50 protein-coding genes and 2 pseudogenes (1 of these 52 running past the window's edge) are annotated in these 57,671 nt (G+C 49.4%); 22 read left to right on the forward strand and 30 right to left on the reverse strand.

The features are described from left to right. Window positions 1–458 (reverse strand): helix-turn-helix domain-containing protein (locus AC2A06_RS05610; protein ID WP_484379633.1); only part of this gene is annotated, 458 nt, incomplete at its 3' end. Between the two features lie 537 nt (window positions 459–995). Here AC2A06_RS05610 and AC2A06_RS05615 point away from each other — a divergent pair. The 3 genes from AC2A06_RS05615 to umuC all read left to right on the forward strand — a co-directional run bounded on the left by AC2A06_RS05615 (window position 996) and on the right by umuC (window position 3,254). Next, the gene (locus tag AC2A06_RS05615) at window positions 996–1,319 is read left to right on the forward strand and encodes a DUF1275 family protein (RefSeq protein ID WP_484379634.1); all 324 of its coding nucleotides are present in this window, start codon (window positions 996–998) and stop codon (window positions 1,317–1,319) included. 252 nt (window positions 1,320–1,571) lie between these two features. Continuing rightward, window positions 1,572–1,991 (forward strand): translesion error-prone DNA polymerase V autoproteolytic subunit, encoded by a 420-nt coding sequence (umuD, locus tag AC2A06_RS05620; RefSeq protein WP_484379635.1) that lies wholly within the window; start codon window positions 1,572–1,574, stop codon window positions 1,989–1,991. Between the two features lie 6 nt (window positions 1,992–1,997). Beyond that, window positions 1,998–3,254, forward strand: a complete 1,257-nt coding sequence (gene umuC, locus AC2A06_RS05625) for a translesion error-prone DNA polymerase V subunit UmuC (protein ID WP_484379636.1) — start codon at window positions 1,998–2,000, stop codon at window positions 3,252–3,254. A 97-nt stretch (window positions 3,255–3,351) separates the two neighbouring features. Here umuC and ltrA read toward each other — a convergent pair. Together ltrA and AC2A06_RS05635 are read right to left on the reverse strand one after the other, a co-directional pair. Beyond that, a pseudogene (ltrA, locus tag AC2A06_RS05630) lies at window positions 3,352–4,782 on the reverse strand (group II intron reverse transcriptase/maturase). 144 nt (window positions 4,783–4,926) lie between these two features. Then, window positions 4,927–6,547 (reverse strand): annotated as a pseudogene (locus AC2A06_RS05635) (ISL3 family transposase). A gap of 871 nt (window positions 6,548–7,418) precedes the next feature. Here AC2A06_RS05635 and AC2A06_RS05640 point away from each other — a divergent pair. The 5 genes from AC2A06_RS05640 (at window position 7,419) to AC2A06_RS05660 (ending at window position 12,775) form a co-directional block, all read left to right on the forward strand. Continuing rightward, a complete protein-coding gene (locus AC2A06_RS05640) occupies window positions 7,419–8,120 on the forward strand; it encodes a hypothetical protein (RefSeq protein ID WP_484379637.1) in 702 nt (233 codons plus the stop codon). A 40-nt stretch (window positions 8,121–8,160) separates the two neighbouring features. Beyond that, a complete protein-coding gene (locus AC2A06_RS05645; protein WP_484379638.1) occupies window positions 8,161–9,186 on the forward strand; it encodes a hypothetical protein in 1,026 nt (341 codons plus the stop codon). Between the two features lie 36 nt (window positions 9,187–9,222). After that, the gene (locus tag AC2A06_RS05650) at window positions 9,223–11,049 is read left to right on the forward strand and encodes an OmpA family protein (protein ID WP_484379639.1); all 1,827 of its coding nucleotides are present in this window, start codon (window positions 9,223–9,225) and stop codon (window positions 11,047–11,049) included. Between the two features lie 114 nt (window positions 11,050–11,163). Then, on the forward strand, window positions 11,164–11,934 hold the full coding sequence (locus AC2A06_RS05655; RefSeq protein ID WP_484379640.1) for an ABC transporter permease: 771 nt from the start codon (window positions 11,164–11,166) through the stop codon (window positions 11,932–11,934). A gap of 58 nt (window positions 11,935–11,992) precedes the next feature. Next, entirely contained in the window at window positions 11,993–12,775 is a 783-nt protein-coding gene (locus tag AC2A06_RS05660) for an ABC transporter ATP-binding protein (RefSeq protein ID WP_484379641.1), read from the forward strand. A 350-nt stretch (window positions 12,776–13,125) separates the two neighbouring features. On the opposite strand, the gene tnaB is transcribed toward AC2A06_RS05660, so the two are convergent. From tnaB to tnaC, 3 genes are all read right to left on the reverse strand, one after another. Further along, the gene (gene tnaB / locus AC2A06_RS05665) at window positions 13,126–14,379 is read right to left on the reverse strand and encodes a low affinity tryptophan permease TnaB (RefSeq protein ID WP_484379642.1); all 1,254 of its coding nucleotides are present in this window, start codon (window positions 14,377–14,379) and stop codon (window positions 13,126–13,128) included. A gap of 367 nt (window positions 14,380–14,746) precedes the next feature. After that, window positions 14,747–16,162, reverse strand: a complete 1,416-nt coding sequence (gene tnaA, locus AC2A06_RS05670; protein ID WP_484379643.1) for a tryptophanase — start codon at window positions 16,160–16,162, stop codon at window positions 14,747–14,749. Window positions 16,163–16,426: 264 nt separating this feature from the next. Then, a complete protein-coding gene (tnaC, locus tag AC2A06_RS05675) occupies window positions 16,427–16,504 on the reverse strand; it encodes a tryptophanase leader peptide (protein ID WP_484379782.1) in 78 nt (25 codons plus the stop codon). 398 nt (window positions 16,505–16,902) lie between these two features. Here tnaC and AC2A06_RS05680 point away from each other — a divergent pair, with 398 nt between their 5' ends. The 11 genes from AC2A06_RS05680 to AC2A06_RS05730 all read left to right on the forward strand — a co-directional run bounded on the left by AC2A06_RS05680 (window position 16,903) and on the right by AC2A06_RS05730 (window position 31,283). Further along, a complete protein-coding gene (locus tag AC2A06_RS05680; RefSeq protein WP_484379644.1) occupies window positions 16,903–17,244 on the forward strand; it encodes a metalloregulator ArsR/SmtB family transcription factor in 342 nt (113 codons plus the stop codon). Between the two features lie 89 nt (window positions 17,245–17,333). Next, complete coding sequence (gene arsD / locus AC2A06_RS05685; RefSeq protein WP_484379645.1) at window positions 17,334–17,696, forward strand: arsenite efflux transporter metallochaperone ArsD; 363 nt, start codon at window positions 17,334–17,336, stop codon at window positions 17,694–17,696. A 39-nt stretch (window positions 17,697–17,735) separates the two neighbouring features. After that, window positions 17,736–19,496, forward strand: a complete 1,761-nt coding sequence (gene arsA, locus AC2A06_RS05690) for an arsenical pump-driving ATPase (protein ID WP_484379646.1) — start codon at window positions 17,736–17,738, stop codon at window positions 19,494–19,496. 53 nt (window positions 19,497–19,549) lie between these two features. Next, on the forward strand, window positions 19,550–20,839 hold the full coding sequence (locus AC2A06_RS05695) for an arsenic transporter (RefSeq protein WP_484379647.1): 1,290 nt from the start codon (window positions 19,550–19,552) through the stop codon (window positions 20,837–20,839). A gap of 62 nt (window positions 20,840–20,901) precedes the next feature. Then, window positions 20,902–21,330 (forward strand): glutaredoxin-dependent arsenate reductase, encoded by a 429-nt coding sequence (gene arsC / locus AC2A06_RS05700; RefSeq protein ID WP_484379648.1) that lies wholly within the window; start codon window positions 20,902–20,904, stop codon window positions 21,328–21,330. A 140-nt stretch (window positions 21,331–21,470) separates the two neighbouring features. Further along, window positions 21,471–23,435, forward strand: coding sequence for a peptidase U32 family protein (locus AC2A06_RS05705; RefSeq protein WP_484379649.1), 1,965 nt, complete (start codon window positions 21,471–21,473; stop codon window positions 23,433–23,435). A 679-nt stretch (window positions 23,436–24,114) separates the two neighbouring features. Further along, window positions 24,115–24,930 carry a hypothetical protein gene (locus AC2A06_RS05710; RefSeq protein WP_484379650.1) on the forward strand — a complete coding sequence of 272 codons (816 nt, stop codon included), beginning with the start codon at window positions 24,115–24,117 and terminating at the stop codon, window positions 24,928–24,930. Between the two features lie 65 nt (window positions 24,931–24,995). After that, complete coding sequence (locus AC2A06_RS05715) at window positions 24,996–27,128, forward strand: alkyl/aryl-sulfatase (RefSeq protein WP_484379651.1); 2,133 nt, start codon at window positions 24,996–24,998, stop codon at window positions 27,126–27,128. 381 nt (window positions 27,129–27,509) lie between these two features. After that, window positions 27,510–28,526 (forward strand): iron ABC transporter substrate-binding protein, encoded by a 1,017-nt coding sequence (locus AC2A06_RS05720; protein ID WP_484379652.1) that lies wholly within the window; start codon window positions 27,510–27,512, stop codon window positions 28,524–28,526. Between the two features lie 172 nt (window positions 28,527–28,698). Beyond that, on the forward strand, window positions 28,699–30,249 hold the full coding sequence (locus tag AC2A06_RS05725; RefSeq protein ID WP_484379783.1) for an ABC transporter permease: 1,551 nt from the start codon (window positions 28,699–28,701) through the stop codon (window positions 30,247–30,249). Next, window positions 30,246–31,283, forward strand: coding sequence for an ABC transporter ATP-binding protein (locus AC2A06_RS05730; protein WP_484379653.1), 1,038 nt, complete (start codon window positions 30,246–30,248; stop codon window positions 31,281–31,283). The genes AC2A06_RS05725 and AC2A06_RS05730 overlap by 4 nt, the downstream gene beginning before the upstream one ends. 180 nt (window positions 31,284–31,463) lie before the next feature. Here AC2A06_RS05730 and AC2A06_RS05735 read toward each other — a convergent pair whose 3' ends face one another. The 22 genes from AC2A06_RS05735 to AC2A06_RS05840 form a co-directional block, all read right to left on the reverse strand. Then, on the reverse strand, window positions 31,464–31,964 hold the full coding sequence (locus AC2A06_RS05735) for an AmiS/UreI family transporter (protein ID WP_484379654.1): 501 nt from the start codon (window positions 31,962–31,964) through the stop codon (window positions 31,464–31,466). 195 nt (window positions 31,965–32,159) lie between these two features. Continuing rightward, window positions 32,160–32,849 carry a mechanosensitive ion channel family protein gene (locus tag AC2A06_RS05740; RefSeq protein ID WP_484379655.1) on the reverse strand — a complete coding sequence of 230 codons (690 nt, stop codon included), beginning with the start codon at window positions 32,847–32,849 and terminating at the stop codon, window positions 32,160–32,162. Between the two features lie 190 nt (window positions 32,850–33,039). Next, window positions 33,040–34,269, reverse strand: coding sequence for a beta-ketoacyl-ACP synthase (locus tag AC2A06_RS05745; RefSeq protein ID WP_484379656.1), 1,230 nt, complete (start codon window positions 34,267–34,269; stop codon window positions 33,040–33,042). Beyond that, window positions 34,266–34,997, reverse strand: a complete 732-nt coding sequence (locus AC2A06_RS05750) for a 3-ketoacyl-ACP reductase FabG2 (protein ID WP_023488914.1) — start codon at window positions 34,995–34,997, stop codon at window positions 34,266–34,268. The genes AC2A06_RS05745 and AC2A06_RS05750 overlap by 4 nt, the downstream gene beginning before the upstream one ends. Continuing rightward, window positions 34,994–35,470, reverse strand: coding sequence for a hotdog family protein (locus AC2A06_RS05755; RefSeq protein ID WP_473196875.1), 477 nt, complete (start codon window positions 35,468–35,470; stop codon window positions 34,994–34,996). Before AC2A06_RS05755 ends, AC2A06_RS05750 begins: the two co-directional genes overlap by 4 nt. Then, complete coding sequence (locus AC2A06_RS05760) at window positions 35,467–36,636, reverse strand: beta-ketoacyl-[acyl-carrier-protein] synthase family protein (RefSeq protein WP_484379657.1); 1,170 nt, start codon at window positions 36,634–36,636, stop codon at window positions 35,467–35,469. Before AC2A06_RS05760 ends, AC2A06_RS05755 begins: the two co-directional genes overlap by 4 nt. A gap of 1 nt (window position 36,637) precedes the next feature. Then, window positions 36,638–37,225: a DUF3261 domain-containing protein gene (locus AC2A06_RS05765; protein WP_484379658.1), complete on the reverse strand. Its 588-nt coding sequence runs from the start codon at window positions 37,223–37,225 to the stop codon at window positions 36,638–36,640. Then, window positions 37,222–39,540 (reverse strand): MMPL family transporter, encoded by a 2,319-nt coding sequence (locus tag AC2A06_RS05770; RefSeq protein WP_484379784.1) that lies wholly within the window; start codon window positions 39,538–39,540, stop codon window positions 37,222–37,224. The genes AC2A06_RS05765 and AC2A06_RS05770 overlap by 4 nt, the downstream gene beginning before the upstream one ends. After that, window positions 39,512–40,117: an outer membrane lipoprotein carrier protein LolA gene (locus tag AC2A06_RS05775; protein ID WP_023488909.1), complete on the reverse strand. Its 606-nt coding sequence runs from the start codon at window positions 40,115–40,117 to the stop codon at window positions 39,512–39,514. The genes AC2A06_RS05770 and AC2A06_RS05775 overlap by 29 nt, the downstream gene beginning before the upstream one ends. Next, the gene (locus tag AC2A06_RS05780) at window positions 40,114–40,536 is read right to left on the reverse strand and encodes an acyl-CoA thioesterase (RefSeq protein WP_023488908.1); all 423 of its coding nucleotides are present in this window, start codon (window positions 40,534–40,536) and stop codon (window positions 40,114–40,116) included. Before AC2A06_RS05780 ends, AC2A06_RS05775 begins: the two co-directional genes overlap by 4 nt. 3 nt (window positions 40,537–40,539) lie before the next feature. After that, window positions 40,540–42,243 carry a glycosyltransferase family 2 protein gene (locus AC2A06_RS05785; RefSeq protein WP_484379785.1) on the reverse strand — a complete coding sequence of 568 codons (1,704 nt, stop codon included), beginning with the start codon at window positions 42,241–42,243 and terminating at the stop codon, window positions 40,540–40,542. A gap of 20 nt (window positions 42,244–42,263) precedes the next feature. Beyond that, window positions 42,264–42,617, reverse strand: a complete 354-nt coding sequence (locus AC2A06_RS05790; protein ID WP_484379659.1) for an ApeI family dehydratase — start codon at window positions 42,615–42,617, stop codon at window positions 42,264–42,266. Then, window positions 42,604–43,965 (reverse strand): class I adenylate-forming enzyme family protein, encoded by a 1,362-nt coding sequence (locus AC2A06_RS05795; protein ID WP_484379660.1) that lies wholly within the window; start codon window positions 43,963–43,965, stop codon window positions 42,604–42,606. Before AC2A06_RS05795 ends, AC2A06_RS05790 begins: the two co-directional genes overlap by 14 nt. Next, entirely contained in the window at window positions 43,962–44,543 is a 582-nt protein-coding gene (locus AC2A06_RS05800) for a COG4648 family protein (protein ID WP_473196871.1), read from the reverse strand. The genes AC2A06_RS05795 and AC2A06_RS05800 overlap by 4 nt, the downstream gene beginning before the upstream one ends. An 8-nt stretch (window positions 44,544–44,551) precedes the next feature. Further along, window positions 44,552–44,800 (reverse strand): acyl carrier protein, encoded by a 249-nt coding sequence (locus tag AC2A06_RS05805; protein ID WP_116730199.1) that lies wholly within the window; start codon window positions 44,798–44,800, stop codon window positions 44,552–44,554. 13 nt (window positions 44,801–44,813) lie between these two features. Continuing rightward, the gene (locus AC2A06_RS05810) at window positions 44,814–45,071 is read right to left on the reverse strand and encodes a phosphopantetheine-binding protein (RefSeq protein WP_473196870.1); all 258 of its coding nucleotides are present in this window, start codon (window positions 45,069–45,071) and stop codon (window positions 44,814–44,816) included. Window positions 45,072–45,130: 59 nt separating this feature from the next. Next, entirely contained in the window at window positions 45,131–45,994 is an 864-nt protein-coding gene (locus AC2A06_RS05815) for a lysophospholipid acyltransferase family protein (RefSeq protein ID WP_484379661.1), read from the reverse strand. Continuing rightward, on the reverse strand, window positions 45,991–46,713 hold the full coding sequence (locus AC2A06_RS05820; RefSeq protein ID WP_023488900.1) for a beta-ketoacyl synthase chain length factor: 723 nt from the start codon (window positions 46,711–46,713) through the stop codon (window positions 45,991–45,993). Before AC2A06_RS05820 ends, AC2A06_RS05815 begins: the two co-directional genes overlap by 4 nt. A gap of 80 nt (window positions 46,714–46,793) precedes the next feature. Then, window positions 46,794–47,852, reverse strand: a complete 1,059-nt coding sequence (locus AC2A06_RS05825) for a methyltransferase (protein ID WP_484379662.1) — start codon at window positions 47,850–47,852, stop codon at window positions 46,794–46,796. Window positions 47,853–48,098: 246 nt separating this feature from the next. Continuing rightward, complete coding sequence (locus AC2A06_RS05830) at window positions 48,099–48,488, reverse strand: hypothetical protein (protein ID WP_473196867.1); 390 nt, start codon at window positions 48,486–48,488, stop codon at window positions 48,099–48,101. Window positions 48,489–48,975: 487 nt separating this feature from the next. Next, on the reverse strand, window positions 48,976–50,370 hold the full coding sequence (locus AC2A06_RS05835; protein ID WP_473196866.1) for a M24 family metallopeptidase: 1,395 nt from the start codon (window positions 50,368–50,370) through the stop codon (window positions 48,976–48,978). A gap of 228 nt (window positions 50,371–50,598) precedes the next feature. Continuing rightward, window positions 50,599–51,396: a helix-turn-helix transcriptional regulator gene (locus tag AC2A06_RS05840; RefSeq protein WP_484379663.1), complete on the reverse strand. Its 798-nt coding sequence runs from the start codon at window positions 51,394–51,396 to the stop codon at window positions 50,599–50,601. Between the two features lie 163 nt (window positions 51,397–51,559). On the opposite strand from AC2A06_RS05840, the gene AC2A06_RS05845 reads away from it, so the two are divergent. The 3 genes from AC2A06_RS05845 (at window position 51,560) to AC2A06_RS05855 (ending at window position 55,440) form a co-directional block, all read left to right on the forward strand. Then, window positions 51,560–52,333: a class I SAM-dependent methyltransferase gene (locus AC2A06_RS05845; protein WP_484379664.1), complete on the forward strand. Its 774-nt coding sequence runs from the start codon at window positions 51,560–51,562 to the stop codon at window positions 52,331–52,333. A gap of 283 nt (window positions 52,334–52,616) precedes the next feature. After that, window positions 52,617–54,284, forward strand: a complete 1,668-nt coding sequence (gene ettA / locus AC2A06_RS05850; protein WP_484379665.1) for an energy-dependent translational throttle protein EttA — start codon at window positions 52,617–52,619, stop codon at window positions 54,282–54,284. A 154-nt stretch (window positions 54,285–54,438) separates the two neighbouring features. Beyond that, on the forward strand, window positions 54,439–55,440 hold the full coding sequence (locus tag AC2A06_RS05855) for a zinc-binding alcohol dehydrogenase family protein (protein WP_484379666.1): 1,002 nt from the start codon (window positions 54,439–54,441) through the stop codon (window positions 55,438–55,440). 127 nt (window positions 55,441–55,567) lie between these two features. On the opposite strand, the gene nadR is transcribed toward AC2A06_RS05855, so the two are convergent. Further along, window positions 55,568–56,833: a multifunctional transcriptional regulator/nicotinamide-nucleotide adenylyltransferase/ribosylnicotinamide kinase NadR gene (gene nadR, locus AC2A06_RS05860; protein ID WP_037385807.1), complete on the reverse strand. Its 1,266-nt coding sequence runs from the start codon at window positions 56,831–56,833 to the stop codon at window positions 55,568–55,570. 106 nt (window positions 56,834–56,939) lie between these two features. Next, window positions 56,940–57,671, reverse strand: the 3' portion of a protein-coding gene (gene radA / locus AC2A06_RS05865) for a DNA repair protein RadA (RefSeq protein WP_023489427.1). It continues 654 nt past the right edge of the window; 732 of the gene's 1,386 nt are visible here — the last part of the coding sequence; its start codon lies beyond the right edge, outside the window — the gene reads right to left on this strand; the stop codon is at window positions 56,940–56,942.

A 57,671-nucleotide genomic window follows, 5' to 3' on the forward strand; every position in this document is an offset into this window, starting at 1 on the left:
CGAATACGCAGTGTTGGTGCAGCTCTTCGCCAGACCAACCCCGCGGAGGGAAGCCAGCGACGAACCGTCGAAGCGTGCAAATTGCAGCCTGTTATCTCATTGATTTTTATTGCTAACAACTCTGTGCTCCACCGAGAACGCTGATAACCAAAATCGTTTGGTGAATGCTTAATCAGTTGACGTAACAGCGAACAAATATGCTCAAACGGCCAGCGTCGTCCACGCCCTGGAGGTAATGCTTTCAATCCTTCCAGACCGTAAAGCGTAAACCAATTAACCCAGCGCCCCAACGATGAACGCGCGCAACAAAGCGACTTGGCAACATCGCTAACCGTGTCACCACGGTGAAGCATCAACATAGCGGTCAGTCTGCGAGCGTGGTTCTTGTCGTCTGTTCTATGGATGATTTTTCGCATCAGAGATCTTTCTGCATCGGATATTGGTGCTATGATCGGCATAACTCAGTCCGGTTGGTGGTTTGGGATATTCAGCGATTGATCAGATCGCTTAAATCGGACTGAGTTCCCTCCTGGTGATCTACTATTTAGAACAGCTATTTAGAGAAATGAGTATCGGCGAGAGCTGCATCCATCATTTTATAGTAAGCGAATTGTTAGGTTACGGTGGGGTAGCCATTATCCGCTACCCTAATCAATTTACGTTCCCCCAAAATGGTTAATTAACTGCAACTCAAACGGTTGTTTATATAACCAGTCTCGTGGTGATTGAGAATAGAAGAATCTGAGATTTAAAATTATAACCCTATTAATATAGAGCCCTTTAACAGGCTTTAAAAAATATAAAATATAAGGAATCATCTTAAAAATGGCATAAACGGTCGCTTTAATAAGTAAAGTAATTTTTTACTCCGCTTATCCTATTTCTTTCCATTTAAATGTCCGCTATACAATGATCCATATCAATATATATAGAGAGGACATCATGATCGAACATCGCCCTTTCAGTAGCCTAGGTTTACCAACAGTGATAGTCCGTTGGCATTACTGACCGGAATGACGGCAGTCTCTGCGATGGCAATCCAGAACGCAATATCGCGTACTCATTTGCCAGGAGCGCCCCCGACGACGCTGATGACAGGCAACATAACCCAGATTGCCATTGATCTGTTTGAACTTATTGTTCAGTCCGATGCAGAGAAAAGAACCGTGATTAAAAAAAGGATGCAACCAATAGGGTTAAATTTGAGTGGATTTGCACTGGGTTGCATCACTGCAGCATTACTCTACCTTGGTATCGGGCTGTGGAGTCTGGTTATCTCTGTGCTTGTTGCGATGTGGGTGACGGTAAAAATACGTTAACGGGGTTTAAAATGGGGAGACCCGTCAGTTACCCGCCCGGGGCCTTGTGTTACGTCTCAGACGCACATCGTAATTTTGTCCCACTTTGGCATCGTTACCTCGGCCCGCTGCAATTTGCCAATTTGTGCAAAACTATTTTCCCCAGTAAAACATCACCCTAGCAAAACGTTGCTGCTTGCTGCTTGCCAGTCAGTAAAATCGTCAGCCATAATACTGTTTATTTATACAGTTTTTTTACAGGCGTACATCGGCATGAAAGCAGCAACCACCTCCGTATTTACTGATACTCACCAGCAGATCCCGCTGTTTGGGGAGACCTGCCCGGCGGGTTTTCCATCCCCCGCGCAGGACTACATTGAGGCGCAGTTGGATCTCAACCACCATTTAATCCTGCATCCCTCTGCCACTTACTTTGTCCGCGCGGAAGGTGAATCAATGGTCGAGGCGGGTATTCTTTCCGGTGATCTGTTGATTGTTGATAAGGCGCTGATGCCAAAGCATGGTGATATTGTCATCGCCGCAGTGGCGGGGGAATTCACGGTGAAAAAACTGTGTATACAGCCTCGTCTTTGCCTTCAGCCGATGAATCCGGCCTACAGCCCGATTTATGTTGAACCTGATGACCTGGATATTTTTGGTGTAGTCACGCACGCCATCCACACCTTGTCGTAATCGACTATGTATCTGCTGTGCGATGTCAATTCAATGTATGCCAGTTGCGAGCAACTGTTTCGGCCGGACCTGAAAGGAAAACCGGTTATCGTGTTAAGCAACAATGATGGCTGTATTGTCGCTGCCAATCGACAAGCCAAAATGCTAGGCATCAAGGCCGGCACCCCCTATTTTCAAGCCCAAAGCCTGATCCAGCGCTACCAAATAGCCTGTTTTAGCTCCAACTATGCGCTCTATGGCGATATGAGCGCACGGGTCATGACCACATTAGAAGCCCTGGCCCCCAAACTTGAAATTTACTCGATTGATGAAGCATTCCTGAATATCACTGGCATTGATGCTTGCGAACCCTTTCTCGCGTTTGGCCAACGAGTCCGCGCCACAGTGGCACAACAAACCGGGCTGATATGTGGTATCGGGATCGCACAAACACGCACATTAGCCAAGCTGGCCAACCACGCAGCAAAAACCTGGCCAGCAACCGGTGGCGTTGTAGAACTGAGTAACCCGCAGCGTCAGCGGAAATTAATGGCGTTGCTCCCGGTCAAAGAGGTATGGGGAATTGGCTACCGGCTTTCAGCCAAGCTCAATGCAATGGGGATCACCACCGCGCTGAAGTTGGCCGATGCGAACATACAGTTAATTAAAAGAACATTTGGCGTGGTGGTTGAACGAACGGTACGTGAACTGAATGGCATACCCTCTATCACCATCGATTCTCTGCCTGCGAAACAGCAGATCATTTGCAGCCGTAGCTTTGGTGAACCGATCACACAGTTACAGGATATGCGCCAGGCAATCTGCCAATATGCAGAACGGGCGGCTGAAAGGCTGCGCCAACAACACCAGTATTGCCGCCATATCAGCGTATTTCTGCGCACCAGCCCCCATGCCAATCAGCCCTATTACGCTAACAACGCCAACCATGTACTAATGCTAGGAACGCAAGATACGCGAGACATTATCGCTGCCGCGATGAAGGCACTAGAGAAGATTTGGCGTAACGGCTACCGCTATCAAAAAACGGGCGTTATTTTGAACGATTTCTGCCACCGCCCTGGGCAAATAGACATGTTCGATGAAACACCCCCCCGGCCCAACAGTGAACACCTGATGAAAGTGGTTGATCGTATTAACACCACCGGCATGGGTAAGATTTGGTTTGCGGGCCAAGGTATCGAGCAGGGGTGGAAAATGAAGCGCGAACTGCTTTCCCCCGCCTATACCACCGATTGGCGCGCTATCCCTAAAGCTAAAATATAAGCAACCCTCCATCCCCCGGTGAATAGGTCGCGGTAGGACGAAGGTTACCCTCCGCTCCCGCACAGATCCGGACGTGCGCTGCTAACGCATCCGGCTCTTACCTCGGGTGCTTGGCGTAGAAGCGTTGTAAAGGATAAGGGTGGACAACTCTGGGCTTCGGTACCCATCTTTCGCACAAGGGTTTGAAGCGTTCCCAGGTCATGCTGTGCCGTTGACTTCTTCGTCTCAGCGCCTTCAGCCACAATCGCTTCACTTCCTCCACAAATTGGCTTATCGCTCTGTTATTAAAGGGCACGCTATAATAGTTTATGTGACCTTGAACCACCCGCGTTAGCCAGCGGCCCGTTTCTGCAGGCCTATCGTGTAGCCGTTTACGAAGCTCCTGTTTCACCCGTTTCAATTGGGCTATTTGTCGTTTCCGTTTAGTTTTGCGCATCACTGCATCTTTACCTGTATGGAGGCGACCTATATAGTGGGTAAATCCTAGAAAATCAAACGTCCCTGGTTTTCCCCTATCAGGTCGTTCCTCATACTGTTTCAGGGCGAGCCGACCAAAACGCACCAGCTGGGTTTTCTCCTGATGAACTTTCAAGCCAAACTGCCCCAGTCGTTGATGCAACGCTGCCAGACATTCCCGGGCATCCTTATGTTTCTGAAAACCCAGAACCGCATCATCTGCGTACCTTACAATCACGGCATCTCCTTGTGCGTTCTGTCGGCATTTGTTCAACCAGAGATCAAAGCTGTAGTGGAGATAAATATTCGCAAGTAACGGTGAGCACACCGCCCCCTGTGGTACTCCACAGTGCGACTGTTGTCGGTGACCGTGTTCATCAACCACGCCAGCGGTGATCCATTGCTTGATTAACCGCAGTATCCTTTTGTCCCTAACACGGTGCTGGATGAATCGGATAAGCCAGTCATGTTCCACGGTATCGAAGAACTTGCTGATGTCCAGATCCAGAACCCAGTTTACTTTTCGTTCCATAATCGCCACGTTCAGCGCGTCCAGGGCATCATACTGTCCTCTACCCGGTCTGAAACCGTAAGAGAAACCCATGAAGTCAACTTCATAGATTTGGTTTAGCACGGTGACTGTTGCCTGTTGTACGATTTTGTCTTCCAAACACAGAATACTCAGCGACCTTTCAGTTCAATCTTCTTTGGGGATCAGGACCCGCCTTGCTAGCATCGGCCTGTATTGTCCCCGCTGAAACCTGCCATGGAGATCGACAAGATGGCTTTGCGCGTTTTTAGCGTAGCGCTCCCATGTCATTCCATCACAGCCTGGTGCTGATTGGCGTTTAAGTTGTTCAAAGCTCTGTAATAGCAGCTCCTCGCTTACATGGTGAAAGAGATTCGTAAACTGCTGTTTCTTTTCCTTTCTTGCCGCTTCTCGCACAGCCAGCAGCCGTGACGTCGTATTTTCCCGGCTCTGCGTCCGGATACGGGCGTACTGTTGGCTGTTCCCCTTGGTCGGGAGCCTTCCCTCCATCAATTCCGCCACATTGTTATCTGTCTTGTTCATTGATTTCTCCGGTACTATGCTCCCGTCCGACTTCCTGAAACACAGCACCGCTTCACCTTACGGTTTAGGCTGCGCCGTCCCACTGACTCAGTAGTTGTTACCAACAATGCAAAGCTGGGTCTTCCGCAACTTGGCTGGAGATTTTCATGCAAGGGGACTCATCACACGTCGCCTCAGTAGCTCGAACCCTGCTCGACCATACATCTGGCGTTTCAGCATCTTCAGTCGGTTTACATGGCCTTCGACTACACCATTACTCCATCTGCTGCTTATCTCTTCGTGTATTGCTTTTGCATCAGCCTCCATCCCGGCCGCAACGCGCTGAAGGTCAACGAGACCGCTCTGACTGACGTCAACGAACCATTGATTTAGCTGGGATTTATTCTTCATCTTCAACATCCGGTAGAAGTCGAGTGACAGTTGTTGTGCCATTTTCAGTTGCGGTTCTTTCTGGCACATTGACTCGATGAAGCGGGAAGCATAGTTTTCTTCTCCTCTGATCATTCGCCAGGGCATCAACCAACGACTGACCCGGGATGCTGAGGGAAGCCGCCCAGGAGCGACAACCGGATCGTTAACCTGCCTACGCCACTTAGCTACAGCATCCCTGACAGTCGTTTCACTCCAGGTAAAACCATCATCAACCATCTCCCGCCATAGCTGCCGGGCATTATGGTTACCGTTTATTCATTGTTCCTCCAGCCATTCCTTCCATGGCCCAAGAAGCCCGGGTTTTGGTGGTTTTGTTGATATTTCAGGGAATGCTTTCGACTGTATCCACCGACGAACCGTCACCCGGGACAGCCCGGTGAGACGTGATATTTCTCTGATCCCGCAACCTTTTTTATGAAGAGAGTCGACCTGAGCCCAGCGTTGATACCGCTTGTCACGCCGCTGTTGTTTAATTTTTTCTGGGCGACGTAGCGTTGAGGCTGGTGCAGTAGACACTTCAGAGTTTTGATTTTTTGGTGACAACTCAGCGGCAACCAGCCGTATCAATGGCATGTGTCTGTACATTATGCGCTTCAGCGCATCACCGATATTCTTCAGCAGGTGCCAACGGTCGGCCACCTGTAGTGCCTGCGGTGCTCCATCGCGGGCGGGCTAAAGCATAGATCCCGCCACGATCGCGTGAGACGACCTGTATCTCCGGATATTTTTTGAACCATGCCGCCAGTGTACGTTGCTCCCGGCCTGGCAGCAGTACCAGGGAACGATGGGTATCGAGGTTAACGATCAGCGTGCCGTACCTGTGGCCCCGGTGCCATGCCCATTCGTCGATACCGACATGCCGGGTTCGGTTCTCTATCTGTTCCGGAGCCTGAACAACCCTGCGCAATAGAGTATCTGCGCTGATCTGCATCCCTGATGCCACTGCCGCTCGTCTCCCTGCTTCTCCGCCGGCAATTAATCCCAACTGATGCTGCATATTTTGCAGTAATGTCGAAGACTGCTGTTGTGAGCCAGCAAAGGGAGCCAGCGATTCAGCAAAGATCTTGCGTGAACAGGATGGGTTACGACAGTACCAGTGCCGGACGGTAAAGATTAACCAGAGTGTCTGACCTGAGCATGGAAGATGCTGTATCCGTCGTCGACGGCAACTATGAACAGAGCTGCTGCGCTGAAGACATTCAGGGCATTGCGCTGTTTTACGCGTGGCACGGAGATGTAGGGTGAGCCCATCAGAGCTAATAATTTGTCGGCTGGATTGCCATCCACAAGGTAGCTGCAAAAGTGTCTTAAGTGAGGGCATCTCGTTATCCATAACTTAAAACAGCTTAGATCCTTGTTAACTAGAAAGTTTCATTGTTTTTCTTCCACCTAGGTTGCGGAAGACCCACTTTTGTTGTTGACAGTAGTGGGAATTTGTTCAGGATCTCCCAGGTTCCGTATGATGAACTTCCTCACATGCACAGGGTCTCCGACCCCGGGAGGCATGTCCGCGTTTTGCCATAGCAACCCGGCCATTGTAGGTTTCTGCTTCGCTTAACAGCATCACCGCCTCCGACTCCTAATTACGTGGCTCAATACCTGGCCTGTGAGTGCCTTCGCTAACACTTCACGTCAGAAGTTACCCGCTGCCGCGCATAGCTAAAGGTCTGGGCGAGTGGCTAGTTCTTACCCAGGAGGGACTTCCACCCTCGGTTCTCTCACCAGCTTGCCTAGCGTACTAAGCAAATGTTTCAACCACACCAGAGCAAGATATCTATCACCTCAATGATTTATAAGATTTTTCTTAATCCTATTACCTGAATGATCAAGTAAGATGTTTAGTATGTGTTGAGTATGAGTGACACAACAAGCGATAACACCTAAATGTGGACAAGCCACCGTCAACACATCAAATACGCGATTAATTTGCTACTTAAACTCATTTGAAACCACGAAGAGGTCGCACTCTAAAATTCGATAAAACATCCACTAGTACAGCCCATATTCTTATTGAAATGGCAAAGAAGATTGACGAACTCGCGGCAAATTATGATCGTCCCCTAGTGGGATCGTCAAACAGACTCTGCAGTTATCATTTAATTGGAAGAAAAACGTCATCCAATAATCATGCAAGACCTAACAGATGTGGATAGCTATTCGCAGGGGGACTGTTTTGCTGAATAAATCATTAAGGAAGAAAGCCCATGTCCGAAGAGAAAAATAATAAATCCCAAGCCATGGGCAGCAAATCCGGCTCTATCTTTGGTCGTTTTTCAGACAGCTTACGTGAAGCCATTTTTGAGGTTGAACCAAAGTCAACGACAGCCAATGAAAGCCCCGCCGCCACAGAGACTCCACAGTCCTCTGGTACAACAGAAGCCAATACGGTCACTCCGATTGCTGATAACCCGATGGTGGAACGCTTGCACCAAGCTGTACTCGCACGTGCAACTGTTTTTCGCCAACTGATCAGCAATATGACCGCACTAGAAAAAGTTCTTCCTGATGAAGCCGCACGCTTACAAGCGGCTTTTGCCGTATTGAAACAAAATGGCGCATCCGTTGCCAATTTGCAGCAAGAGATTGAATTGCATATGCGTGATCTTGAAACTCAGGAATTACGCTTTCGTGAAGAAGCGGCTTCTGAACGCAAACAACGCATAGATGAACGTCAAAAAGTAGTGGCAGAAAAACAGGCAATTGTTGAAAAAGCACAGGCTGAAATAGAGCGCCAACAACAGTTGATTTTGACAGAACAGGCTAAAATGGCCGATCTATCACAGGAATTGAAAGATCAAACCGCTGAGCTTGATCGCACAGCTGAATTGTTTAGCGCTGCATTCAATCATGAAAAAGAGTGGCTATTGCGACAAAAGTTAAACCTTAATGTATTGGGCGCACTGTAATTATAGTGTGCATAGTATCGTTGATATTAGTGAGAAAAACATGAATAACGGAAGCCTCCTGCCTAAAAACTTCAAGCCCAAAGGTTTTTGGGAACGTCCTGAGGGGACGATGGGAATGGTCGTTGCTGCATTATTAGGTGTTGGTGGCCTGGCTGTTCTTTATAAAATTTTGCCATTCCTGGTATCCATTGCCAGCAATACACTTTATCTGGTCGTTACCTGCTCGGCACTGGCCGCCATCCTCTATATTCTGTTTGACTCACGTTTCCGCAAATTAATTGCTTATATGTATCAAAGTGCCATGCGGTGGTTAACCGGATTATTTATCGAGATTGATCCGATTGGCATATTAAAAAACTATATTTCTGATTTACGTAAAAGCCAATCTGTGATGGATTCACGCATCAGCGATCTGAATGGTGTCATTAATCGACTAAAGAACATTATTAACAAAAATGAACGAGAAGCTCAGAAAGCACTCAAAATCGCTCAACAAGCGCAGAAGACCGGTGATAACAAACAACTGGTTTTACAGTCTAGGCAACACGGCCGTCTGGAAAATGCCAATACCACCTATGGCGATTTACTGCGTAAATCACAATTCCTTTATAACGTACTGACTCGTTATCAAGAACATGCTGATACCATGATTATTGATATGGAAGAGGAAGTGCGCGTAGAAACCGAACGCCGAGAGATGACACGTTCAGCTCACGGTGCGATGACAGCAGCCATGCGGATTCTCAAAGGACAAGATGCAGGGCGAGATATGTACAATGCCTCAATGGAATATCTAGCCAAAGATTACGCAACAAAAATTGGCCAGATTGAAGATTTTGTCCGTGTTTCCGAATCTTTCGTTGCTGGTATGGACTTAGAAAATGGTGTATTTGAAGCAGATGCGCTGCAACGATTAGAAGAATGGGAACAGAACAGTAATAATCTATTACTGGATGAAAAAACCCGCGCAATTCTCACTGACAGTTTAGTTAATACGCCAGCGACGACTTCAACGCAAAATATGTCTTTTTTTGATACCTCGCCCGCCAAGCAAAATAATCGCTAAGCATATCTTTAATCAATTGTACGGATAATTTATTTTATGAAATTAAAACCATTGCCAAAATTTATTTTAATTACCACCATTGTGGCGGGATTAGGATATGGCATAAGCGTTGCCAATCAAAAAGGTTGGTTAGGTACTGAGGAAAAGTCTGCCAGCGTTACGCTCAAAGCGGATGTGCCTACGGCTAATATTTCTAATTCTCCGGAATCAAACAATTCCACTAGTTCCAACGCACCTGCTAATCAGCAAACAACAAGCAGCTTTGATCTGGCATCAACCAAGATGTCACAGCCGGTGCGTTTGTTAACCATCCCATGGAATGCCACCTCAACATTGATGTATGCCAATGGTGATGCATTGACAACACCAGACAGCCTGTTAGGCCGCCGTGGTGTGCAGTTAAAAATTGAACGCCAAGATGATTATGGGCGAATGACTGAAGAAATGGCCAGTTTCGCCAAAGAGTTCGCGGCAGGGAACGCTAATCCTGCTTCAGGTGCTGCCATGGTGATCATCATGGGGGATGGTGTACCAGCATTTATCGCGAGTACCAACGAGGTTTTAAGTAAGTTCGGTCAATCAGCAGAAGTAGTTGGCGCTTTCGGGTATTCCCGTGGTGAAGATAAATGTATGCTGCCGCCAGAAATGCGTGACAACCCACAAAAAGCACGAGGATCGTTAATCGGTGCCGTGTTACGTGACGGCGACTGGAATATTTGTGTCAAGTGGGCTGGTGATAACGATGTGCCGATTAACCCCAATGAGCAAACGTTTGATCCTAACGCCATGAACTTCGTTTCTACCTCCAGTTTTACCGAAGCGGATGAGAAATACATTTCCGGTTACTGCGAAGAACGCCCTGTGGTACAAAACGGCAAACGTACCGGTGAAAAACGACGCGTCTGTCAAAATGGTACGGCTACTTGGACACCGGGTGATGTCAAGGTGGCTATGTATCGCGGTGGATTGGTTTCCGTCGCTTCAACTAAAGAATATATGTGGCAAATGCCATCGACCCTGATTGTTAACAAACAGTGGGCAGAAAAAAATCCGACGGTGGTGACCAATATTCTTGCTGCATCATTTGAAGCTTCTGATCGAATCAAAACAGCACTTCATCGTGGGGATGATTCTGAACTGTTGAAAGCCTCTGCCGTATTGGCCAAGGTACATAAAGAACAGACTGCTGAATGGTGGGCGAAATACTTTAAAGGCGTCACTGAGAAGGATAAACAAGGATTGCTAGTCGAACTCGGTGGTTCAACTACCAACAACCTCTCTGACAACCAGTTTCTGTTTGGTCTGAATGGCAATGACATGCTTTATAAGCGTGTATACGACGTGTTCGGTGGTATCAGTAAACAACTGTATCCCAACATCATGCCTGACTTGGTGCCCTACAACCAGGTCGTCAACACCACTTACTTACAGTCCGTGGCAGCAAGTGCCAAAACAACAACCGCTGCTGAAACCCCGTCTTTCCGTGCTGAAGCCCCAGTGCAGCATGTTGTGACGAAAAAATCGTGGTCGTTGGAGTTTGACACCGGTAAAGCGACGTTCCTGCCACAATCTATTGCTGTTATGGAAGAGCTGCTAAACCAGATTTCAGTCTCTGGCTTATCCATCATCATTGAAGGTCATACTGATAATGTTGGTAACAGTAATGCCAATCTATTGTTATCGCGTAAACGTGCTGAAGCGATCAAATCTTGGTTAGAAGTGAATGCCCCCAGCAGTTTCCCTGAAGGCCGTGTACGTATACGTGCCTATGGTGACGCTCAACCAATCGCGGATAACGCCACTGCAGAAGGCAGAGCTAAGAATCGCCGAGTGACTATAAGCATGGTGCAAACGGCTAACTAACCGTTAGATAAATAGATAGCCAAGTTCATTAAAGTTGTAGGTAAGCGGCAATCAAATGGACTTGGGTTATATGTAAGGCGGGTACATTCGTACCCGCCTTTTTAGGGAAAAACCATGGGAAATATTTGGACACCTTATACCTACTTCAGTCGACGTAATGTTGTTATTCTTATTGCTATTCAAGTCATCATTGCCGTTGTCTGTTGGATCTCACTGGATGCCAAGTGGTTGCCAACCCCACTTGCTATTGCCCAGGAATGGCAAAAATTGGTGCAAAACCAAGGATTGATCCCCAACCTGATCGAAAGCGTTCGCACTAGTTTAATTTCCCTCGTGTTGGCGGCTGCTTTTTCTACCCTATTGGTTTTTTTATCCACCGCCCCTTTATTCTGGCCATTGGCAAAATTCATGTCGGCAATGCGTTTTCTCGGTTTTGCCGGACTGACCTACATTTTTACTCTGCTGACCAACAATGGTGATGACCTGAAAATTGGTCTATTAACATTTGGTATGACCGTTTTCATGACGACCAATCTATTGGCCGAGGTAAAGTCGATTCCACAATCCAGGATCGATCATTGCCGTACCATGGATATGCAAGGCTGGCGCATCTCTTATGAATTGTTGCTACGCGGCAAGCTAGATGTGATCCTTGATCTTCTACGGCAAAATGCGGCGGTTGGTTGGACGTTGCTGACAATGGTAGAAGGGTTAGTCCGTTCCTCTGGCGGCATTGGCGTGATGTTGCTTAACCAAAATCGTTATTTCAATTTGGCTGGCGTATTTGCAATACAGATTACCATCCTGCTCTATGGCTTACTCCAGGATTGGTTTTTAGGATGGTTGCGCTACACCGTTTGTCCTTATCTGAGCAAGAACAAGTGAGTTTCTTATGTCTGCCGAAATAAATACAAACTACAGTTTTACCTGTGCTGAAGATTTGATGTCGATTAAAAACTTGGGTGTTAGTTATGACCGTCCGATTTTGCGCGATATTAATCTTTCTATCCGTGATATTGAGCGGCCAAACATCGAGCAAGGACAAGTGGTCTCCATTCTAGGGCCATCCGGAATCGGTAAAACCCAGTTATTGCGTTGTATTGCAGGATTGCAAATTCCCACCGTCGGCTCGGTCACGATCAATAATGGTGACAATAAACCTGTTGCACCGGGTGACGTAGGCATGGTTAGCCAAAGTTATGATTTATTCAATCACCGTACTGTTTATAACAACCTATTGATTGCCGCTAAACGCGCAAAAAAAGATCCCAGTATCATTGATGAGTATTTGCAGGATTTTAATCTGCTTGACCATGCCCAGAAATATCCGATGCAATTGTCCGGTGGGCAAAGGCAACGTGTGGCTATTGTGCAACAACTGCTCAACCGTTCTCATTTTCTGGTGATGGACGAGCCCTTCTCTGGCCTTGATTCTCTGACCAAACAAACCGTATGCGACACCATTCTCTCCGTATCGCAAAAACATGCGTGGAACTCTTCGATCGTCATCTCACATGATATCGATGCCGCCATTTATATCTCGGATACCCTCTGGGTATTGGGTTACGAAAAGAATGAACAAGGTCAAAATATTCCCGGGGCCACCATTGTTGAACAGTATGACTTGATCGAAATGGAACTGGCATGGCGTCCAGAAAAGCAAAAATTGCCACAATTTGCCCAACTGCGAGAAACAATACTAGAACGCTTCAAAACGTTACTGTAAACAATCTCACCTTATCGCGTTAAAGCAGTACGGTAATATAAATGGCGCTTTATACTTCAAGTCTCAAAAGATTGATCAGCATACCGTGCAATTACACTGGTCGGCAGATAGCAGACCGGCGGTGGCACTGAACCAGCTTGGGTTTTACTGGCCGCCGTACCAATCCCCTTTTTGCTGGCAAGCCATCTGGGGGCCCTATTGATGGCCCCCAGAATTACGCAACACAATATTTTTTAAATCACAAAGGTTTTACTGGTTTATTGCTATTCCGAGTCCGCACCACGCCCACTTAACGGATGCAACTCTGAGTAGTTTGGCATCACCGCCTACAACTTGCGGTGTAATGGCCTTTAACCAAACTTTGGCAGTATATTGAATGTACTGCCAAACCAGCAAAATATAACCACTACGCCAAAAGTAATAACTAAAAATGGAATGACTTTTCCTCCCCAAACCGTGAACGTCTTGTTTGGGAATCTTTCTCTTGATTTCAAGGCAAGAACTGCAGGTATTATTACGGCCCATATTGTGGCACATAGCCCTGCACCACCTATCCCATAAATAAAACCATTGGGGAAAAATAAATACAAAATACTCGAGGGTAGGAAGGTTAACAATATGGTTTTAAAACGCCCGGAAGATGAGTTATCTAACTTGAATAAGTCAGCAAGGTAATCAAACAACCCCAGTGTAACGCCAAAAAATGAGCTAGCAACAGCTAAGTTAGAAAAAACAAGCAAGAAAAATTCTATCGAACTACTTTGATTTGTCCCTAAAAATGATTTAACGAGAGAATCTACGTTTCCTCCTGATGAAATAATCTCTTTAAAATCATTACGGGGAACGTTACCCATAGTGCAGTATAACCAAAACAAATAAACAGCAAGCGCTAACAGGGAACCTAAAACAATGCTTTTTATTAATTTATCTTTTCTCTTTCCATAACAAATAATCAGGCTAGGAATATTACCATGAAAGCCAAAGGAGGCCAGGCACACAGGTATAGCCATAAATATATAAGGGAAGTAGGAATTGTTACCACCACCATCGCCCCCACTAACATCTCTTAATATTGAGTAATCAACCTGGAAGAAAAGTGTGCCAAACACAACAACAAATGCTATTATTTTTATCCCTAGAAAAAGGGATGTGATTCTACTTGCAGCTAACGAACTAAACCACAATACACTGGCAACAAAAACCGCAGTACATATGCCAACCACCCGAAAATTTACCTGATGCCCTAAATTCATTGATAGGGTTTCGCTTATTATTGCACCATTGGCAGAGATATAAGCATAAGTCAGTATATACAGTACAAAAGCCACCGTTATACCACTTACAATGTTCCACTTATTCCCAATCAAATCTTTAGTTATTGTATTGAAACTGGAGCCCACTGGGTAATTTAAGTTTGCCTCTAACAATAACAACCCTGAGTGTAACATTGAAAACCAGGCGATTATTAATATGAAGGCTCCCCAAAAAAACCAAGCCCCTGCAAGGTTAACGGGTAAGGCAAACATTCCCCCACCGATGACTGTACCAGCTATAACCATCACGCCCCAAAAGGAGGAGTGTTTAGTATTTGATGTTTCGTTCATGATGCCCTCTATTTATAGAGAATCTATGTTTATTGTTGTTTTAAATAAGTTATCAGATAGCGACACTCAAGTTACATAAAGATAAGAACAATTATTACCTCACGCAGCGAGCAACCCAGTTGATAAAAAATAGTATGTCACTTAAAGCATCATATACCCGCGCCCTTCAAACCGCCCTGGCTTTGGCTACCTTTTTCACCCCAGCCACATAGTTATCTATATGACTGGGGATTAATGAACCTCATTAATGAGGTTCACCCTACGGGTCAACACAAGTGCTGTTCAAATCGGTTACCGCTCACAAGCAATTAAAATTATTTTGCGTATAAACATTGCGACACAAAATCATTTTTCACTCTATTTCTTACTAAACCTCTTTTAGCCTGGCCGTAAAGTGGCGTAATACTTTAGGTTCGTAGGTAAAGGTTAACCCTTTAATATTATGAGCATTTTCTTTTACATATTTAAACGCTTCAATAATAAAGTCCATGTGCGTTTGTGTGTAGGTGGCTCTTGAAATAGTCAAACGAAGCAACTCAGCAGGGCAAGGTAATTGCTTCCCAGTCTTAGGATCTCTGCCCAGTAAAAACGAACCAATTTCCACTGCTCTAATACCTGCTACTTTATATAACTCACAAGCGAGAGCTTGAGCTGGGAATTGCTCAGCAGGTATATGAGGTAGCAATTTGCCCGCATCAACAAAAGCAGCGTGGCCACCAGCTTGCTGGCAAGTCACACCAATAGCCTCCAGACCATCAACCAAATATTGAACTTGTGCAATACGATAGGCTAGCCAATCTTGATTCATACCATCACTAAGCCCTACAGCAAGACGTTCCATTGCCCCACCTTCTAAACCGCCATAGGTAGGGAAACCTTCCTGAACAACACAAATCGTTCTACACTCAGTATAAACATCTAAATAGCTATCATCTTTGATGCATAATAAGCCCCCCATCGGAACCATCGCATCTTTTTTAGCAGACATAGCTAACATATCGGCATACTTATAGGTTTCCATCGTTATTTGTTCGATGCTCCAATCTTTATATCCCGCTTCTCTTTGCTGGATAAAGTAAGCATTTTCAGCAAAACGAGCCGAATCCATAACCACTGGAATGTCGTATTTCTTAGCAATAGCATATACGGCTTTTAAATTTTCTATGGAAACGGGTTGTCCACCAGCAGAGTTAGACGTTATGGTCGATACAATATAAGGTACGTTATTAGGACCAACGTCAATGATACCTCTCTCTAGCCCCTCAAGATCAAAGTTACCTTTAAAGTCTTGACGGGCTGCGGTATCAAACGCTTCTTTAATATAAACGTTGCGTACAGTACAACCATTTATTTGGCTATGACCTTGGGTGGTATCAAAAAAATAGTTAGAGAAGACAACCATTTTTGTTCTATCCAAACCCTTTTCTTGCTCACGCTTTTTAATTAATACCGGAATATAAATTTGCTCAGCGCCACGCCCTTGGTGAGTAGGAATAGTGTGTTGGTATCCAAAAATATTTTTGACTGCGTTAGCTAAAGCATAATAGCTCCGGCTTCCACTATAGGCTTCATCTCCGCGTAACATTGCGGCTTGCATGTTTTGCGTGACAGCCCCGGTACCACTGTCCGTCAGTAAATCAATAAATACATCTTCACTATCAAGTAGGAAAGGGTTCATTCCTGATTTTATGATCGCACTATCACGATGTTCTCTTGTCGTGCGCTTGATAGGTTCAATAACTCTAATACGGAATGGCTCAGGTAAATGTTTGAAGTTATTCATCGTATAATCCTTAAATTTAAATATAGCTAGCCTGATAGCTGTTCATTAAAAATGAATAGCCATTATAATTTTCATTAATATGCCTGGAATATATCAAGCTTCACGAGTGGTAACAGAATTAGCTCACACAGTTAATTGCATAAGCCACCCCATAAGGGTTTACTTTTCTGCTGCCTTCATGAAATTTAAATTATTAGCGGCATGACAAACAAAACAGATTACGGCGAATCCAGTTTTACTTATATGTTTATGGCGGGGGAAAGATCAAGGACGATGATTGACGATCATATAGTCAATGTTAAACCATTTCGGGGTTATATATGTCTCTTTTAAGGTACTCATAATATATCAGCCCTCATTAAACGTAGCATTACATTATTATAATGGATAAATTTGTCTATGAGTATTTCGAGTAAATGTGATTGGATTCACAACTACTTTATTGGATAAATCGAATCGTTCTCGGCCAGTAGGATCAGATCAAACATCATCCCGCTAATACTGGCAACCCTTTGGCAAAATGGAAGTTAAAAATCAACAAATTGAACACTGGCGGTAGTGAGATAGACCGGTGGTCACGAGCAGCCTTTGAGTTTATCCGTTGTCATCGACCTCTATGACAGCCCCCCCCGTTTCTTTACGATCCCGTCACTTGATAACATATATGAATAATCAAATGTATTATTGACTTTGACTTTAAGAGTCTTAAGATAACCGCAGTATTCCGTCTTGGAGCTCCCATGACCACACTTACCCCATTACAGCTCTTCAAAAACCTGTCAGACGAAACCCGCCTGAATGTCATTCTGCTGCTCCGAGAGTCTGGTGAGCTGTGTGTTTGCGAGCTTTGTAACACCCTCAATGAGTCTCAACCCAAGATTTCCAGGCACTTGGCCATGCTGAGAGAGTCCGGGCTGTTACTGGATCGCCGTGCTGGAAAGTGGATCCATTATCGCCTGTCTCCACATATTCCGGCCTGGGCTGCCGCCGTGATTGAGCAAGCCTACCTCAGTCAACAAGAGCAAATCGTTTTACTTGCACGAGGTAATGGCACGATGAGTGGTAAGGCCGCCTGTCTTTGATGTACTAAAAACCGACTCTTTCATATCTGTTTTATTACATTTGATAGCGTAGTACGCCAAACTGATTTAATAACGGAAGGACGGTATAGATGAAAACACTCTCAGTGTATGACCCGGCACTCTGCTGCAGTAGCGGCGTATGCGGTACTGACGTTGACCAAGCCTTGGTCACCTTCTCTGCTGATGTTGACTGGCTCAAAAAACGTGGTGTCACCGTTGCTCGTTACAACCTAGCCCAGCAACCGATGGCCTTTATCAACAATGCGCTAGTCAAAAACTTCCTTGAAAATTCAGGGGCTAAAGGACTGCCGTTAATTTTGCTTGATGGCGAATTTGTTATGGCAGGGCGTTACCCTACCCGTGCTGACCTGGCTCGCTGGTGCAAACTGCCGCTGGAAATCACCAGCATCGCACCCCAAAGCTGCTGTGGTGGTAACACGTCCTGCTGTTAATCAACGCCCTGCTGTTAATCAACACATAGAGGGAACGCCATGAAATTCTTACAAAACCCACCCGTTTTCCTCTTTTTTACCGGGAAAGGCGGTGTCGGTAAAACATCCATTTCCTGTGCCAGTGCGATTACCTTGGCTGATGCCGGTAAACGCGTCTTGCTGGTCAGCACCGATCCGGCATCGAATGTCGGCCAAGTGTTTAATCAGTCTATTGGTAACCAGATTACCGCGATCGCAACCGTGCCAGGATTATCTGCGCTGGAAATTGATCCTCAGGCGGCGGCTAAACTTTACCGTTCCCGTATTGTTGACCCCGTGAAAGGTCTCCTGCCAGAGGAGGTGGTTCGCAGTATCGAAGAGCAATTGTCAGGCGCCTGTACCACTGAAATTGCCGCATTCGATGAGTTTACCGGTTTATTGACTGATGCCGCCCTGCTGAATAATTTTGATCATGTCATTTTCGATACTGCGCCCACCGGGCACACCATTCGTTTGTTGCAACTGCCTGGTGCCTGGAGCAGTTTTATCGACAAGAACCCAGAAGGCTCTTCGTGTCTAGGCCCGCTGGCCGGTTTGGAAAAGCAGCGTGATCGCTATGCCCAAGCATTACAGGCCTTATCTGATGCAGCAAGAACCCGCTTGATACTGGTTGCCAGGGCGCAAAAATCAACACTTGCTGAAGTCGCCAGAACCCATCACGAACTGGCCCAAGTCGGCTTAGGTAACCAGTTTCTCGTTATCAATGGGATATTGCCCGAAACTGAAGCTCAGGCAGACAAACTAGCCAGTGCATTGTATCTACGTGAGCAGCAGGCTTTGAGTGAGTTACCCGACGTTCTCAGCGCATTGCCCAGGGATGATTTGATGTTGCAACCGGTAAATATGGTGGGAACTGATGCGCTACGCCAACTGTTGGGAAACAGCGAAGTCCTACGTTCAGCGTCAACACCTCACATGACCGAAGCATTACCCGAGTTACCCACGCTGTCCACACTGATTGAGGAAATAGCCGCTGATAAACACGGTTTAGTCATGCTGATGGGGAAAGGTGGCGTAGGCAAAACCACCCTGGCCGCCTCAATTGCAGTAAAACTGGCGGAAAAAGGGCTAGATGTCCACCTGACCACGTCTGATCCCGCCGCTCATCTCGAGAACACCTTGCATGGGCAACTTCCGAACCTGATGGTTAGCCGGATAGATCCACTGGCTGAGACAGAACGTTATCGTCAGCACGTTTTATCCACCAAAGGCAAGGATCTGGATGCACAAGGTAAGGCGTTACTGGAAGAAGATCTCCGCTCCCCCTGTACTGAGGAAATTGCGGTATTCCAGGCTTTTTCCCGCGTGATACGGGAAGCAGGCAAGCGCTTTGTGGTGATGGATACGGCACCGACCGGCCATACGTTGCTACTGTTGGATGCTACTGGTGCCTACCACCGTGAGGTCGCCAAACGTATGGGGGAAAGTGGCCATTACCTGACCCCGATGATGCAATTGCAGGATAAAAAACGAACCAAAGTGTTATTGGTGACGCTACCTGAAACCACCCCGGTGCTGGAAGCCGCCAACCTGCAGAAAGACCTGCGCCGGGCAGGTATTGAACCTTGGGCATGGGTTATCAATAACAGCCTGGTTGCTGCGACCACATCATCACCGCTGTTGCAATTACGTGCATCGCATGAAGTTGAACAGATTAAAAAAGTCAGAGACTCACTGGCTTCACGCCTGGCTCTTATTCCTCTGCAGGAAGAGGAGCCAATCGGTATTGCCCGTCTGAGCCAGTTGGCTGGCGGCGTTTAACTCAGGATCATTTTTTCAGGGCAAGGGTTCGCCCTTGCCCTTTTGGGGGCGTTATGTTGTTGGCAGGAGCTATTTTTGTCTTAACCATTGTATTAGTTATCTGGCAACCCAAGGGGTTGGGCATTGGTTGGAGCGCAACACTGGGTGCCGTACTGGCGTTACTGACTGGCGTGGTTCATCTCAATGATATTCCGGTGGTCTGGCAGATTGTCTGGAATGCCACCGCCACCTTTATTGCGGTGATCATTATCAGTCTGTTACTGGATGAGTCAGGCTTCTTTGAATGGGCGGCCTTGCATGTGGCGCGCTGGGGCAATGGCCGTGGCCGTTTGTTGTTTACCTATATCATCCTGCTCGGGGCAGCGGTAGCGGCATTGTTCGCCAACGATGGGGCAGCATTAATCCTCACGCCGATTGTCATAGCCATGCTTCTGGCGCTGGGTTTCAGCCGTGGCGCGACCTTGGCCTTTGTGATGGCGGCGGGCTTTATTGCCGATACCGCCAGCTTGCCGTTGATCGTGTCGAACCTGGTGAATATTGTCTCGGCGGATTTCTTCAACCTCGGATTCACTGAATACGCGGCGGTGATGGTGCCAGTTAACCTGGCGGCGATTGCGGCTACGCTGGTGATGCTGCACCTGTTTTTCCGCAAAGAGATACCCGCCGTTTACGATTTATCGCTGCTAAAAGCGCCGAAAGAGGCCATCCGCGACCTGAACACCTTCAAAACTGGCTGGCTGGTGCTGGTTCTGCTGTTGGTCGGCTTCTTTGCCCTAGAACCACTGGGTGTTCCCGTCAGCCTGGTCGCTGCCGTCGGGGCGCTGATTTTGTTCGTTGTCGCCAAAAAAGGGCATGCCATCAATACCGGCAAAGTACTGCGTGGTGCGCCTTGGCAAATCGTAGTCTTCTCGCTGGGCATGTATCTGGTGGTTTACGGCCTGCGCAATGCCGGGCTGACCCATTACCTTTCTGCGTTGCTGAACCAATTCGCCGAGCAAGGGCTGTGGGTAGCCGCACTGGGCACCGGATTCCTGACGGCGTTCCTCTCTTCCATTATGAACAATATGCCTACCGTTCTGGTGGGGGCGCTGTCGATTGATGGCAGCACGGCCAGCGGTGTGATTAAAGAGGCGATGATTTATGCCAACGTGATCGGCAGCGATCTAGGGCCGAAAATTACCCCTATTGGTAGTCTTGCTACCTTACTGTGGCTGCATGTGCTATCACAAAAAAATATGACCATCACCTGGGGATATTACTTCCGGGTGGGGATTGTTATGACGATCCCGGTGCTATTGGTCACGCTGGCGGCATTGGCCCTGCGATTATCGATATCCCTTTAATGTTTTTAAACAACCTCGCCAGCAGGTATAACCGGTTGGCGTTTCAATGAGAGATCACCACGATGAGCAATGTGACTATTTATCATAATCCGGCCTGTGGAACATCGCGTAACACGCTGGAATTAATTCGTAACAGTGGTACGGAACCTACAGTAATTCTCTACCTGGAAACACCCCCCAGCCGCGATGTGCTGGTGAAACTGATCGCTGATATAGGGATCACCGTTCGGGCATTATTACGCAAAAATGTGGAGCCTTATGAGCAGCTAGGGCTGGCAGAAGATAACTTCAGCGATGACCAACTGATCGATTTTATGCTGCAGCACCCCATCCTGATCAACCGCCCAATTGTGGTCACATCATTGGGAACCAAATTGTGCCGCCCTTCTGAATTGGTGCTGGATATCTTGCCCGAAGCACAACGCGGTGCCTTCACCAAGGAAGATGGCGAACGCGTGGTGGATGCACAAGGCAAACGTGTAGAGAAATAAGCTAACCTCAAGGGGAGCATTGAAGGCTCCCTTTTGATTGCCTGTACCGCTCTCGCCATACAGATTGAAAATGTTTTCGTCCGCTTTCACTTCTGACTACAATAACCGCTGCTTTGACCATAACGGATAACGACGATTATATGCGCCGACAACACCATCATCTTGAACTACTCAGCCCAGCCCGTGACACCGCCATCGCTCGCGAAGCAATTTTGCATGGTGCGGATGCCGTCTACATTGGTGGCCCTGGGTTTGGTGCCCGTCATAATGCCAGTAACAGCCTGCGCGATATTGCAGAACTGGTGCCATTTGCCCATCGCTATGGTGCCAAGGTGTTCGTCACTTTGAACACTATTCTGCATGATGATGAACTGGAGCCGGCGCAAAAGCTGATTACTGACCTCTATCACCACGGGGTAGATGCGCTGATTGTGCAAGATATGGGGATTCTGGAACTGGACCTGCCGCCGATTGAGTTGCACGCCAGTACTCAGTGCGACATCCGTAGTATCGAAAAAGCAAAATTCCTCTCCGATGTGGGCTTTAGCCAGATCGTGCTAGCGCGGGAACTGACTCTTGATCAGATTCAAGAGATCCATAAATCCACTGACGCAACCATTGAGTTCTTTATTCACGGTGCCCTGTGTGTGGCTTATTCCGGCCAGTGCTATATTTCCCACGCCCAGACCGGTCGTAGCGCTAACCGCGGCGACTGCTCACAGGCATGTCGTCTGCCGTTTACCTTGAAAGACGATCAGGGGCGCGTTGTGGCTTATGAAAAACATCTACTCTCGATGAAAGATAACGACCAAACCACCAACCTGGCAGCGCTGATTGACTCAGGCGTGCGTTCGTTCAAAATCGAAGGCCGCTATAAGGACATGAGCTACGTGAAGAACATTACGGCGCACTACCGCCAAATGCTCGACGCAATCATCGAAGACAGAAGTGACTTGGCTCGCTCTTCCGCAGGCCGTACCGAACACTTCTTTATTCCTTCAACAGACAAAACCTTCCACCGTGGCAGCACTGACTACTTCGTCAATGGCCGTAAAAGCGATATCGGTGCCTTTGACTCCCCCAAATTTATCGGCCTGCCGGTGGGAGAGGTGCTGAAGGTCAGCAAAGATCATCTGGATGTGGCAGTCACTGAGCCGCTGACCAATGGTGATGGGCTTAATGTGATGATCAAGCGTGAAGTGGTGGGCTTTCGCGTCAATACAGTAGAGAAAACTGCTGAAAATCGCTATCGCATCTGGCCGAACGAAATGCCAGCAGAACTGCATAGCGTGCGCCCACACCAGATAATTAACCGCAATCTTGACCACAACTGGCAGCAAGCATTACTGAAAACCTCCAGCGAGCGCCGCATTGCCGTAGATATCGAACTCAGCGGCTGGCAAGAACAGTTGATCCTCACCATGACCAGTGAGGATGGCGTGAGTGTCACCCATACCCTTGAAAGCCATTTTACCGAAGCCACCAACACTGAAAAGGCACGGAATAACCTGCAGGATGGCATCGCGAAACTGGGGCAGACTATTTATTATGCCCGCGATGTGGTGATCAATCTGTCGAACATGCTGTTTGTGCCGAACAGCCAGGTGAATCAACTGCGTCGCGAAACAGTCGAACGGCTTGATGCTGCGCGCTTGGCGGCTTACCCACGCGGTAGCCGCAAGCCGGTATCCTCACCGCCGCCCGTTTCCCCGGAAACCCACCTGACCTTCCTCGCCAACGTTTATAACCATAAGGCACGTGAATTTTATCAGCGCTACGGCGTTAAGCTTATTGATGCAGCCTATGAGGCGCACCAAGAGAAGGGCGATGTGCCGGTGATGATCACCAAACACTGCCTGCGCTTTGCCTTTAACCTCTGTCCGAAACAGGCAAAAGGGAATATCAAAAGCTGGCAGGCAACGCCGATGCAATTGGTACATGGTAATGAAGTGTTGACGCTGCGTTTTAACTGCAGGCCGTGTGAAATGCACGTAATGGGTAAAATCAAAAGCCACATTCTCAAAATGCCGCCGCCCGGGAATATCGTCGCGTCAATTAGCCCGGAAGATCTGCGGAAAACCCTACCGCCGCGTAAGAATGGATAAACTCAACGGCTGCCTTTCAAGGTGTTGATACCGCAAACTGATCGTCTCCAATGACGATATTTGCCGAATAACCTTGGAAGGCATGCCTGTTAGTCAAACTACTGCGTCTCCGCCATGAAAACCCGAAAAGACCGCACTGCACCTCCAGCCCAACTCATTCACAAGAGATATTACCCAAGGTCCATTGCATAAATATGATTTATGTCTCCTTTTAATCATCTCAAACAAGGTAGACTTCGGGGCCGTTAAAAAGGGACTTTAAAAGGGACTAAGTACCAATATCAGCAATCACGACTTATGAGATCTATATGACATTAAAGATGAGCCCTCGTATTTACGACTATAAGTCGTTCAGTTTCTGGCTGATAGCCTTGATACCCAAAGTACCATGGGAAAGGGGATAATACAGATCTTGGTACCTATCGTCGAAACAGCACAGGCACATCGCCTAGAACATCCTCATGACAATCAGATCGCTGCTATGGGAGCAGGGGTTAGATTTGCGCAGAAACCATTTCGGAACGCTATACTAATCCAAGAATATATCCAACCGGGCCAGCCAGCAAAAAGTATCACGGTGATATCGAGGATTGTACGGGTTACCTATTCTCACCTCAAACAATCCCTTGAATATATTGTGCCTTTTTATTCTGGGCATTTTTTAAACAGGAAAAGTCAGATGAGTAATAAAGATAATTGTCGGCAAAGGATAGCTTGCTTCACGTTGATTTTAGGACTCTCTTCTTCATTCGTCCCTCTCACTCAAGCCGCAGTAAACGATGTGAGTGCCGATCAATGGCACTTTGAATTTACACCTTATATATGGGCTACTGGTCAAAGTGGCACCCTCGGTGTAGAGAGAGGCCCAGGCAACGGGCAGTCATTCGATCAGAGCTTTTCTGACATTTGGGATCGTATGGATATCGGCGGAATGGCAGCTTTTGAAGCTCGCTATAACCGCTGGGGCTTATTACTGGACGGTATTTATCTTAGAGTCTCTGACAATGCCGGCATTTCTGGCCCTAATGGCCTGATCAGCCTGTCCGCAGACGGTAACGTGACTCAGCAGCAGTACTCTGCTGCCGGTTATTACCGAGCCATCGAGGGTCAAACTACCGTAGATGCGCTGGCAGGGCTGCGCTATAACATCGTCAGTTGGGATATAGACGCACAACTCGCATCACCACTGTTTCCTGGTGCCTCTATTTCCCGGAATTTTTCAGAGCGTAAGGGCTGGGTTGATCCCTACGCAGGGGTTCGGGTTACACATCGTTTCGATCAGCAATGGAGTGTTGTTGGCTATGCCGACATCGGGGGGGCCAGTTCAGGATCAAACTTGACATGGCAACTCCTTGGTGGGGTGAACTATGCCTTTCGTCCTGACGTGATTGGTAAGCTAGGTTATCGCTATGTCGCTATCAATTATCAGAATGACGGTTTTATTTATGATGTAGCAACATCAGGATTTTATACCGGGGTCGGTATTGCCTGGTAAAACCTGAGCGCTGCGTCAGTTAAAAATAACATCACAATGATTAAATCGTTTTTAAGGATCACTCTATGAAATTAAGTAAGATTGCACAGTTTACCGCCATCATCATCGCGGCTAATACCTTCAACCTCGCTTATGCAGCTGGCGACGGGGGCAGTACCAATATCCGTACCACCAACCCCGATGTGCATTTCCATCCCCAGGGCAAACTACCGTCCCAATTTACTGTTGACCTGTACAACCAGGCAAAAAAATCATTACCTTTTGAAGATACTCGTGATTTTGAAGAGTCACAAAAGGGCTTTATCGCTAAACCCACCTTTACCAAGATTATGGCAGATGCTGGGAATGTCGCCTGGGATATGGGCAGCTATGAATTCCTGCTGCAAGGTAAAGATTTTACCAGTATCAACCCCTCTCTACAGCGTCAAGCGATACTCAACATGGCTTATGGCCTGTATGAAGTGGTACCCGATCGTATCTACCAAGTTCGCGGTTTTGACCTCGCCAACATGACTTTTATTAAAGGTGATACCGGTTGGATCATTTTTGATCCGTTAACCACCCGTGAAACTGCGGCGGCAGGTCTGGCATTTGTTAATGAAAAACTGGGCAAGCGCCCCGTGGTGGGCGTTGTGATCTCTCACTCCCACGGAGACCACTTTGGTGGGGTACGTGGTGTCGTGAGTGAGGCCGATGTCACCAGCGGTAAAATACCGCTGATTGCACCAGAAGGCTTTGTAGAGGCGGCTATTTCAGAGAACGTGTTTGCCGGTAACGCCATGACCCGCCGATTCCAGTATCAATATGCGGTCTTGTTAGATCGCAGCCCATTTGGTCATGTGGATCAGGCGATCGGTAAGAATGTGGCCGTCGGAAGCACCGGCCTGCTGGTGCCCAACCGTTTTGTCAAGAACGACTTTGAAGATATCACCATCGACGGCGTCAAAATGGTCTTCCAGAATACGCCAGATACCGAAGCACCAGTAGAAATGAACACCTACTTCCCGCAGTTTAAAGCGTTCTGGGCAGCAGAGAATGTCACGGGGACTATCCACAACATTTATACCTTACGTGGCGCACCAGTGCGTGATGCGCTCAACTGGTCAAAACAGATTAACAAAGCCCTATACAAATTTGGCGATGATGTACAGGTGATGTTTGCTTCACACAGTTGGCCGCGTTGGGGGAATGATCGCATTAAAGAAGTGTTGCGTGCCCAGCGTGATCTGTACGCTAACATGAATAATCAGGTACTGCATTACGCCAACCAAGGCGTGACTATCAACGAAATTCAAAATATCTACCAGGCACCTCCTAGCTTGCAACGCCAATGGGCCGCACGCAGTTACCACGGTTCTGAAGCACATAACTCCCGAGCCATCATCAACCGCTTTATTGGTTATTGGGATGGTAACCCAGCCACGTTGACCCCGCTGTCACCGCGTGAGTCGGCACCTTTGTATGTCGAAATGATGGGTGGAGCGGCAAAGATCCTGGCCAAGGGCAAGGAGCTTAATGCACAAGGCAAATATCTGGAAACCACAGAAATCCTCAACAAACTGGTTTACGCCGAACCGAAAAATCAGGATGCACGTAATTTGCTGGCTGATGCTTACGAACAACTGGGCTACCAGAAAGAAAGTACCAGTTTGCGTAACAGCTTCTTGCAAGGCGCTTATGAGTTACGCACCGGTATTCCGAAAGCTTTACCACCGAAAACAACAGGCCCTGATGTTATTCGCGCCATGCCAACCTCATTATGGCTGGATTTCCTTGGGATCAGTATGGACAGCAAAAAGGCCGAGGGCATGGGCTTTACCATTAATCTGGTCACACCGGATAACAAGGAGCGTTACTTGATAGAGATGAGTAATGCAACCTTGACCAACATTGCCGATTATCAGGCCAAAAATCCAACGTTAACCATTACCCTCAATCGTACCGATCTGAACAACATCATGATGGGAGCGACCACATTTGAAGCACTGGAAAAAGAAGGGAAAGTGAAAATGGAGGGGGATCGTTCAGCCTATAGCAAGCTGAAAACCACCTTGACCAGATTCACGCCGGACTTTGAAATTATCCCGGGTACGCTCAATGCTCGTCCAACGCCAGCGTCGAATGTAAGCAGTAAAACGCCAGGGGATAACAGCAATAATCCGTTTGAATACGTTCTCTATGAAGCGGGTGAAGATTAATCTCTCCGTTTAGGACCGGTTGAACGATCCTAATTGTATTTAACAGGCCGTAATCTCGGGAGAGATTACGGCCTTTATACTCTAACTAATGCAAGCAAGTTACAGATAATCAGCCCCTCATTAGCAGTCTGAAGATTAGTCTTTCCGTCACACACTTTTGTGCTCACCAGCCGCTCATGCCCCCTGCGTTAGCTAAAACCAGGTCCTCCCCAGTAACACGCCTCGTCAACGCCACAGAAAAAGCGTTTTATTGATCTAACGCAAAAAAAGTGTAATGCGAATAGTTTTCACTATCATTCGCGATGATTTTAGATACAATTGTCAAGTCTACGCTTTTAGCGATTCACCTCTTTCATCCATGAACTCTAAAAGGACCACGATATGAAGTCGCGTTTCACCGCTCTGAAGGCTTTAACTCTCTTCGCTTGCTCGACAGTATCGGCATTCTCTGCCTATGCTGAAGCAAAAAATCCAGGGATCGTGGTGTATAACGCCCAGCACGAAAGTATGGTTAAGTCTTGGGTAGATGCCTTTACTCAAGAAACAGGTATTCCGGTCACATTGCGTAACGGCGGTGACAGCGAGTTAGGGAATCAACTCGTTCAAGAGGGTAAAGCCTCGCCAGCAGATGTGTTCTTGACTGAAAACTCCCCGGCCATGGTGTTGGTGGATAATGCCAAACTGTTTGCCCCACTTGATGCCACCACATCGGCACAGGTTGAACCACAATATCGCCCAGATCATGGTCACTGGATCGGCATTGCTGCCCGCTCTACGGTGTTTGTTTATAACCCGGCCAAGATCAACAGCAGCGAGTTACCAGCCTCATTGATGGACTTAGCCAAACCTGAATGGAAAGGCCGCTGGGCCGCCTCCCCTTCTGGTGCAGATTTCCAGGCGATCGTCAGTGCATTGCTCGACTTAAAAGGGGAAGAAGCCACCCGAGAATGGCTAAAGGCGATGAAAGCCAACTTTACCGCGTATAAGGGTAATAATACCGTGATGAAAGCCGTCAACGCGGGCCAAATCGACAGTGGTGTCATCTATCATTACTATCCGTTTGTCGATGGTGCCAAGACCGGTGAAAACAGCAAAAATGTCAACGTACATTACTTTAAACACCAGGACCCTGGCGCTTTCGTGAGTATTTCTGGTGCTGGCGTTCTTGCATCCAGTAAACAACCTGAGCAAGCACAAGCATTTGTAAAATGGATCACTGGTAAACAAGGGCAAGAGATGTTGCGCACTAATAATGCGTTTGAGTATGCCGTTGGCGTAGGAGCAGCATCCAACCCTAAATTGACACCACTCAAAGATCTGGACGCACCCACGGTGGATCCTGCTAATCTGAACAGCAAGAAAGTGGTGGAATTAATGACCGAAGCCGGTTTGCTATAACCGCCAGCCAGCACTCAGGCGCATTACATTGCCTACTTAAGGTGTTAATTTCCCAATGTATCAAGTGGCCGATAGTGGAAAAATCATCCCTATCTGCCACTCCACAGACCCTGTGGTGCAGCGTGTTTTAACCGTAATGTCATCAAATACCTTTTCAGATATCACCCAAGCGATGCCGAATAATAACGTTCACACGCCCCACCAACACCCGCCATTATGGTTGGTGATTACCGCAGTCCTGTTTGCGCTATTAGCGCTGCTGCCGCTGGGATTTGTTCTGGGGATCGCCATTGACACCGGGTGGCAAACAGTCAAAGCACTGGTTTTCCGCCCCCGGGTGGGCGAATTACTGGTTAATACCTTGTTATTGGTGGTTTTTACCCTGCCAATTTGCACCTTCTTGGGGGTCACGCTAGCTTGGCTGACAGAGCGAACCCAACTACCGGGGCGTCGGCTCTGGGCTATTCTCGCCATCTTACCGTTGGCGATCCCGGCGTTTGTACAAAGCTATGCCTGGATAAGCCTGGTACCCGGCATGCATGGACTGGCTGCAGGGGTATTTATCTCGGTGCTCGCCTACTTTCCGTTTATCTATCTCCCCGTAGCCGCCGTATTACGGCGTCTTGACCCGGCGATTGAAGACGTGGCGACTTCGCTGGGTAACGGCCCTCGGGTGGTATTCTTTCGGGTGATCCTGCCACAGCTTAAACTGGCCATCTGGGGGGGGGCATTACTGATTGCCTTACATTTACTGGCAGAGTATGGCCTGTATGCCATGATCCGTTTTGATACTTTTACCACGGCGATTTTTGACCAGTTCCAGTCAACATTTAATGGGCCAGCAGCCAATATGCTGGCGGGTGTTCTGGCGCTCTGTTGCTTGGGGTTGCTGTTGATTGAGGCCACCAGCCGTGGCCGAACACGGTACGCCCGAGTGGGTTCTGGTAGTGCCCGCCGTCAATACCTGTACGCGCTTCGCCCATCAATGGGTTGGCTGTGCCTACTATTACCCATCACGCTCACAGTATTGGCGCTGGGTGTCCCTTTTATCACGCTATCTCGCTGGCTGCTGTTAGGGGGTACTGCCGTCTGGAATAACCCCCAGCTCTGGCCAGCCATCTGGCAGACACTGTCGCTGGCCACCAGTGGTGCGGTGATTATTACCCTGTGTGCCATTCCAACAGCGTGGCTCTCGATACGTTATCCGTCCAAACTCTATCGGGTACTGGAGGCGTGTAACTATATCACCAGTTCCTTACCCGGCATTGTGGTCGCCCTGGCGCTGGTAACGATCACTATTCATGCTATTCGCCCCATTTACCAAACAGAGATCACCTTACTGTTGGCCTATCTACTGATGTTTATGCCAAGAGCGCTGATCAATCTACGAGCGGGTATCGCACAAGCCCCGGTTGAACTGGAAAATGTGGCTCGCAGCCTCGGGCGAACACCGTTGCAGGCGCTATTCAGTACCACGTTGCGCTTGGCGGCCCCCGGTGCGGCGGCAGGGGCGGCACTGGTATTTATAGCTATCACCAATGAACTGACCGCGACATTACTGTTGGCCCCCAATGGCACTCGCACGCTGGCCACCGGGTTCTGGGCATTAACCAGCGAAATAGACTATGTTGCCGCAGCCCCCTACGCCACTCTCATGGTGCTGTTGTCCTTGCCCTTGACCTGGTTTCTTTACTCTCAATCTAAACGTACAGCAGGATTATGAACACACTGTCGCTACATCACATTGGTAAATCTTATCATGGGGTTAAAATTCTGGATGATATCTGCCTGCAAGTGGCTGAAGGGAGTAGAACGGCTATCGTTGGCCCTTCCGGCTCGGGTAAAACGACACTGCTGAGAATTATCGCCGGTTTTGAAGCCCCTGATGCTGGTGAGCTTCAGTTACAAGGCAACACCTTAGCGGCGGAAAAAGTCTGGATCCCCGCTCATCAACGGCGGATCGGTTTTGTGCCACAAGATGGCGCCTTGTTCCCGCACTTTACCGTGGCAGGTAATATCGGCTTTGCCCTGAAAGGCAGTAAACAAGAAAAACAGCATCACATTGATAAGCTTATGGATATGGTCGCCCTAGACCGCAGGCTTGCCAAGCTCTGGCCCCACGAACTTTCCGGTGGGCAACAACAGCGAGTCGCTCTGGCCCGGGCTTTGTCACAACAGCCCACGCTGATGCTGCTTGACGAACCTTTTTCGGCACTGGATACCGGATTGCGCGCAGCCACCCGTAAAGCCGTGACTGAACTGCTGTCTGAAGCAGGTATCGCCACTATTCTGGTTACCCATGACCAGGTTGAAGCGCTCTCATTTGCAGACCAGTTGGCGGTTATGCGCAATGGTCGTTTAACCCAAGTGGGCCCACCCAAAGATCTTTATCTCCACCCGGTAGATGAACCCACCGCCACATTTCTTGGTGATACCCTGATACTGCCTGCACAACTGGCAGCGGGCGTTGCCGAGTGTGTTCTCGGCCGCGTGGCGGTGGACAATATTCAACAGCGTGGGCCAGGTCGTATTATGTTACGGCCTGAACAAGTGCTGCTCGAGCCTACCCCGCAGTTGGCAGATTCTCAGGCAACGATCACCCATATCGACTTCGCCGGGTTTATTACTACCGTAACGTTACAGATGAACGACAGTAGCGAAATCCTGGAAGTTAAAACTATCAGCCGCACAGGACTTGATGTTGGTGCTGACATTAACCTGAGTATTCTTGGTTTGGCGCATGTTTTTACAGAGTAAGCAGTGGGTCAGGCTCAGTAACTGATTCGGGTAGAGTTGATACCCGTCATCCTTCAAGTTGCTTGGGTGTTGGCTGCACCCGCTCGCACCAGTCACAGAGTTATCTATGCGCCTAGTGACTCCCAGACTTGCCGCCTGCAAGAAAATCGAATTATTTTGTGTATACAGGGGTGTTGATGCTCAATCGGGCCAATTTCCGGTGAGCATCAGAATGCCGGGCAACCAACAGGTGAATATCCCCACCAGCAATGTCATATGGGGCAACGCTCGTCCTAGATTGCGCTTCAGCCCCTGGGCAATAAAGAACATCAACCACAGGCAGCCCCAGGCCAACCATAGCACCGTAAACAACCAGGCTTTTTGGTTGACACTTAGCAAGGCAAAAACCAGTGTATTTATCGCCACAAACAGGCAGTACCATCCAAACCCACTACCATCCAGTGACCACCATTGCACCACAGAGAGATAAAGATAGGTAAACGCAAACAGTAAACCACCGGCCGCCACCAGCAATGCCGGGTTATCCGTGGCCCGCACAATCCCCAATACATTAACCCCCAGCGCCAATAGCCCCACTAACAGATTGAAGGGGGCGCATTCCCGTGCGGCGACTCGGCCATAAAGTGACTGGGCATTCACTAACAACACGGCACCAATAAATAATAAACTCAGCCCTAACATACTCTTCTCCTTGGCTTGGCAGACATGCCCGTCCATGATGGGTCAGCGAGATTCTACTGACTAAGGATCTCCGCAATAGCATCAATAGAACTCACCGCGCAATTACACAACATATTGATTTATAATATTAAAATTCGATCTTCATCTCTGATTACGGAGTTTTCTTGATAAACACTCACAATGACGCTCTTTAAATCAGAGGAAGCTCGGGCCTGGCGCTGGTCCCCAGGCGGGATCCCCTGAAAAACCGCTGGCAAGGCGAGTCAGTAATTTCGATCGAGTTTCGGCGATAGCTTCACTATCTTCACCATGAAAGCAAAGTTCCAACTGCGCTACAGCCCCATCAATATGGGTCAAAATACAGCACCCAACAGCCTGCTGCCCAAGCACTTCTGCAGCAAGGGCTTGAGCCCGTGAGCAGGCGGCAGCAATATCAACACTGCGATCAATCGAAATTTTGATCCTCATCGGGAAGTGGGTACTGTTAACGTTAAGGTTGATCGCCACCTGACTGGCCGCAGCACTGTTTGGGATCACTACCAACCGCCCATCCCCGGTACGTAATGTGGTGTAGCCCAGGGAAATAGTCTGCACTACCCCAATCTCGGTGCCGCTGGGTACCGCCACCTGTAAGGTATCCCCCAAGCGGAATGGCCGGTAGATAGTAATAGCAAGGCCAGCGATTAAGTTTCCCAGCGTACTTTGCGCAGCCAGACCCAGTACCACCGATACCACGCTGGCACCGGCCAACATTGCCGTTCCCATAGTTCGAAGTGCTGGAATCAGGTGAGCATACAGAATCAGTGAAACCACCCAGATCGACGCTGACAGCAATTGTTGCAAGAAGTTGATGGTGGTGCGGTCAAGATGCTGGTGACGCGACATTGCCTTATTCACCATGAGCGACAAACCGCGGGACAGTATCAATGCACCGAGTATAAACAAAAAGAGGTAAATCAGCGCCCCGAACAAGTTATCGGGGCTTAGAAAGGAAAGCAAATTAACTTCCCCAAACTTTAATGTGTGCATTTTTTGTTCTCTCTGGCTATCACTTAATATTCCTCAACCAGGCTGTTTACGCCCAGCGCTTAATAATCAGCGAAGTGTTAATGCCACCAAAAGCGAAGTTATTACTTTGCAGGTATTCGCAATCAATATTACGTGCTTCCCCCATAATGTAATCCAATGCTCCGCACTGCTTATCTGGCGTATGCAGGTTGAGTGTCGGGGCAAACCAACCTTCACGCATCATTTGCAGACTCATCCAAGCCTCCAATGCACCACAAGCCCCTAATGTGTGACCAAAATAGCTTTTTAATGATGAGATTGGCACATTATCACCATAAATCGCGGCGGTAGCCTGACTTTCAGCAATATCCCCCCTATCAGTCGCCGTACCGTGGGCAGAGATATAACCAATATCACCTGGGCTTAAACCAGCCATCTGTAGTGATTGCTCCATGCAAATCTGCATGGTTTCTCGCTGTGGCTGGGTGATATGTGCGGCATCACAATTAGTGGCAAAGCTGACAACCTCACCATAAATGGTTGCCCCTCGCGCTTTGGCATGTTCCAGCTCTTCCAAGATCAATGTTCCTGCACCTTCGCCAATCACCAGCCCATCACGCTGCTGATCAAACGGCGCGGGCGTCGTCTGGGGCGCGTCGTTACGCTGGCTGGTCGCGAACAGGGTATCAAACACCGCCGCTTCTGAGGGACATAGCTCTTCTGCACCGCCAGCAACCATCACCGTCTGATAACCATGGCGAATCGCTTCCCAGGCATAACCAATGGCTTGGCTACCCGAGGTACAGGCACTGGAAGTCGGGATCACCCGCCCACGCAGGCCAAAGAACAACCCGGTGTTAACCGCCGTGGTGTGTGGCATCATCTGTACATAGGTGGTGCCGGTAATATTATTGGTGTGTTTCTCAGTTAACATGGTGGCGAATTCGCTCACTGGCCCCGTGCTGCCCGTTGATGAGCCATAGGCAATACCAGTCCGCCCCTGGGTCAAAACCGGATCATCAATCAGCCCGGCCTGAATCAACGCCAACTCTGTCGCCCGGGTTGACATCAGTGACACTCGCCCCATGGAGCGAATACGCTTCCGGGTATAGTGCTCAGGCAACACAAAATCATCGATAGGGGCACCCAATAGCGTATGCAAGCCAGAGTAGATTTGCCATTCTGGCATGTGGCGCACTGCATTTTTATAGCCTAACAGCCGACGGGACACTGCTTGCCAATCCTCACCAAAGGCGGTGACGCCCCCCATTCCGGTAATCACTACACGGCGTGTCATAACATCCCTCCATTGATAGAGATAACCTGGCGGGTAACATAACCGGCAATATCAGACATCAAATAACTCGCCAACCCAGCGACTTCTTGCGCTTGCCCGATACGCTTCATGGGAATCATCGCCATCGCCTCTTGTAATGCAGCCTCTTCCATCTCAATCATGCCGGTATCAATCAAGCCCGGCGCAATACAGTTCACCGTAATTTTGCGTTTTGCCAATTCAACGGCCAGTGCTTTGGTCGCACCAATAATCCCTGCTTTAGCGGCACTATAGTTAACCTGCCCACGGTTGCCCATCAGGCCAGAAACGGAAGAGAGGGTAATAATACGACCACCTTGACGTGTAGCGATCATTGGCATCACACAGGGGTGAATCACGTTATAAAAGCTGTCGAGATTAGTGTGGATTACCGCTCCCCAGTCATCGCCACTCAACGCGGGGAAAGCCCCATCGCGGGTAATCCCCGCATTGCTGACCACGCCATACCACGGGCCATGTTCTGCCATATCCTGTTCGAGGACCTCCTGACATTGCTGGCGGTTGGCCACATCAAAGCATAGCAAGCGCCCTTGCCCCCCAGCGGCGATCAGGGTCTCGCGTGTCGCCTCTGCGCCTGCGCGGTCCTGATGATAATGTATACCGACGATAAATCCATCTGCCGCCAACTGGCAGGCAATGGCACGCCCGATACCTTTACTGGCCCCCGTGACCAAAACTGAACGACTCATGTTGTAGATCCCTGATTAAAAAGTAATGTTAGCTCTTCCGGCGCGGGTTGAAAGGTATTTACACGGCCTGTCGCCAGCGTGTGATTTTCCACGCAGATGGTACAGTCAAAACTACCAAACCGTTGATCTTGCATCAGTAGCTTAACCTCAATATCCAGCACCGCACCGGCTGGCAAACTACCAGCGGCGCAGATCAACTCCCTCGCCCCCAGCACCATGCCAAGCGTGATACTTTGCTGGCCTTGTTGCTGACGATGCCAACCAGACCAAACGCCAATGGTTTGCGCCATCAACTCCAACGCATACCAACCTGGCAAGTTACCCTGACCATCAAGAAAGGGGGCCAATACGCTATCAGCTGTCACGGCGACCCGGCAATGTGCACTCTCCTCGCTGACACTCAACACTTCAGCCAGTAGTAACATGGGTGCATCATGTGGCAGGTAGTTCACTGGCAGTAAGTAATCACTCATGCCACTCTCCCCAGCAGAATACTGGCGTTATTGCCACCAAAGGCGAAAGAGTTAGACAAAATAACCGGACGCGCCAGGGGGGCTGCGGTATGTAATAGACCGCAAGGCGGTAAATCGGGATCCAGCGGTGAACGACTGAAATCCTGGGGTGGCAATGGTAGATTCTGTAATAGAATCAGTGCGCTGATAGCCGCTTCGGTGATGCCGGCGGCTCCCAAGGTATGCCCGGTTAAATGCTTGGTCGAACTGCAAGGCACTCCGGTACCGAACAGATCATGTACCACTTTGGATTCAATCTGATCATTAAGTAATGTGGCCGTGCCGTGCAGATTAATATAACCCACGTCCGCAGGTTGTAGACCCGCCTGCTGCAACGCCTGTTGAATGGCGCGTATGGCCCCCTCTCCTTGTGGGTGTGGTGCTGAAATATGGTGGGCATCGCTCGACTCACCTACCCCCAGCACGGCAATCGATTGTGGTTCACGCGTCAGTACCATCAGTGCTGCACCTTCACCAATGGTAATGCCGCAACGGTCACGGCTAAACGGCTGACAAAGAGTAGTAGAAAGCGACGCCAGACTATCGAACCCGTTAATCGGCATCCGGCTTAAGGTATCAGCCCCACCGACAATCGCCATATCCGCCAAACCTGCTTCGATCAACCTGCACCCACTGATGATCGCCCGGGCGCTGGAAGAACAGGCGGTGGAAAGCGTAAATGCCGGGCCACTCAATCCTAGCCAACGGCTGAGAAAGCGCGACGGGTCACCCAGTTCTTGTTGCGCGTAATGCCAACTTGAACTCTCTTCACCATTGAGCCGCAGATTAACGTACTGATCACCTTCATCCAATCCAGACGTGCTGGTACCCAACACCACCGCGATGCGCTCAGGACCAATAGTCCGTATCGCCTCATCCACCACCGGTTGAATTTGTGCCAGCGCTGCCAATAGCAGTTGATTATTGCGGCTACGATGGGGGGCAAAACTGTCGGGAATCGGCGGTAATTCACCATCAACACCCCCTAACACCACTGGCAGATCATTCTGTAACCAACCCGGGCGCGGACGCATACCTGGCGCAACACCGCGCGTCAGGTTGGCCGCAATCTCCGCGTTCGATTGTCCTAAGGCGTTAATCATGCCGATAGCAGAAATGTAAATCATATCAGTCGCCCAAATATTGAATGCCGATGTGATATTTAAAGACATGCTGCCTGATGCTAATAGGCTCACGTTTGCCTTTACGCTGTAAATAGGTGATTTCAGTGACCAGTTTGCCGCTGGCATTGCGCAACTCACGCTTATCCCCTTGATCAACCAGGGTCCAGCCTTTGGGTAATTGCTTCTGCCAGGCACTAATCGGCCAATGGCTGAGCATCACATCAGCTAAAACCTGACTGGCTGGCGGCAATTGTGGCACTACTAACGCCTGCTCGGTATGGATGCCATTATGGTCATAGGTGAGCAGGAATAGACGGATCCCCACAGACGAGAGACCTGCCAACGTAATTTGGTTGGCATCAGCGTTCAACATCACCAACAAAGACTGGGTTTGTCCGTTAAAACTGCCCGTCAGCAACTGTTGAGAATTCACTTCTGGCGTAATGCCCGGAGCCGGTAGCGTCACCCGCACACCAGGCTCAAGCCACGCCTGTGGGGCGGAGCTATCCGCAGGGCCGGGGGAATGGCGACAACCACTCATTAACAACACCCCAAGCAGCATAACCGTATACCAAAGGTGGTTCTTTCTCATTTTTTTCTCTCTTTTCGGTCAGGCATGGCTAATGGGGAAAGCAGAAAAGCAGTAAAGATCCCACTCACCAACACCATCCCAAAGTTACTAATTGCTTGTGTGGTACTAAAAACCAACATGCCTAGCGTAAGTAATGTAGTCATCATCGCCAGCGTGATCGCCAGCAATGAAGTCACCGGCGTACCCCGTGGATTACTGAAAAACAGGGTGTAGTTAATACCGATCCCCAAAACCAGCACCAGTGCCAATAACGAAAACAGGTTCACCGCATGACCACTCAAGGATAAAACAGCCAGCCCACAACTGAGGGACAGCAACGAAGGTACCAGGCTGACTAATCCTTTACGCCACCCCAGACGTATCATTGCGCCGCAGGCAATCACCGCCAGAGCCACCAGCAACAAACCAGCGAGCAGCGTGCGATAGAGCGCAAAAAGTTCGTTGAAGGTGCTTTTACGATCAACCCACGCCACGCCCTCCTGCTTTGCTGCCAATGCCTTCAATGCGGTACTGTCTGTCACACCATCAACCGGAACCAACACACCACTTTCACCGTTTGACAGCGTTAACCACATCAAACGCCACCCCTCACTGGCAGGGCTAGCAAGCCATTCATCAACTGTGACCGGCATCGCCTGCAATGCCGGGGTGATTGCCGTCAACCCCGCACTTTGCAGCGCACGGACGGTGGCTGGTGCCGCCTCACTTAACAGGGTGAGATCCTGTTGCTGACGAACCAGCGAATTCAGTGGGAGCAAGCGAAACCCAGTCAGCGTTCCCCCCTGACGAGCCTGCTCCAAAACCGGAGTCAATGCCTCAAGGCGTTCCAAAACTTGTTGCGAGGTTGCCCCATAAACCACAAACCATTTCTGATCGACGCTTTGCCCTGTCAGGTAGGTAATCTGCTTTTCCTGCGCCAGAATCCCCTGCGGCAGCGCTTGCAACTGAGCAATATCATCATCAAACCGCAATGTCGCGATACCTGCCAATGAAACCACCGCCAGGAGCACAGGCAAGGCCCACGATAATTTTTGCTTACGCCGCCAAAACGCCAGCCAGCGCAGTAGTAGTGTCATAGCCGGGATGGGCCTGACCGGCAATCGCTGACATAACCAAGGGTGCCAGAAAAGTACCGTCAAACAGGAGGCGCTCAGCCCTGCCACGGCAAACACCGCCATCTGGCGAATCCCCGGAAAGGGCGCCAACATGATAATCAGATAGGCGATGACGGTCGTCAGCAATGCCAACAACAGCGCTTGACGAACTTTATGCAAACTTTGCCAGGGTGACACTTCGCCGCCATGGACCATCCGCTCAGTGAGATAGTAGAGCGTGTAGTCAGCGGAGATGCCAATAATGCTCATACTCATCACCAGCGTCATCAGGTGCAGTTCGCCAAAGAGCAACAATGTAGCGACGACCCCGGCCAACGCCCCAATACCTACCGAAAGCAGGCACAACAGCAGAGGGCGCAGTGAACGAAAAACCACAACAATCAGCAAGATGACGCCGAGGATCGTCGCTACCCCCAAGGTAGAGAGGTCGCTCTTCGCTTGTTGGCTGGCATAATCACTGTAAAACACCGTGCCACGTGAAAGCAGTTGTGCCTGTGGATACTCTGCCTTTAACTGGTTTTCCAACCTATTAAGCGTGGACACCACCTGGTGGGTCTGCTGCATATCAAACGACGAGTTGGCTAACTCACCATGCAGCAAATACCAGTAATTCCCCTCATCATCCTGGGTGACCAACCAGCCATCCATCAGTCGCAAACGCTGGCTATTTTGGGCCAATGCCAATTGCGAGCCGCGCATGAGCATCAAGGGATCATTTTGTAACTCTTTACCGCTCACCCCTGAAAATGCAGAGTAGAGTTGCGAGAGGATCCACTGAGCCTGGGCTTCCCCCCCATCCTGTAAGCGTTGACGTGTCGCACTGTCGAGCAAGCCATTACGATGACGCCAATAAAAGTCCCCCCAAGCCTGCTGGCTAGTCGCATCCATCGGGCCTTTGAGTTCCTTCACCCCCTTGGATTGCTGCAACAGTGTGAGCCAGTATTGCGCGACCTGCGGGTTAGCCTGTTTACCCGGGCTGACTAACCAAACCAGTTGTTTATCCAGCCGCTGCATAAAGCCGTCATTCAGTGCTGGGGGGATAGTCCCCAGGGTCTGCTTGGGCAACATGGCCAGCACACTGCTGTTGATACGCGTTTGTGGCAACATGACCAGCAAGGTACCCAGTAAAACCAGACAAAGGGCTCCCCATAACCACGCCAAGCGTTTAGCGCTAGTGTGCAGCAAAACGTTGGTTCTCATCATGGGTCAAGCTATTGGGGGTCAGCCGATGTTGGGAGAAGATAATCGTTGTGCGATCACCCTGTTTATCGTTCAGTTGGATGGTTTCCAGATAGTGCTGCCCGGACAGCTCAAGGGTGGCAAAAATTTTATCCAACGGGGTGGTGACAGGCGTTAGCTTTAACATCCAGCGGCCTTCACCTTTATCCTGGAAATCAATTTGGAAGTTTTGCTCCAATACTTTTCGATCAGCCTGAAATAGCGCGCGCAACAGATGGTTGAACTGGAACATCTGAGGGTTATTTTGTGCCGTAATCACCTGTGGTGCCTGGCCGTTAATCACTTGCACCATACGCGCGTCATCCAGTATCAGCGTCATGACAAACGGCGTTTTCTGATCCCATAACAACCCTTGTTCACGGGCAATGACCATTTCACCTTGCGAGCGCAACGGCTGTGGCAGGCCTTTGATACTGCGAGTCTGATCAAAATGAGCCCGCACCACCGGTTGTTCGGTAAAACGCTGCTGCAATTCATCCAGCGTGACAGCACTAACCCACGGAGTGAACAGCAGAATAAATAGAGGCCAGTACTTCATGGTGTCACTCCCATTCGTTCAAACAGAATTGCCGGGCAGACAAAACACATCTCCCCACTCTTTTCTTCTACCGCCACCTGAATGGTGTAACCGGTAGTGGTACATTTGCCGCTAGCTGCATCAAAAATCTGATAGTCAATGCGCAAACGGTTTTCATATTCTGTTAAGCGGGCACAGACACGGATCCGCTGTTCAAAAGTCAGGATGTTGCGGTACTTCACCCGAGTGTCCACCACTGGCCAAAGATAACCCGATGCTTTCATCTGCCGATAACCATAATCAAACTGGTTCAGTAATGCCTCGCGGGCAATTTCAAAGTAGCGAAAGTAGTTACCGTGCCAAACCACCGCCATCATATCGACATCATGGAAGGGCACTGAAAGCTCTACTTCAGCAGTAAAACGGGGATCGTTGAGCACCCTTTACTCCTTATCAACAGGTTGGTCAGGAAGTTGCCAGAAATCGAAAAAATTAAACCAATCGAGCGGCGACGCCAGCGCATAATGTTCCAGGCGCTCCGCATAGCGATCAACCGCTTGTTGCAGTGCTCCCTGGCGGTCCGCACGTGGTAACAGTAACGGGTTGGCGAAGGGTTCACAGTGTAAATACAGTTTCCCTTGCTGACGCAGGGCAAAAACCAGTAATACTGGGCAGCGCAAGACCGACGCCAGAATAAAAGGCCCCTGAGGAAAAGGGGCCGGACGCCCCATAAAACGGCTCCAAACCACACGCCAGTCACCACCCCGTTGCCGGTTAACTGCGACACGATCGCCAACAATGGCAACCCATTCACCACAGTCCAGCTTCTCTTTCAGCAATATGGCACTCTCAGGGCCGAGATGATTAACCGGGATCAGATTCAACCCTGCCTGTGGAGCCATCTCTGCCATAATCTGTTTGAAACGTTGCGCGTTATCAGTAAACACCAACGCATTGATGGTCTTACTGCCTTGTTGTTGAGCCAGAGCACGACAGGCTTCAACATCCCCTAAATGTGACACCAACAGCAGCTTTCCCGTTGGTGAAGGAACATCCAGGGTAACTTCAGCCCCCGGTGCAAAAATAACATCCCGCCCCAATTGCAGCTCGCCTCGCCAACTGGCGATTTTGTCCAGCATGGCGTCACCAAAGCGCAAAAAATGTTGGTAGCTATTGCAACCGGCTGGGATCGGGCGCTCACGCTGGGTTAATTCATACCTCACTCGCTTGAGCCAGTTTTGCGAAGCCCGGCGTGCCTGATGTGCACCAAGCCAATAAGCGGCCACGACCGGGTAGAGTAACAGTGAAAATGCTTTACGCCCCAGCAGTCGCCAGACAGTAAGCATGAGTCGCATCCCCCATAGCCCCTGGACCTCCTTTTGCTGTGCCCAGTGTGAGCTGGAACGGCGCAATAGCAGCGCTGGGATTCGTGGCAGCATGCCGAAGAACAGACGAGTATGCATCAGTGAAATACGGCAGTTATCTTTCAATGCATCAAAGTGCGACAGACCATCCTGCGGATAGGTGACGCGAGTGGGGACGAAATAACTACGGTTACCTTGCCAGTAGAGCCGCACCATCACTTCAGTATCAAAATCCATCCGTTTACCCAGGGCTACCTGCTGTGCTAATTGCAACGTAGGCGCCAGCGGATAAACGCGAAAACCGCACATGCTATCTTTTAACTGCAAAGAGAGAGTTTCAATCCACACCCAGACATGGGTTATCCAGCGGCCATAACGACGCGAACGTGGGATTGAATCGTCATAAATCGGTTGCCCGGAAATTAACGCACTGGGATGCTGCTGTGCCAACGCCATCAGTTTAGGAATATCTTCAATGGTGTGTTGCCCATCCGCATCTACCTGAATCGCGTGGGTAAACCCCTGTTGAAAAGCCTCTTCCAGCCCACGAATTACCGCAGTCCCTTTACCGGAATTGTGAGCAAGACGTACCAGCGTCACATGAGGATAACGCCCCACCAAATGTTCAAGCTCTTGGCGTGTCGCTTCATCACTGCCATCGTCCACCACAAAGCAGGGCAAACCAAAGGGCTGCAAACGTGTCAACACGCTAGCCATCATGGCTCCGTGATTATAACAAGGGATCACCACACAGAAATGGCAGGCTACGGGGGTTAGCGACATAGCAGTTAATGACATGGCAGTTAACGACATAGACGGATCTTCCCACTGCTGGCAGTCTGCCGCGCGTCACCATCATGACGTTGATAACTGAAGGTTAATACTTGCCGCTCTTGCTGCCAGTTAAGCAGCAACGTCACTCTATTTTCCGGCAGCAAAGGGGCTTGAAACTTAACGTTCGATATACTGTGAAAACGAAAACCCGGTGCCAGCAGCGTAGTGGCGTAATGCATCACCCAATTTAATTGAGCAACACCAGGCAACAGTGGCTGGGCAGCAAAATGACCCTTAAACCAGAATGAAGCCGGGTCAAGCCACAGGACGATTTCCGCTTGTGATGCCTGCAACAAATGACTTTCAATTTCATGTGGTTGCATGAAAAAGCTCCTGTAATTGCGCATAGACACGCTTATTCATACTGTTGACCGGTATCTCATCGATAATACGCCAGTAACGGGGAACGGTAACTGGCTCTAACCGAGGCAACAACGCACGACGCCACTCAAGTTCCTGTGCCGCCTTACTACGCTGTTGCCATTGTTGCCGCATAGGTTCATCCAGCACCAGCAGAGCACCAATCCCCTGACGACCACCGCAACTCACTGACAGAGCCACCGCCTCCTTCACCCCTTCCAGTTCCAGTAAGCGTTGTTCAATCTCGTCCAACGAAATTCGCTTCTCTTCAATCTTCACGACACGGCCACAGCGCCCCTGCAAACGGAACAAGCCGTTATCATCAAACTGCAAAATATCATCAAGCAACTGGCCCTGACTGTCGGGTATTAGGGGGGAAATAGCACGAAACACCTCACCATCGGCGTGGATCTTTACCCCCGGGAAGCATTGCCAAAGGATATCCTCCTGCTGGCGATGGCACCACGCCATAATCCCGGTTTCAGTACTGCCGTAAATTTCGTCAGGCCATACTCCCAACCAATGGGCAGTTTGAACCACATCTTCCCATGGCAGGACCCCACCAGCGGAAAGCACCATCGCTACCGATGGCGGTGTCAGTTGATGATCCAAACGTTTTAAAAAGGCCGGGCTGCTGATAAACACATAGCGATAGGCAGGATTCAACGCGGCCAACTGCTCGGTGTAATAGAGCATCGCCGCATGCAGCGGCAACCCTAACGCCATGGGCAGAAAGATGCGGAAGGTGAGCCCATAAAGATGCTGTGGCACCACAGAGGCGACAACACGGCAGCCAGCAAGGCGTTCAGCAAAGCGGTCCGCCAATAATAGCGCTTCACGATCCAGGCAGGTGATAGGCTTAATGACTCGTCGCGGCTGCCCGGTGGAACCAGAGGTAAATAACTCGACATAAGCTGACGGGTCAATCGCGGGTAATGGCTCACGCTGTTCAGCCTGTTGATTAGCAGAATGAATGACAACGGTTGGACCACCCCAGGTCAGCATGCGGTCTGCCAATACGCCATTAAACAGAGCTTGTTGTTCCTCTAGCAGCGAAACACGGCTATGCCCTGGAATAATGGGTGTTTTCCCTGCATGCAGCATCGCTAATAATGCGACGATAAATAAATAGCTGTTTTCAAAACAGAGCGCCCAGCGTTGACCCTCGTGCTGTTGCAGGGTGTTCACCAACAGCGTGACATCATAACGCAGATGCCCCAGGGTCCAGGTCTGTTCGCCCAGCCAGGCAACCGGTGTGTCATCCGGACGAGGTGCACTCAACCACTGTGCCAGAGGAAGCGGCTTGATCATGGGGCGGCTCGTTTTATCACCTGGCGGCGTACCAGCCATTCGCCCATCATCAATATTCCCATCAGCACATAGGCTATCATGCCGTTCCAAGTCGTCCATAACCACATCTCACCATATAAAACGGTAAATAGTGCCATTGCACCATTTAAAATAAAAAACACGCACCATATTTGCGTTACCTTGCGGGTATAACGCACTCCCTCTGGGGGGAGTTCCGGTGCCTGCAAACGTGCCAAGCGCTCAACCAGCGGCATTGAACTCCATAGTGAACTGCCGAATAACACCAGCATCACCAGATTCACCATCACGGGATAAAACAACAACAGCTGGTGCGCTTGCAGCAGATAGCTCAAGATGCATAAGGCAACCCCCGCCGAAACAACGCTTTGTATCACCAGGCGCATCGGGCCAATAGTCTGGCGGACCTGACAAACTCGCAAGATCAGCAAAAAAACCATCAGCGGCACTAACCAACGCAGACCGTTATAGGTCAAACCAAACCAGATAAGAAATGGCCAAGCCAGCAGCATCAGCGCTGTAATCAGTTGTATACCCCGCTGCAAACGGTAACCACCCATAGGGAATATTATTCTCGCAGCAGGTTTTCTACCGCATCCACCACATCCTGCACGGTACGGACGGATTTAAAGGTTTCAGGCTTGATCTTTTTGCCGGTTTTCTTTTGCAGATGCACGATCATGTCAACCGCATCAATACTATCCAGCTCAAGATCCTCATACAGACGGGCCTCTGGCTTAATATCATCAGGGGAAATTTCAAATAGTTTACCTAGAAGATCAGATACTTCCTGATAAATGGCATGTTGTTCTGTCATAGCGGATGGGCTCTTAAGCGCGTTGATTGTGGATGAAAGAAGCCAGCGTCGCCACAGAATAGAAATGCTGACGCATCTCTTCACTCTCTGCGGACAACACGATGCCGTATTGGTTTTTCACCATCAGCCCCAACTCCAGAGCATCGATGGAGTCCAACCCCAGACCTTCACCAAACAGTGCCGCGTCAGTATCGATATCATCAGGCGACAGCTCATCCAGATTCAATGTATTGATAATCAGGTTTTTTATTTCAAGATAGAGAGCTTGCATTATTATTTTTCCTTGCAACGAAATTATTCCCATCACCAATCACACCGCAGAGATTGGGGTTACCCGCGTTTACCCGTATCACTGACTGGTGCCAGCTCATCGGAGTTCCCTCGGATACCCTCTACCTGCAGCTTGATTGAGCTTGGGTATAGTCCTGGTGATAGTAGATGCAAAATATGCTGGTTGAGCCGCCTGGCAGCCAGTGCCGGTTGCGGTGATTTTGCATCAATAAATTGTTTAATCGGTATCCGCTCACCCACTGCCACCTGAAACAGGGGTTTTCTGGGGGGGATGTCATACCATCTGCTTTGCTTATCAAGCAGATGCTCACTGCAGCGGATCACCACCACACGTAAATCACAACCGCAGCGCACAGCGATATTGGCGGCACCTCGCTGCAACACCATCTGCTCCCCCTGACGTGTGCGTGTCCCCTCGGGGAAAATCAGGATAGTATCCCCCTGGGCAAGGCGCTGCTGGCTGGCTGGGAGTAACTCATCCGCCTGACTATTAATCAGATAACCTGCCGCACGGATCACCCCACCAATAAACGGATTGCGCAATAATGAACTTTTTACCAGGCAGTCTGTTTCCGGCATCACCGACGCCAACAGCACATAGTCTATCAAGGTCGGGTGGTTGGCGACTATCAGACAACCACGTTCCTTGCGCAGTAGCTCAAGACCATCAATGCGATAGTCAAGTACCCCCAGCACTTTGGCCGTCGACAGAAAAAAGCGAAAGCTGGTAGCAATACTGTAGCGAGCCAGGCTACGCCGCTTGGCCTCATTGCGATACAACACCAGCAGCAGATTAAACCAAACCAGCGACAGCAATAGCCCGCCAATACCAAACAGCACAAAGCACCACCCGGTCATAACCAGCCGCCAAAGCCGGTTTATGCGCGCGTACAGGGGATTCATGCCCGGCTCCAGTGCCACATCAATCTCTCCCCTGGGATCGAAAACAGCGGCACAGCACTTAAGTAATGTTGCAAAAACTGCAAGCTTTGTGGCAATGCAGGTTCTTCCCCGTACTCCACCGCCTGACTGGTACATTGCAACGTTTCTCCACGCTCAAATACCATGGCCACTGCATAAGCCCAGGTCGGCATCTGTTCAGGCAGGCTGTCATGGTAAAACTCAGGTAACATACCGTCAAAATCCACCATTAATACCCGTTGATAGCCTGCCTGTAATAGACAAGTCACTTCACACAACCCTTGCTGAAAAGTATCGATACCGGCAGCCAATGAGGATGAAACCAATGGTTGTTGAGCCGCAATAGTCAAATGCCCTACTGCCGAATTATGCACCGAGGTGGTGAAGTCACTGGGAGAGACCGGCAACTGCTCCGCCAGGGCTGACAAGATGCGATAATTGCGTTCCAGTTCACCATGACGGCTGGTGTACAGCACAGCATCAATTTGATGGCGGCGTAACATCGCCAAGCCACACTCCACCGCCAATCGACTACCTGATGCCAAGCGACGTGCCGTCATCATTGAAAGCTCGCTTAGCTTCGCCTGTGGTTCTGAGGGCACAATAGCATGGGGCTGCTGCGACCACTGATACCACTGCGCTGCCTCGCTCAAACCAGGTGCCCTGGCCTGCCAGTCAATAATATTTAAAGCCAATTTCATCTAAGTAAGCGCATCCGCAATCAATAGGTGACTCTGAGAGAGTGACAGGGAGTCAGTGCAACAAAAATGCTGCCATTTTATTAAAATTTTTGACATATCAGTAAAGTATGTCCAATTCCGAGGTTATCAACGCGTTTCTCTAGCCGAAAACCAGCCATTTCGAGGTAATGACAAAACTTCTCTACACTATAAAAACGGCTATTCCCGTTAGCCATACAAGTGAAATAGAGCGATGACGCATTCAAGCTGAATGCTGCGGCCTCAAATTTTTGTGCATCCCAGAAGAGTTCCATAATACACAACCGAGCGCCGGGTTTCATCACACCCGCAACGCGGTTCAGAATGGCAATAATTTGTTCTGGTGAGAAACAGTCAAGGAACTGACTCATCCACCAGATATCGGCTTCGCCAGGTAATGGGGCATCACCCAGCATATCTACCGCATGGAAACCGATGCGATGAGATAATCCCGCCGCTTCAATATTCTCGCGAGCCAATGCAATTTGCTGTGGTAAATCTAATAATGTCACGGAGACATCATTATCATGCTGGCAGCAACGGAGCGCCCACTTACCTGTATTGCCCCCCACGTCGTATAAAGAGCCCGGTTGATAGGCAAATATATGTGGCAATACTGCGTCAAACGCGCCGTCTGAATAGTAATGATCAAAAGCGAACCAGCTTTCACGCGCCGCATGAGGTAATTGTGATAAGGCCGGATAAATGGTTGGCCACTCACCAAATACTTTTAAGCCTGTTGGCTTTCCTGCTTTAAGTGCATCTTCTAAAGAGAATAACCCCTGATAGCAAACATCTTGGGTGAAATCCATATTCACACGGGTCATGGTATCGTGAAGCAGAAAATGGCCAACCTTGGCAATATAGTAATGCTCCTCTTTACAGGTCACAATACGCCCACTGAGCCCCATATCCAGTAACACGCTGACTGCATATTCATTAATATTACTGTTATTGGTGATATCTCGCAGAGTGGCTCCACGCCTTCCTTGTTTATCGAGATAATCCAGTACACCTGTATTGCGTAAACAAAGTGCCGTTTGAAACAGCATAGGTGCAAAAGCAATTCGTTGTGCCTCGGTAATGGCATCGAGGGCACTGAGCTTATCATGCTCATACATTTTTCACGCAATCCCTTAAGCTGGTCTCGCTATCTTTCAAATTGCCTGTGCGTTAACGGTACTCAGCCTGCCACCAGGTCATTTATCCCCTTGGTGACTCTTTAACTTACAGCAACTGACATGATTTGGAGTCTATCCCCATCACCATTAAAGCCGCAGCGATGTTGACTGCAACTTGAATGAGTCTGGATATAAAAAATAGTTTCATTGGGCCACGACCGACCCAATGTTAATCAACACTAATAATTATAATCCAGCACCTGCTGACAGGTTCAACTGAATATCTTTATCGAGATTGAGTACCCAACGATTATAACTCTTATGAATCTTACCACCGGAGGATTGCAAATTGAGGCTACTGACATAGTTAATGGAATAGCTGGTTGCCGTATAATTAATGCGAATTTCTGCAACGTGGTCACGTGCTTGCTGGCGGCCATTAATGACACCTGGACTGACTTGCGTCATGATCCACTGACGTTGCTGCCCCGCTTTTAGAATAGCATCTCTTACCTGAGTTTCAGTATGGCCTGCAGTTACCGTACTGTGAACTTGAACTACTGGCGCAGTCCGTGCACAACCTGCCAGAGTAACTATTACAGTGAGAGCGACACACCATTTTAAGAATTTTCCCATAATACAATCTCCATTTTTGATTATTTGAGCCCAACCTCAATGCAATCAAGATATTAATCTCAGCATCTGAAAATGATGGGTTAAGAACAATGTTAAGAATTGGTTAAGTTGAGGCTATTTCACTGAAAATAACGGTTCACAAGACCATCGAGACAGGCCGTATCCCTTGCCACACCAAAGTTCCCGCGCGAACTTTACACAATCACTTTATCAGGTTCAAGCTCTGAGTCTGTTTAAGTTGAATAATAAAAGATACTTTATTTGTGTAATAGAATATGAATATCGAATTTTATTCGACACAAGAATGTCTGTTATAACCATGGTTTTATATATAACACCCTACATATTTATCATGGTTATACTGAGGCGCTTGAAAGAAGCTCGATGACGAGCTCCGTCCTTAGAGCTCGTAAGGTTACTGTTTACCGGTAATTTGAAGAAATCAGGATAGTGCTTGACTACCCTACTCGCTAAAACCGGGCTCGCTTCAATCACGCATCGCCAAGGCCTTATCTTTAGCTAGGAGAAACGGCCTAAGATAGGCAACGGTATTGGATAGCGGGATAACATCATCGCTTAAGTTAATATTCAACACTGTCTTGAGATATTCACGCCGCTGGGTGATACGCGCCCAAAGCTGCGGGTATTCCTGCCTGATGTTGGCCTGGAGTTCAGCATCGGCCACCGCCACACACTCCTCAGCGCTGACACCGGTATACCCCGCGACGGATGGAATGATATCAATCTGTAACATCATGCCACTACGGATTTGCTCTTCCGATAATGGATAGACAGGGGAAGACATCCACTCCTCATCCGCCACCAAGTGCCCTGGGTTGAGATGCCAACCATAATCCTTCTTAGGCAACACCTGCTCAATCAGGGAATAAAGTTCACCGCCTTTCATACCGATATGAATATTCTCCAACCAGGTCGCCACTGCACGGTAGTAAGGCTTGGCTACCCTTGCCAGATAGTCACTTTGGTTGGCGGGCAATTCACTTTCATCAGCGATAGCAAAGCCGGTTCGACTGGATAATCCCCCTTTATACGCCGTAGTCAACGACAGCGGGTCACCTTGCTGGATCACTTTGTGAGTGGGATAAAAGTTGGCATGTTCAAAACGACGCCCGGTGGCAGCAATGGTGACCACCGTATTATATTGCCCCTCGGCAGTGAGTTGTTGCCCTAAATCGCTCTCTTTAACGCCCACCGCAACGCTATTCATCGCCGCCATAATGCAAGTGGAAGAGAGGTTGGCACCGTACTCGTAGTGTGCGAGTTCATTAGCATTATTGGTGGTCCGGGCTCCCGCTTGTCCACCAATAAACAGGGGGATGGCATTGACCAATGTGGCCCCCGTAGCCAGGCTCTTTTTAACGGATTCAACGATAAAATAAGGGAGATCAAACAGTGTTTCCTGGTTGCCTATTTTGCCGGTAAACATTTTCCAACCTACTAAACCGACTTTCTGTTTATTCCCCAAACCGGCGGCCACAAAGAGCTCATCGAGCGGCTTTTCGTGATCCATCGGCTGGTTCGGCAAAGAGAAATAAGGACAAAGCAGCTGTTGCACCGGTAAACGCGCATGTTGTGCCATTTTCAGGTTTTCATTCCCTAAAATAATGGTCGCTTTACCGTCAGCTTCCAATAGCAACAGGGCCTCTTCAAAGCGCGGTACAAAACCGGTCAAATATTCAAAGTTACCGCCATGCTCTTTATCAGCGTAAATCAGCAGCGCATCAAAATTTTCAGCTCTCATCCTCGCCAGCACTTTATCACGGCGTGCAGCCATCGTTTCCGCCGTCAGCATGACGGGGGCCACCTGCGGAAAAGTGGCAGGGGGGACAACCGAAACCAACTCAACACGTTTTGTCTTCATTTACCCTAACCTCATGGTTAACTATTTTTATCGCGGCTTTTACTGCGGCTGCCAACTGGCCCTAGCACCTGCACCGCCCGACCTGCCCACAAAATATGATGATCATTATACCCTACCAATCGCGATGCTGGTTTGCAGATAATCAACAGTGAGCATCACTGAATCGCTGAGAATCCCCTAGCCATAACCTCTTTCACCCGCTCACACCAGGCTAACGGAGGTTGTTTGTTAACTGGGGTCGCCGGGCAATGGGATCAGCATCACCAGCTTCAACCCATGGTGTTCAGCGGGATAAAAAGTCACTTGCTGATAATGCAGGATGCCTTGCTGCGGATGAGTAAACGTTCGCTCGCCCCCTTCACGGGCCAGCACATCCTGCTGCCGCCACCAACGGTCAAAAAATTCGCTGTGTTGTGTCATGTGGCGTACAAAGGCGCGTATTTCTTCAGTTCCCTGATGGTGACTGGTTTCAGCACGAAATTCAGCAACCACACGCTGGGCGCGCTCCTCCCAATGCGTGACCAATTTCTTTGCCTGGGGGTGGAAGAACATAAAATGTAGCAGGTTTGGTGTATTGGCTTGTTGCAGCCAATCGCCAAACAAGGCTTCAGCCTGTTGATTCCAGGCCACCATATGCCAGGTGAAATCGAGCAGATAACAAGGCACCATCATTTGATGCACGCTTTGCAGCACGATGGGGTTAATGGTGTCCTGATGCAGTTCCAACTCGGGATCAGCGATACGCGCCAGCGTAAATAAATAATGGCGTTCGGCATGGTCAAGTTGCAACGCTTTGGCAATGCGAGCCAAGGTTCCAGGGGCAATAGCCACCTCGCGCCCTTGCTCAATCCAGGTGTACCAAGTGGTACTGATTCCACTGATTTGTGCCAGTTCTTCACGACGTAAACCGCTAGTACGGCGGCGTGGAGCGGTGGGTAAGCCTAACATTTCAGGCGTTACCCGTTCCCGGCAGGCGCGCAGAAAAGCCCCTAGGGCTTTAGGGCCGGATAAATCATCTGATTCCATAAACGGGTACCTCTTATACTAGGATAAATGCTCATATTGTACCCGTATAGTGAATTAATTATAGTCATGATCACCATCAGGTACTTGGCCCCCATCATCGTATGACCAAGACCATGCAAGATAAAACCTCGTGAATAACGGCAAACTAATAACGGGAATAAATATGAACAACAATAATAGCCACCAGAACGCTGTGGAACGTCAATTCGGCGAACAGGCGCAAGCCTACTTAAACAGTGCCGTACATGCTCAAGGGAAAGATCTGCAACGTTTGTCGAACCTGCTGGAAAACTGTAACACCGCTCAATTGCTGGACTTGGGCTGTGGCGCAGGGCATGCCAGTTTCACTGCGGCAGCAAAAGTAGCGCAAGTGGTGGCCTATGATTTGTCGGCACAGATGCTAACGGTAGTGAGTACCGCTGCCGCAGAAAAAGGGTTGGCAAACGTTCGCGTGCAACAAGGGGTAGCAGAATCACTGCCGTTTGACGATGCCAGCTTCGATATTGTGATTAGCCGTTATTCGGCGCATCACTGGCATGATGTCGGCCAGGCACTGCGTGAAGTGAAGCGCGTGTTAAAACCCGGTGGTCGTGCCATCCTGATGGATGTAGTTTCCCCTGGGCACCCGCTGTTAGATGTTTATCTGCAAACAGTAGAAGTGTTGCGTGATACCTCACATGTCCGCGACTATTCACCAGGCGAATGGCTGAGCATGTTCACTGACGCTGGGCTGGTGGTGCAGCAGGTCACTTCAGACCGCCTGCCATTGGAGTTCACCAGCTGGGTGGCGCGAATGCGTACCCCGGAGCATTTCGTTACGGCGATTCAGGCGCTACAGCAAGGGGTAACCGCAGAGGTACAGCAGCATTTTGCCATCCAGGACGATGGCTCGTTTACCAGCGATATTATGATGTTTGAGGTGAACAAAAACCGCTAGCCTTATGGGTAAGGCCAGCCACTGCAGCCCCAGCAACTTGCTTGATGACGGATATACATTTGCCTATCGTGGTGTCGGGTCTGGGATCTGATTATGAAACGGGCTACACTCTTGCAGAAAGACACCCTATATACCCAAAATACTTCGAGTTGCTTGTAGGCGGCAAACGATGGAAGCCCCAGGAGCATAGATAACTATGTGACTGGGGTGACAGAGTACGGCTAACACCCAAGCAATTTTGAAGTAGGAAGGGTAGAAAAACTGATAGAGAGGCTAGAGCAACGTGGCTCAATACGTCTATACCATGCACCGCGTCGGCAAAGTCGTGCCGCCGAAGCGTCATATTTTGAAAAATATTTCCTTGAGTTTCTTCCCTGGGGCCAAAATTGGTGTGCTGGGCCTGAACGGCTCCGGTAAATCAACCCTGCTGCGCATTATGGCGGGCATCGATACCGATATCGAAGGGGAAGCGCGCCCACAACCGGGCATCAAGATCGGCTATCTGCCGCAAGAACCGCAACTCAATATGGCGCACACCGTTCGTGAGTCGGTAGAAGAAGCGCTGGCAGAAGTGGTGGGTGCGCTAAAACGCCTTGATGAGGTGTACGCACTTTATGCTGAGGAAGGGGCTGATTTCGATAAACTGGCCGCCGAACAAGGTCGCCTGGAAGAGATCATTCAAGCCCATGATGGCCATAACCTCAATGCCCAGCTTGAGCGCGCTGCCGATGCACTACGCCTGCCAGAGTGGGATGCCAAAATCGCCAACCTTTCCGGTGGTGAGCGCCGTCGTGTCGCCTTGTGCCGTCTGTTGCTGGAAAAGCCAGATATGCTGTTGCTGGACGAACCCACCAACCACCTTGATGCCGAATCCGTTGCTTGGCTGGAGCGTTTCCTGCACGACTTTGAAGGGACCGTGGTCGCTATTACTCACGACCGCTACTTCCTGGATAACGTGGCGGGCTGGATACTGGAGCTGGATCGTGGCGAAGGTATTCCATGGGAAGGCAACTACTCTTCCTGGCTGGAGCAGAAAGATGCGCGTCTGGCGCAAGAAGCCTCTACCGAAGCCGCACGCCGCAAGTCCATCGAGAAAGAGCTGGAGTGGGTGCGTCAAGGTGCTAAAGGCCGCCAGTCTAAAGGTAAAGCGCGTCTGGCTCGCTTTGAAGAACTGAACAATACCGAATACCAGAAACGTAACGAAACTAACGAACTGTTTATTCCACCAGGCGCACGTCTGGGGGATAAAGTGGTTGAAGTTAGTCAGTTGCGTAAATCCTACGGTGACCGCGTATTGATCGACGATCTCTCCTTCGCGGTACCCAAAGGGGCCATCGTCGGGATTATCGGCCCGAACGGCGCCGGTAAGTCTACGCTGTTCCGCATGATGTCCGGTCAAGAACAACCGGATTCTGGCACCATTGTGCTGGGGGATACCGTTAAGTTGGCTTCCGTCGATCAGTTCCGTGACAGCATGGATAACGCCAAAACCGTTTGGGAAGAAGTTTCTGGCGGGCAGGACATTATGCGCATTGGCACGACTGAAATGCCAAGCCGCGCCTATGTTGGCCGTTTCAACTTCAAAGGGGTTGACCAAGGCAAGCGTGTGGGTGAGCTGTCCGGTGGTGAGCGTGGCCGTCTGCATCTGGCCAAACTGTTGCAAGTTGGCGGTAACGTATTGCTACTTGACGAACCTACCAACGATCTGGATATCGAAACCCTGCGCGCACTGGAAAACGCCTTATTGGAATTCCCGGGTTGCGCCATGGTGATCTCCCACGACCGCTGGTTCCTTGACCGTATTGCTACTCATATTCTGGATTATCAGGATGAGGGTAAGGTGGAGTTTTTCGAAGGTAACTTTACCGAATACGAAGAGTATAAAAAGCGTACGTTGGGTGCCGATGCGTTGGAGCCTCACCGCATCAAGTATAAAAAAATCACCAAATAACCCCTGCTGGGGCGATTATCTTGCCCCACTGCCTATGACCAGCCCGTGTACTCCACGGGCTTTTTGTTTCTTCCCCCAATATCTCTGCCTATGTGCCCAGTGTATGACGTAAATCCTGGGTATATACTGTCGGCATTTATTGAAGGAGCGCACTATGTTAATCAAAGCTATCGCCGTCGACCCAAACAACCCAGCCCACTTTATTGAGATTACTACCGATCAACCTACCCCTGGGCAGTATGACCTGCTGGTAGAGGTAAAAGCGGTTTCTGTTAACCCGGTGGATACTAAGATCCATGCGGGTCTGCAAAAAAATGGTTTGCAACAACCACGCATTCTCGGCTGGGATGCCAGTGGTGTGGTGGTGGCTGTTGGCAGTAGTGTCACGGGGTTCAAACCGGGTGATGAAGTCTGGTATGCCGGGGATATTACCCGCCCTGGCAGCAACAGCACCTATCAATTGATTGATGCGCGCATTGCTGCCCACAAGCCGAGTAAATTGAGCTGGGCAGAAGCAGCGGCGATCCCCCTTACCGCGCTAACCGCCTGGGAAGCGCTGTTTGAACACCTGAATATTCAGCATGCTGAGGCAGGCAAAACGCTGTTAATTATCGGCGGTGCCGGTGGTGTTGGTTCTTTGGCTATCTCCCTGGCGGCATTGCGTAGCCAAGTGAAGGTGATTGCTACTGCCTCACGCCCGGAATCAATCGCCTGGTGCCAAGCGCGTGGTGCCGATCTAGTGGTGGATTATCGTGACCTGCAAAACAATCTGGCACAAGCCGGCATTGAACGGGTGGATTATATTCTGTGCCTGAACGATACCGATGCCCATTGGCAAAGCATCAGCAACTTGATCGCGCCTTTAGGCCATATCTGTAGCATTGTGGAAAACCGCCAGCCTCTGGACCAGAGTGCATTAAAAACAAAAAGTGCGGCGTTACATTGGGAGTTTATGTTTACCCGCAGCATGTTCACCACGCCGGATATCGCCCAACAAGGGGAGATCCTCAAACAGATGGCGCAGTTACTTGATGAGGGCAAATTGACCACCACCCTCACTGAAACAGTGACTGGGTTAACGGTGGAAACACTCACTGCCGCGCACCATAAACTGCTGGCGGGGCATATGTTGGGCAAGTTGGTGATTACTTACTAATATCCCGTCGTCAATCAAACCGCAGGGTTGTTGGCTGCGGTCTCTCACCCTAGTCACATAGTGGCCTATGCTCCTAGAGAGGCGAGCATACCATTCAGGCGCAGCGTGCTGCGCCGATGGTTTATGCTTAGCGTGCGATTGCAGGGGAGCCACTCAAACGGCTGGCATCCGCCGCTAACAGTTGCTGCACCAGTTCAACACAGCGCAAAAAACGCTCTTCATAGTCGCTGGATTCAACATGAACATATTCAATATTGTTTGCTCGCAACATCTCTTCCAGCAGATGTTGAAACTCTTTGCGGTCAACCGGGTTACCTAAGCTACGCAAGCCATCCGCCACCCAAGGGGTGTTGTTTTCCAGCAGGATCACCAGATCAAAACGGTATTCGTCGATCAACGCCTGCACAAAAGGATGGTCGCGCCCCTCATATTTCCGGCAAAACGCCTGAGTCGTGACAAAGTCGGTATCGATAAACGCCACTTTATTGGCATATTTCACCGCAAAATCCACATACTGAGCTTGCCCAAGGGCTATTTTGTCGTAATCGGAGTACTGCAGGGCCATCTCGTCACCACCTAGGTGCGAAAACACATAATCGCGGCCATATTCCCAGGCACTGGTGGTGTTGAAGATATTCGCCAACTTGTTAACCAGCGTTGACTTACCGCTCGATTCTCCTCCGAGTACCGCCACGGTACGCACAAAGAACGGTTTGACCTCTGTGGGGATATAATCCCAATAACGGAACGGATCCTGACGGATCTGTCTGCCGCTGATATTCATAAAGGAACGTTCAGGGTCCACCAGGATGGTTTCAATACCCAGGTATTCACGGTAACGGGGAGCATCCAACTCTTCACTGGAGTAGACAAAACCGGGCACAATTCCCTTCTGCTCCATAAAACGCTTTACGCCGTTGCTCCAGACATCCCAACCATGGGGATAAGGCTCAATCCCCTGCTCATCAAAAGAGTGAATACGGATATTTTTCTGATATTTAAAGGTTTGCAATAACCAACGTAAGCGGTCACTGACGGTCGGCTGCTGTGACATGGAACTGTTTTCAAACAACGTTCGGTCACGGGGTTCATCATGGCACAGGATCACATGCAGCTCATCAACCTGGCTGCAAGCACGTTGGATCAGGTAGATATGCCCGGTATGCAGTGGGTAAAATTTACCAAACACCACCCCCACTTTCTTTTCGCTATGGGGGAATTCCAACCCCAGAAAACGGTGCAACGCTTCCAGTTTCTGCGCACTCGGGCTTTTGATTTTATCGTTCAACAGTTGGCTGAGATAACCTTTGGTCATATTACTGACTTCAGCCACCTGTTGTAAGGTACAGCCCTTTTGCTTAATCGCTGCTTTCAGGTAATCGAACTGCCGCATCATTCCCTCTCCATGTATCCCCGTCACCAATCAAGCTGCAGGCGTGATGGCAATAACTTGAAACCTGACGAGTATAATATACTAAACAGAGTATGATTACGGCCTATTAAAACTCATCCAGAATACTCAAGGCATCCGCCAGTTTCTTGACCCCAAATACTTGCATATTAGCCAGTGGCTTTTTCGGTACATTGGCGTGCGGGACTATTGCTCGTTTGAAACCATGTTTGGCTGCTTCAGAAATACGTTCCTGACCACTTGGCACCGGCCGGATCTCCCCTGCCAACCCCACTTCCCCGAAGACCACTAAATCATTTGGCAATGGGCGATCACGAAAGCTGGAAACCAACGCCAATAACAACGCCAAGTCAGCACTGGTTTCACTCACTTTGACACCGCCGACCACGTTGACGAACACATCCTGATCGGACATTTGCAAACCACCGTGGCGGTGCAATACCGCCAGCAAAATCGCCAGACGATTCTGCTCCAGCCCCACCGCAACACGGCGCGGGTTAGACATCATTGAATGGTCCACCAGCGCTTGTATCTCCACCAGCAATGGTCGGGTTCCTTCCCATACCACCATCACCGAACTCCCCGAGGTCACTTCATCCCCCCGGCTCAGGAAGATGGCAGAAGGATTGCTCACTTCACGCAGCCCCTGCTCGGTCATGGCAAACACCCCCAGCTCATTGACCGCACCAAAGCGATTTTTATGGCTGCGCAAGGTACGGAAACGGGAATCGGCGTCACCATCAAGCAGTACCGAACAATCGATGCAGTGCTCTAACACCTTCGGGCCAGCCAGTGAACCATCTTTGGTCACATGGCCCAC

The organism is Serratia sp. HNCC26DJ244 (assembly GCF_057180565.1).

Coding starts and splice junctions, on each gene's coding strand:
- AC2A06_RS05825 (WP_484379662.1), bottom strand. CDS start 47,852: ATGTATGAGCATGATAAGCTCAGTGCCCTCGATGCCATTACCGAGGCA.
- tnaA (WP_484379643.1), bottom strand. CDS start 16,162: ATGAATAACTTCAAACATTTACCTGAGCCATTCCGTATTAGAGTTATT.
- AC2A06_RS05730 (WP_484379653.1), top strand. CDS start 30,246: ATGAACACACTGTCGCTACATCACATTGGTAAATCTTATCATGGGGTT.
- arsD (WP_484379645.1), top strand. CDS start 17,334: ATGAAAACACTCTCAGTGTATGACCCGGCACTCTGCTGCAGTAGCGGC.
- AC2A06_RS05745 (WP_484379656.1), bottom strand. CDS start 34,269: ATGACACGCCGTGTAGTGATTACCGGAATGGGGGGCGTCACCGCCTTT.
- AC2A06_RS05795 (WP_484379660.1), bottom strand. CDS start 43,965: ATGATCAAGCCGCTTCCTCTGGCACAGTGGTTGAGTGCACCTCGTCCG.
- umuC (WP_484379636.1), top strand. CDS start 1,998: ATGTATCTGCTGTGCGATGTCAATTCAATGTATGCCAGTTGCGAGCAA.
- AC2A06_RS05815 (WP_484379661.1), bottom strand. CDS start 45,994: ATGAATCCCCTGTACGCGCGCATAAACCGGCTTTGGCGGCTGGTTATG.
- AC2A06_RS05845 (WP_484379664.1), top strand. CDS start 51,560: ATGAACAACAATAATAGCCACCAGAACGCTGTGGAACGTCAATTCGGC.
- AC2A06_RS05790 (WP_484379659.1), bottom strand. CDS start 42,617: ATGCAACCACATGAAATTGAAAGTCATTTGTTGCAGGCATCACAAGCG.
- AC2A06_RS05800 (WP_473196871.1), bottom strand. CDS start 44,543: ATGGGTGGTTACCGTTTGCAGCGGGGTATACAACTGATTACAGCGCTG.
- AC2A06_RS05765 (WP_484379658.1), bottom strand. CDS start 37,225: ATGAGAAAGAACCACCTTTGGTATACGGTTATGCTGCTTGGGGTGTTG.
- AC2A06_RS05750 (WP_023488914.1), bottom strand. CDS start 34,997: ATGAGTCGTTCAGTTTTGGTCACGGGGGCCAGTAAAGGTATCGGGCGT.
- AC2A06_RS05760 (WP_484379657.1), bottom strand. CDS start 36,636: ATGATTTACATTTCTGCTATCGGCATGATTAACGCCTTAGGACAATCG.
- AC2A06_RS05680 (WP_484379644.1), top strand. CDS start 16,903: ATGACCACACTTACCCCATTACAGCTCTTCAAAAACCTGTCAGACGAA.
- arsC (WP_484379648.1), top strand. CDS start 20,902: ATGAGCAATGTGACTATTTATCATAATCCGGCCTGTGGAACATCGCGT.
- AC2A06_RS05645 (WP_484379638.1), top strand. CDS start 8,161: ATGAATAACGGAAGCCTCCTGCCTAAAAACTTCAAGCCCAAAGGTTTT.
- umuD (WP_484379635.1), top strand. CDS start 1,572: ATGAAAGCAGCAACCACCTCCGTATTTACTGATACTCACCAGCAGATC.
- AC2A06_RS05835 (WP_473196866.1), bottom strand. CDS start 50,370: ATGAAGACAAAACGTGTTGAGTTGGTTTCGGTTGTCCCCCCTGCCACT.
- tnaC (WP_484379782.1), bottom strand. CDS start 16,504: ATGAGTACCTTAAAAGAGACATATATAACCCCGAAATGGTTTAACATT.
- AC2A06_RS05725 (WP_484379783.1), top strand. CDS start 28,699: ATGCCGAATAATAACGTTCACACGCCCCACCAACACCCGCCATTATGG.
- AC2A06_RS05655 (WP_484379640.1), top strand. CDS start 11,164: ATGGGAAATATTTGGACACCTTATACCTACTTCAGTCGACGTAATGTT.
- AC2A06_RS05805 (WP_116730199.1), bottom strand. CDS start 44,800: ATGACAGAACAACATGCCATTTATCAGGAAGTATCTGATCTTCTAGGT.
- AC2A06_RS05820 (WP_023488900.1), bottom strand. CDS start 46,713: ATGAAATTGGCTTTAAATATTATTGACTGGCAGGCCAGGGCACCTGGT.
- AC2A06_RS05840 (WP_484379663.1), bottom strand. CDS start 51,396: ATGGAATCAGATGATTTATCCGGCCCTAAAGCCCTAGGGGCTTTTCTG.
- nadR (WP_037385807.1), bottom strand. CDS start 56,833: ATGCGGCAGTTCGATTACCTGAAAGCAGCGATTAAGCAAAAGGGCTGT.
- AC2A06_RS05660 (WP_484379641.1), top strand. CDS start 11,993: ATGTCGATTAAAAACTTGGGTGTTAGTTATGACCGTCCGATTTTGCGC.
- AC2A06_RS05775 (WP_023488909.1), bottom strand. CDS start 40,117: ATGAAGTACTGGCCTCTATTTATTCTGCTGTTCACTCCGTGGGTTAGT.
- AC2A06_RS05855 (WP_484379666.1), top strand. CDS start 54,439: ATGTTAATCAAAGCTATCGCCGTCGACCCAAACAACCCAGCCCACTTT.
- AC2A06_RS05715 (WP_484379651.1), top strand. CDS start 24,996: ATGAAATTAAGTAAGATTGCACAGTTTACCGCCATCATCATCGCGGCT.
- arsA (WP_484379646.1), top strand. CDS start 17,736: ATGAAATTCTTACAAAACCCACCCGTTTTCCTCTTTTTTACCGGGAAA.
- AC2A06_RS05720 (WP_484379652.1), top strand. CDS start 27,510: ATGAAGTCGCGTTTCACCGCTCTGAAGGCTTTAACTCTCTTCGCTTGC.
- AC2A06_RS05705 (WP_484379649.1), top strand. CDS start 21,471: ATGCGCCGACAACACCATCATCTTGAACTACTCAGCCCAGCCCGTGAC.
- tnaB (WP_484379642.1), bottom strand. CDS start 14,379: ATGAACGAAACATCAAATACTAAACACTCCTCCTTTTGGGGCGTGATG.
- AC2A06_RS05710 (WP_484379650.1), top strand. CDS start 24,115: ATGAGTAATAAAGATAATTGTCGGCAAAGGATAGCTTGCTTCACGTTG.
- AC2A06_RS05810 (WP_473196870.1), bottom strand. CDS start 45,071: ATGCAAGCTCTCTATCTTGAAATAAAAAACCTGATTATCAATACATTG.
- AC2A06_RS05755 (WP_473196875.1), bottom strand. CDS start 35,470: ATGAGTGATTACTTACTGCCAGTGAACTACCTGCCACATGATGCACCC.
- AC2A06_RS05650 (WP_484379639.1), top strand. CDS start 9,223: ATGAAATTAAAACCATTGCCAAAATTTATTTTAATTACCACCATTGTG.
- AC2A06_RS05785 (WP_484379785.1), bottom strand. CDS start 42,243: ATGTCGCTAACCCCCGTAGCCTGCCATTTCTGTGTGGTGATCCCTTGT.
- AC2A06_RS05695 (WP_484379647.1), top strand. CDS start 19,550: ATGTTGTTGGCAGGAGCTATTTTTGTCTTAACCATTGTATTAGTTATC.
- AC2A06_RS05770 (WP_484379784.1), bottom strand. CDS start 39,540: ATGAGAACCAACGTTTTGCTGCACACTAGCGCTAAACGCTTGGCGTGG.
- AC2A06_RS05735 (WP_484379654.1), bottom strand. CDS start 31,964: ATGTTAGGGCTGAGTTTATTATTTATTGGTGCCGTGTTGTTAGTGAAT.
- AC2A06_RS05830 (WP_473196867.1), bottom strand. CDS start 48,488: ATGGGAAAATTCTTAAAATGGTGTGTCGCTCTCACTGTAATAGTTACT.
- AC2A06_RS05640 (WP_484379637.1), top strand. CDS start 7,419: ATGTCCGAAGAGAAAAATAATAAATCCCAAGCCATGGGCAGCAAATCC.
- AC2A06_RS05740 (WP_484379655.1), bottom strand. CDS start 32,849: ATGTCGCGTCACCAGCATCTTGACCGCACCACCATCAACTTCTTGCAA.